Raw genomic sequence first — 55059 nt, forward strand, 5'->3', positions numbered from 1 at the left:
CAGCGGACGATATTGCGCCATTGCGCTTGAATAAGAGCTCCATGTCGCCGGCGGAACCTCATAATTGGGATTACCGGGATTGGACAAAGCCTTATGCAGCCTGGCAATCGTAATGTGCTGGCTCGTCGGCGCGTTGAAGAACCGCTCCAGCAGGGCCATCAGTTCATAGGTCCAGCGCAGATGGGGGTGCGAAACGATCAGCCGCATCGCCCCGAGGATCGCCTGCAGCGCCAGACTGGCACTAACCGTCGGCGGGTCGACCATCGCAACCATGTCGACCATGTGGCCGGCTGCCATCAGCAGGCGGGCTGCTTCGAACGCTACCATGGCGCCGTTGCATTTGCCGCCCAGGAGGAAAGGGCCGCTCGCCTGCCTTTCTAGGATAAGCGGCAGCCGATCGGCTGCCATCTTCTCGATCGATGGCGGAATTGGCTCCCCATGACGACCATGGGGATTGATGGAGATGATCGGGTAGTCGGCCCCGAAAAGCTCGACCATCTGCCGCATGCACGAGTGGCCGCCGACGAGATCCCCATTGAAGAAATATAGCGGAGGCCAATCTTAACCTACGTTAAGTCAGGCCGGTTATGCAGTTTGTGCCACATTATCCCTATGGGGAAAAACACGATTCCAGCGGATTAGGACAACGCCAGATCATCCCCGAGGGAGTCAGATACCACCGCACCCAAACTGAACCAAAGACGAGTTCGAAGTAACTTGAACAACCATTGGCTGTTTTGTTAAGGGTGCCGCAGTAAAATATCTCGCGTGGCGTTGAGTAAGTGAAATGGATTCGAGCAAGGTTACGGGTTGGCTCGACCGCGGCATCCGACTACGGGAGATCGTGCTGATTGCCGCCGTAATGTACGCGGTTTGGACGCCGACTTACTTCCTCATGGAAACACACCACATCGCTGCACCGGACGGCGAACGCGTCGCCCTGATTCTGCCCACTGGCAACAGCGATGAACATGGGCATCCCGTTCGCTTCTACGGTTTCAAGCAGAGCGACATCGGCGAAGAAGCAGCATCTCTTGTGGTGTACGAAGGCGCCACACCACTGCCGGCCGACCGTTACGCTTTCGCGCCATTCAACCCGAAGAACACGTGGCGCGCCGTTGATTTCAAGGCGAGCGATGGCAGCGATCCGAAGCACAACGGACGCACGTACTATGCCGTCTTGCCGCGAAACTCGAATCGAGAAACCGGCTCCGCACAGACTTTGGTCAAAAACATTGACGAGCTGCGCACGACAGCGCGGTAGGACCGACGTACCCCGGATTTGCTTGCTTTTGAGCAGACCACATCGGCCCCAGCCTGGAGGTTTTTCCGGATCGAAAAACGAGCTGGGACCGAGAGGTCTGCCGCCGCAAACACAGCTTCATCCCAAAAAATCATCCCGCTGGGATTCACATTTGTGAATCCAACGAAAAAAGGGCCCCCCAGCTCACTGGGGAGCGAGCTGGAGAGTTTGTCGTGGAACGAGTCTCGCGGAAAGAGGACATGCAAGACTGTTCAGTGAACCGGACGCGGGAACGATCGTTCCTAACAAGCGACGGCCCGTACGCCCTCCTCATCGGCCCAAGCGCCGCTCAACCTTCTTGCGACTGCTGCCCACCTTCTTGACCGCTTTCTTCACCGCGGAAGCGGAGCGACGGGTCTTCTTTGCTTCGTAGCTGACCTCATAGTCCTCTCCGCCCGCGACGCGAGCCCGGTCCTGCTTGCGACCGCGAGCCGTGTGCTTCTTCGCTTTTGCCATAGTGCACCTCCTTGCGAGTCCCAAACGCAAGAAGATTCGGCATTGTTCCGTCTGGCCTACGCGGTGACCGGAACGAATCCCCCTGCAATGATTCACAACGTGTGAGTTGCGTGGAGTTGTTTTGTGGCGTCGCAGCGTGAGCGAAAGTCAGCGGCGATCGGCGTCAAGGCGCCCTTCCCGGGCTTTATCGAACCGGCCTTGGCAACCTCAGTCGAGAGGGTGCCGTCCGGGAAGCGATGGATTCACGAAATCAAGTTCGACGGCTATCGCGTCCAGGTCCACTTGGCCAACGAGGCCGTGACTGTCTACACCCGCCGCGGCAACGACTGGACGAGGCGCTTCAAGAAGGTCGCCGACGATGCGTGGCACATCAAGGCGGGCTCGGCGATCATCGATGGGGAAGTTGTCGTCCCCGCTGCCGATGGCAGCACTGATTTCTCCGTTCTTCAGAACGAACTCAAAGGCACCTCCAGCAAGATCGTGCTCGTGGCTTTTGACCTGCTCTATCTCAACGGACGGGACATCCGCGGCCTGCCTCTGGTTCAGCGCAAGGCCGAGCTGAAAAAGATCATTTCGGGCACCGACATTCAGTTCAGCGAGAGCTTCGAAATTGAAGGCCGCGAGATGTTCGTTCACGCCTGCAAGGTCGGGCTGGAAGGTGTGGTCTCCAAGGTTCGCGACAGCATCTACTCCGGCGGCCGGGGCAGCAATTGGGTCAAGAAGACTTGCGCGCAACGCGAGACATTGACCATCGCCGGCTTTGCGCTGGACGAAGGCAAATGGGATGGAATTTATCTCGGGCGCCGCAAAGGCAACGACCTGATCTATGCCGGCAAGGTCGATCACGGATTCGACAAGACATCGGCGGCCGAACTCCAGAAGCGCTTGGAGCCGCTCATCCGCAAGACGCAGCCCTATGCCAAGCGCATTGCGCACAAGGGCATCTGGGTTGAGCCAAAGCTACTGGCTGAAATCGAGTACCGCGCCAAGTCCGCGGAGGGCAAGGTGCGGCATCCATTTTTCAAGGGCCTGAGAGAGGACCTTTGACCGGTGGGCGATAAGGACTTCGGCGATGACCAAGGACGCATTCGGCATTAGCGGCGGCAGTGTTGTCCACACCCACGAGAGGCAGTACCGCGGCACCTATGGCACCCACTAGGAATCGATAATTTGCCACCGGCGCCAACCCATGACCTTTATCCCGCATGTCCACGAAGTCGCGCGAATATCTGTTTGGCATTCAGATCAAAATGTCAGCCGAACGCGCCAAGGCCGCGCGGAAGGAGGCCGACAAGCTTGCCTGCGTGGCCTGGAACGAGCGAATGCTCGGCTACAAGGGTCCCGCACAGCCCTCGCCGACCATCGGGGACGCCATCAATGGCGGATACCCATATCTTGAAGTTCGATGTCTCGGCTGCGACACCAACCAAACTGTAGCGCTCGAGATCGTTCGGCGCTCCAAGACGACGCCCGTGCATCAACTCGAACGTTATATGCGGTGCAAGGACTGTTCGGGGTTGCGAGGCTATCCGTACAAGCGAAGCGCGCTTGTCGCGCTAAGACCGACAAAGATTTCAGCCAGTCACCCGCCCTCCACCTGGTGGCCGGGCGAGCGTTAGGGGCAATTCATCTCCATGTGCAATCTCTATTCCATCACCACCAATCAGGCGGCCATCGCTGATCTCTTCCGCGTTGTTCGCCGCTACGAAGGCAACCTGCCGCCAATGCCGGGCGTGTTTCCGGATTACCCGGCACCTGCCATTCGCAACGCAACCGACGGAGAGAGAGAACTGGTGATGATGCGTTGGGGCATGCCACCGCCGCCACGTACCGGCGGCCCGCCCGTGACCAACATCCGCAACACTTCGTCGCCGCATTGGCGGGCATGGTTGAAGCCGGAGCATCGCTGCCTCGTGCCCGCCAACAGCTTTGCCGAGTATGCGCCGGAGCCAAACCCGGAAACCAAGAAGAAAGACGTCGTATGGTTCGCGCTTTCCGAGACGCGACCGCTGTTTGCGTTCGCCGGGATCTGGACCACCTTCAACGGTGACCGCGGCACGAAATCAAAGCCCGTTGCCGGGCCGCATCAGGTCTACGGCTTTCTTACCACCAGCCCGAATGCCGTAGTCGAGCCGATACACCCGAAGGCAATGCCGGTGATCTTGACAACGCCTGAGGAATGGGAGGTTTGGACCCGTGCGCCTTGGGACGAGGCAAAGGCACTGCAACGACCTCTAGCAGATGAAGCACTTAGAATCGTCGCGCGAGGAATAGATAAAGAGGATGTGGTCGCTTAACACACGCTGATTGGATCACGTGACTAGGGCGTGTACACATAAGTACAATATCGGCTCAGGAGGACCGAGCGGAAATCGGTCCCACCAAATTAACTTATGACACTCTCGGAACCGTAGGCCCGATGCCGGGTTTTCCCGGTACTGGATGAGGACGAATGACGCGCCACTCGGGAGGGTGGTCGGCCCCAGCTTCCTGGAGCTGGGGCCGCTTCATGTTGGCAGCTAGGAACGTCGGTGACGCTACCAAGTCTTCCCACCGTCGGCCAGCTCCATGCGCATACCCCCACATGCCCGCGAGCTGGGGCCATTTTTATTTTCGAACGTAGACACCGGCCCCGGATCGGGCTCGAGGCCGCTTCGCTGGCACAATGATGCGTTGCGCAGTTGGGGCGGGTTCGATTGGGTTTGAGAACCGCACGCAGCACCAAACTTGGGAACTTTGGAAGCCCCCGCCAACTTTAAGGGACGACAGCAAGCGCGTATGGAGCACGCTCATGTATCGGCCATTGGCGGTTTTGGCATTTGCTATTTGTGTTCTACCGCAGAATGCGACTGCCACCGAGTTCACTTCTCGTGCCAAGTGTGCTTGCAGCACTACGTGGCACCGGCACACTTCCGTCGTGCGACACAGGCTCTACAGGGTGAGAACTGCGTATGTGATTGGCTACGACCCACTGCCATACCGCTTCGGCTCGACATACGTTTTTGAACCTCCCTATCGCTATATGGACGAAGCCTCGGCGGGTGACGTTGTGCAAACTACCGGAGATGGCTTTGTTCAAAAGTGAACTTTGGAAGTGCTTCGCGCACAAAATGAGTAAGTTGCTCGTAATGCACAACATATCGCGAAATAAATGCCTCGCAGCATATCAAATGTTGTGACACCCACTCCGCCAGAAGCGTAGCCTTAACCCATCACCGCAAGGCCCTTGGCAACGATCGGTGATGAGAACGCCAATTGCGCTCCCGCCCCACTCCAGCAAGGGAGCAGAGCATGCTGACGCGGCGGCGTTTCAAGCAGACCAGGACTCTCGATCAGCGGCTGGCCGAGGAAGCGGCACGCCTTCGCGACGAGGCACGCGCGCTGCCGGCCGGGCACAAGCGCGAGATGCTGCTGCGCAAGGCGCGGCAGGACGAGACGGCGGTGCAGATCGAAGCCTGGCTTCGCTCGCCCGGCCTGCGGGCGCCGACATGATGCAGCAATATCGCGCCTATCTCGTCGGGGAGAACGGGGTGTTTCAGTCCGCCGAAGCTTTCGAGGCGCGGTCCGATGCGTCCGCGCTTCTGTTCGCGCGGCGCTTCACGCGCCGGGGCGACGTCGAGGTCTGGCAGCTCGGCCGCAGGATCGGCTTGCTGAAACAGGCGACCTCGCCCGCCGCAGCCTCGCCCGAAGACACAGGCCCCGGCAGGCAGCCGCCTCACTCCTCCGCGAGCTTCCGCTCGATATAGGCATCCACCGTTTCGGCAAAGGAGCGCTGCACGCCGACCGCGGCAACATGCAGGTCGAGCGCATCGCGCTGCAGCACGCGCAGGCCGCGCCCGCGGGCGCTGACCGGCGCCGTGTTCAGATATTGGTCGATGGCGCCCTTGGCTTGCGGGATCGCCTTCGGATCGCCCCTTGCGATCAGAAGACGCAAGAGGCTCTGGCATTCGGCCAAGCCGGGCATGGGTTTTTGCCTCAGCCTTGCCGTGACTTCGGCTTCGGCCGCTTGACCGGCTGGGTGTGGGTGCCGAACAGCATCAGCAGAAACGCGACTTCTTCCTTCGAACCGACCTGGATCATGATGATCTCCCTTTCGCTTGGTTGGTCGAGACGAGCGGAAAGGGCGTTCAGGACAATCGGGTTTCGGGATTGTTTCAGGACTGTTTCGTCGTCCGCGACGGGACGGCAGCAGACCATGGGTGATCCGCGCCCCTGTTGATCCAAGCTGGGCGTTTTCCCGAAATCGACGCAGGGGCTGCATTCGCTTATGTGAATCCAGTTGGGAAAAATAGGTAATGCCTCTGTTCAAAAGTGAACATAAAAAGAGTCCGGGACTATTTTAAGCTTGATCCGCCTGGTGCGCTTAGCCGGGCAACCTCCAACGGCCCCGGCATTTAGGGTTGTGCTGGGGCCGTTTCTAACTGTGCGACCGCGCGGCGTTTGACGATGTTCAACGATGCCATCCTGGACCAGCTGAGGCAGCTGGAACGTGAGGTGATTGAAGGGGAGCGGCGGCTGGCCCAGCAGGAGGCGATGATCGTCGACCTGAAACGGCAACATCAAGATCCGAGTGACGCCGAGGCCGAGCTTGAAATCATGCACGCGAACCAGCGCCAGCGTCAGCAAGACCGGCAACGGCTTCTCTCATTGATGCAGCGTTAGGAAGCGAAATAGTTTTGGGCGGTGCTTTACCCGACGGCGCAAATTTTACTCAAATCCGGCAAATCAGATTCGGCGAAACAAAATCTGTTCGCGCCAAGCTGGGACATGTCGCCCGCGAGGGGCACAGGTCGAAGAGCTTCGGAGAGACTATCGATGTATTACGTCGCCGCCGCATTGCTGGTGCTGTCGGGACTGTTCTACTCCGCGGGCCATCACGAGCTCGGCCAGTTCGGCGCGGACGTGTGCCGCTATGGCGGCACGTTCTGCGACAACCCGGTGGTCGTCTTCACCGGCGCGGCGCTGGCCGCCGCCTGGGGCATGTTCGTCAGCATCAAGTAGAGGACCGCGTCTCAGGCTCGCGCGCGCCGGCCGCCGCCAGCTCCTTGCGGACGGAAGCGGCGGAATTGCCGACCTTGTCGACGGCCTTTTGCAGCTCCTCCTTCGACACGCCGAGCGCATGGGTCCAGTACTTGACCTCGAAGGCCTCGTGCATGTTGATCTTGCTGCGGTCCGGCTGTGCGCGTTTCGTCAGATTGTCCATGCGGCTGATCCTCGTTGTCGTCAGGAAAACGCGGCAAGAGGTCTGCCGTTCCTGAGCGGGCCGACCATGCAGGCTTTCGCGCCGACAGCGTGCGCTTCAGACGCTCAGCCACAGCATGGAGGCGAGCACCGCCGAGAAAGCGAACAAGGTAATGATGGCGACTTTGAAAATCAGATCGGCTGCCAAGCGAGTCCCCTTTTCACGTCCGACGACCGCCAGAAGCACGGATGGTCCCTGCTTCTAGCCCGTCGGAAGGCCGGCAAGTGGCGTGACACGCTTTGGCCACGACCATCAAACGGCAGCGCAACGGCTCCATCGCCGTTTGGTTCCTAACTTCCAGTGCGCACCCTGCCGAATGTTCAGGCCATGTTGCCGGTGGGGCGGGCCGCGACTTAACATTTGTTAGGTGCGCCCGATCTGGAAACGCATTGTCCAGTGTTGCGAAGCCTCGGCGGCCCACAAGGTCCAGGAGCTGGCGCAGTTCGACGGGCGCTACCTGCATTTGTCCTGAGCGTGCGTCATCAAGTGCTCACGGCGCGAACACCTCGCCGGTGTCCATGCGCACGTTGCGGATGGCGCGACTGGCGTCCATGGTCGCGCGGTTGCACATCGGCATGAAGCTGAGCAGGAGCGAACGCCGCCGTGCGCCGGAGCGGTTGCGGCTCGCCCCGTGCGGCAGATCGGCGTCGAACACCAGGATGTCTCCTGCCTCGCCCGCCGTCATCAAGGCCAGCGTCTCGTCCGGCTCGCCTTGATCAAGAGGTCCTGGGTCGAGATGACGCGGGACAATGCGGGTTGAGCCATTGTCCGGCCCGTAGGCGTCGAGGAAAACCAGCGCCGCCACGGCTTTCATGCCGGCGCCGTCGCGATGCAGCGGCTGGTGACCGCCGTCCTTCAGCGGCTCGCGGCCCTCTACCTGGGCGAGGAAGAACGGACCGCCGAGCAGCTGCGCGCTCGCCGCCAGCAGCAGCGGCAAGCGACAGGTTCGCTGTACCGTCGGATCGAGATCGACGAGAGCATGGCGCCAGCCGGCGCCGCGGGGCGCGGCCCATTGATCCGCGGTCCCCACGCCCGCATCGAAGGACGCGCGCAGGGCCTCGCGCCACGCCGTGGGGACGGCGCCGCGCAGCAGCAGATAGCCGTCCCGATCGAGAGCGATCGCCTGCTCAGCCTGCAGGGGCGCAATCTTGATGAATGTCGGCTCACAGCTCATGCCGCCATCTACAACCTCAGGGTGCATTGCGCAAGTGCCTTGCACAGCACGGCCGCCGCGCGAGCGCCCGAGGTGTGGACCGGATTCAAGGAGGAGGGCATGGCAAGCGCGGCGACCGGCGCCGCCTGCATCGACAGCTCTTGCGATGGTGCCTTTATACAGGTGTTTTGCCCGACGGATCAAATCGGAATTCGCTTAATCGGAATCCGCTTTTTCCCGGTCAAGGAACCATCGTTCCCCCGCGGCATTTCTTCCGGACTTCCCCTTTCGCAAACCGAACGCCGGAAAGACCCGAGATCCTACATGAGCGACAGCGCCCTCGCCCCGCCGAAATCCGCCTCGACACTGCTGAAGCGGCTGGGGCCGGGTCTCATCACCGGGGCGGCCGACGACGATCCTTCCGGCATTGCCACCTATTCGCAGGCCGGCGCGCAATTCGGCTACGGACTGTTGTGGACGGTGTTTCTGACCACGCCGTTCATGATCGCCATTCAGCTCGTCAGCGCGCGGATCGGCCGGGTCACCGGCAAGGGGCTGGCCGCCAACGTGATGCAGGTCGCGCCGCGCTGGGCGGTGCTGGCGCTCATCTTCATGCTCGTCGCCGCGAATACCTTCAACATCGCCGCCGACATCGCCGCGATGGCCGAGGCGCTCTCGCTCGTCATCGGCGGCCTCAACCATGAGCACGCCCTGATCTTCGCGGCCGGCTCGACCCTGCTCCAGGTGTTCGTTCCCTATCGCCGCTATTCACCGGTGCTGAAGTTTCTCACGCTCGCGCTGTTCGCGTATGTAGCGACCGCCTTCACCGTGAAGATTCCGTGGAGCACGGCGCTGCTCGCCGCAGTGTGGCCGGAGGCGAATGTCAGTGCCGGCTATTTCATGATGGTGGTGGCCGTGCTCGGCACCACCATCAGCCCCTATCTGTTCTTCTGGCAGGCCTCGCAGGAGGTCGAGGAGATGAACCAGGGCGAGCGCGACAAGCCGCTTCGCGAACTGAAGCACGGCGGCAGTCCGGAGCTCGCGCGCATCAGGGCCGACACCATCGCCGGGATGCTGCTCTCCAATGGCATCGCCTTCTTCATCATCCTCACCACGGCGTCGGTGCTGCACGCAAACGGCGTCACCAACGTCAGTTCGGCGACCGACGCCGCCGAGGCGCTGCGGCCGCTTGCCGGCGATTTCACCTTTGCCCTGTTCGCGCTCGGCATCATCGGCACGGGCCTGCTCGCGATCCCGGTGCTGGCGGGCTCGGCTGCCTATGGCGTTGCGGAGATTTTCGGCTGGCACGCCACGCTCGAGGCGAAACCCGACGAGGCCGTCGGCTTCTACACCATCATCGCGACCGCGACCGCGATCGGCTTCGGGCTGGGATTCACCGGCATCGACTCCATGCACATGCTGGTCTGGAGCGCCGTGCTCAACGGCATCGTCGCCGTGCCGATCATGGCGATGATGATGCTCATCGTCTCGAGCCGCACGATCATGGGCCGTTTCAGGGCCCGGTCGTGGCTGATCGCGCTGGGCTGGCTCGGCACCGCCCTGATGGCGCTGGCCGTCCTCGCGCTGCTCGGCTCCTCAGTGATCGGCTGACTAACCTTGCGGCAATGCCGCTGTCTACGCGCCTCCCTGCCGAGGTGGGCGTAATGCGCCCGGCGCGCTCCAGCGGGCTTCACGCCGGTCCGTTGTTAGCCTAACAGTTGCAACCTGGGCCCTTTCGAGCTCGCCACAACAAACATAAAGCCCCGCCGGGCGACAGGGAGCGACATGACCAAATCATCAAAAGCAACAAACATCGAAATCCTCGCCTGCGATGCCGGCTGGAGAAACTACCATTTCGTCAAGCTGACGACCGAAGACGGCATCGTCGGCTGGAGCGAGTTCGACGAGGGCTTTGGCTCGCCCGGGGTCGGCGCTGCGATCCAGCGCCTGTCCGCCCGCGTGATCGGGCAGAACGTCTTCCAGCACGAGCGCATCTACGCCGAGCTGTTCGCAGCCACCCGCCCCGCCGCCGGCGGCGTCGTGGCGCAGGCGCTCGGAGCGATCGAGAACGCGCTGCTCGACGCCAAGGCAAAGTGTCTCGGCGTGCCCTGCTACGAGCTGCTCGGCGGCAAGATCCGGGATCGTGTCCGGGTGTACTGGTCGCATTGCGCGACGTGGCGGATCAATCATCCCTCCTGGTACAAGCCGCCGATCGAAAGCCTCGACGGCGTCAAGGCGATGGGCCGCGAGGTGCGCGAGAAAAAGTTCACCGCGCTCAAGACCAACATCTTCTCCTACGACGACGGCAAGCCGACCGGCTGGCGTCCCGGCTTCGGCTCACCGTTTGCGCCGGAAATCAACGTCGACCGGAAAATCCTGCGCGACCTGCGCATGCATCTGGAAGCGATCCGCGACGGCGCCGGCCCCGATGTCGACATCCTGCTCGACTGCAACTTCAACGCCAAGACCGAGGGCTATCTGAAGATCCTGCGTACCATCGCGGACCTCGACATGTTCTGGATCGAGATCGACAGTTTCAATCCTGAGGCGCTCGGCTACATCCGCAGGCAAAGCCCGCATCCGATCTCGTCCTGCGAGACGCTGCTGGGCTTGCGTGAATTCCTGCCCTATTTCCACGAGCAGGCGATGGATGTCGCGATCATCGACACGCCCTGGAACGGCGTCTGGCAATCGATGAAGATCGCTGCGGCGGCCGAAGCGTTCGAGGTCAACATCGCCCCGCACAATTTCTACGGCCACCTCTGCTCGATGATGAACGCGCATTTCTGCGCAGCCGTACCGAACCTGCGCATCATGGAGATCGACATCGATCGCCTGTCCTGGGACCGAGAGCTCTTCACGCACGAGCCGGAGATCCAGAACGGCCATCTCGTCATCCCGGACCGGCCCGGCTGGGGCACCGAACCGAATGAGGACGCATTGCGCGCGCACCCGCCGAGAACGAGCGGCGGGCTCCTCAACTATGGCCGCAAGAGCTGACGCGGATCACGGCGTCACGGGATTGACGGTCGGGGATGTCTTCGGCCCCGGCCGCGCCGGCTCGATCGGCGACTTCGGTTCGGTCGGAAGCACTGCAGCGCCCGCGGCGCGAGCGGCTTCGCCCGTCGTCGCATACATCGCGACGTGGGCCGGCTGGGTCTTGGCACGGCTCCACGGTCCGTGGTCGACGATCAGCATGGCAGCAATCGTCAAACCAGCCACGATCAGCGCGATCACGCCGGGATGACGGAGCGCCGTGGAGATGGAGTTCGCGAAACGATCAGTCATTGAGAGGTCCGCTATTTTCCTATCGCAGGTTAATTCAATTGTGCCCCTCGGAGTCCCCATTCGGTCTAAGCAAGTTCCGCGCCAGCCTTCGGAACTTGATCCGTTCATCGTTTCACATCCGGGCGAGCATCACCGACGAATCTGTCGCGGTTCGGCATCTTCACGGCCGCCAGCGATTTCGCATCGAGGATCGCATCCGCTCCCACCAGTCCGTTCAGGTTCAGGATAAAGGCGGACACCGCATAGACATCCTCATCGCTCAGCGACTGCGGCGCGTTCTGCGGCATGGCGCGACGGATGTAGTCGAACAATGTCGGGGCATAGGGCCAATAGCTGCCGACGGTGCGGATCGGCTTCGCCGTTCCGATCGTGCCCTGCCCGCCGGTGAGCCGATCGCCCAAACCGCCCTCGCCCTTCTCGCCGTGGCACGAGGCACATTGTTGAGCAAACACCTCGCGTCCGTGGCTGACCGAGCCGCTTCCCTCAGGAAGATTGCTGCCGTCGCGTCCGATATCGATGTTCCACCCCGCAACCTCGGCGGCTGTTGCTGGTCGGCCAATGCCGTACGGGCTCTGCGCCTGCGCTCCGCACGAGAAGGCACACAGGCCGATTGCGAAGCCGATCCCGCAAATCTCACGCCAGCGCATTGGTCACCTCGCCATTGGCGGCGATGCGCCAGGGCCAGATCGCGTTGTTGTGGTAGAAGTAGTTTTCTCCGCGAACGGCAAGCAACTCGGCCAGGGTCGGCTGCACATAGCCTGTCTCGTCAATGGCGCGGCTCTGGATCACGGCGGGCTTGCCGTCCCATCGCCACGGCAGACGGAAGCGCGTCAGGGCACGCGTCAGCACCGGCTCCTGCAAGCGGGCGTCCTGCCAGCTCCTCCCATCGTCGACGGACACCTCGACGCGGGCGATCTTGCCGTGCCCGCTCCAGGCGATACCCGTGATCTCGTGAAAGCCCGGTGCGCTCAGACGCTGACCGCCGGAGGGGCGGGTGATGATCGACTTGGCTTCCATGTAGAAGGAGAATTCTCGCGCCGTGCCGTCGGGCAGCAGGTCGGTGTATTTCGACGTTTCCTCGCGCGAATAAACCGGCTCCGCGGTCACATGCAGACGGCGCAGCCATTTCACGCTCATATTGCCTTCGAATCCCGGCAGGAGCAGCCGCAGCGGATAACCTTGCTGCGGGCGCAGCCGCTCGCCGTTCTGGCTGTAGACCAGCATCGCATCCTCGAGACATTTCTCGATCGGGATGCTTCGCGTCAGCGCAGCCGCATCCGCCCCTTCCGCGACCACCCATTTGGCTTCTGCCTTCAGCCCGGCCTCCTGAAGCACCAGCTTCAGACTCACGCCGGTCCATTCGGCACAACTCACGAGACCAACGAGGTCCGAAGCTGTCTTGCCATAGGGCTTGGTGTAGCCGGGATTGCCGGAGCATTCGAGGAAGTGGATGCGCGACTCCGACGGAAAGCGCCGGAGATCGTCCATCGTGAAGACCAGGGGACGTTCGACCAGCCCATGCAGCATCAGCCGGTGCTGCGCGGGGTCGATGGCCGGAACCCCGCCATGATGCCGCTCATAGAACAGCCCGTTCGGCGTGATGATGCCGTCGAGCTCCTGCAAGGGCGTCCGGCTGGACGCGGAGATGTATTGCTTGAGGGACTTCGAGATGTTCCTGACGACGCCCTTCTCGAACGGCGACGGCGCGCCATAGGGCTGACCTCCCGTCGGCTCCCCCGGCGCTTTCATCCATTCGGGAACGTTGGGTGGAAGGTTGCCTGTCTCTGCGGCAACGGAAGCGTCCGCGCCAAGAACGGCGCCTCCCGCTGCTGCGGTGGCGGCTGTCAGAAAGCGACGGCGCGTGGTCGTCACGGAATCGTCGTCGGGAGGTGTCGTGCTGCTCATTGCGGCCCCCTCGGCTGGCGCTGAGCCCGCATCAAACAGTCCGACGGCCGCATTTGCAATTCGCAGCCGTTTCAAAAGCAGGCGATTTCGATCAGAGCTGATCTAAATCGGACGGCTGCGAGAGCAGTTCCTTCCTCGCAGCGCACAAACGCTGCCCGGCTCGATTTACTCGCCCGGAGCGATCGCATTGCTCGGCGTGGGCCGATCCGTGATCTGCTGACCGAACAGGCTGCCGATCAGCTCGACCGCAGTGCGCGCGGTCCGGCCACGTTCGTCGAGGAAAGGATTGAGCTCGACGATGTCGACCGATCCCACCACGCCGGAATCGTGCAACAGCTCCATGATCAGATGTGCCTCACGATAGGTCGCCCCGCCCGGCACTGTCGTGCCGACGCCCGGCGCTACGCAGGGATCGAGGAAGTCGACGTCGAAACTGACATGCAGCACGCCGTTGCAGGACTTGACGCGTTCGATGACACGCCGGATCAGCACCGCGACACCGAATTCGTCGATCTGTCGCATGTCGACAACCCTGATCCGGCGCGAGCGCATCAGCTCCTTTTCGAGCTTGTCGATCGAACGCGCGCCGAACAGATCGAGCCTATCAGGATCGATCGACGCACGCGGGTCATCGCCGAGCAGGCCATCGAGACCCGGCTCACCGCACAGAAACGCCGCCGACATGCCGTGCATGTTCGCCGTGATCGTCGTCTCCGGCGTATTGTAGTCGGCATGCGCGTCCAGCCAGAGCACGAAAAGCTCCCGTCCGCGCTCCTGCCAGTGGCGCGCCATGGCATTGACCGAGCCCATCGACAGCGTGTGGTCGCCGCCGAGGAAGATCGGCAGCGCACCGGTGTTCGCGATGTCATAGCCTCTGCGGCTCAGCACGCGCGTCCAGCGCTGGATTTCGCGGTAGTGATTGGCTTTTTCCGGGGGCCTGTCGGCGAGGTCGCCGACCTCCGCCACGGAGAGATCGCCGTAATCGACAACTTCAAGATCAAGACTTTCGAGCAGTGTCGCAAGGCCCGCGGTGCGCAGCGCAGCGGGGCCCATCAGCGTACCACGCTGCGAAGCTCCCATGTCGATGGGAGCACCGAGCAAGGCGATGCGCCGGGCTCGATCCGTCATCGTCCGATCGGTCACGGCCGTCTCCTGAGATCAGCAGGGCTGGCGCCAGCCTAACAGAGATTCGCGTCCGTCGTTTCACGGGGATCGCCCTCCCGGCCGGAACAAAACCCCGCGGGCCGAATTGCCCATCCAAGGCCGGTGCCCGCCGTCAATTACGGCGCCTGTCGCGGATAGCCAAAGGTCGTCAGACCCGCTGTTCAGAACGAGCGCTCGCGAGGATAGCCAAAGGTGCCGGCCTCCATCGCTTCGTCGGGTTTTGGAGGTCGCAAGCTTGAGCACGGAGATACCGCATCCCGATCCCCAGCCCGGCGTGGCCGAGCGCGCCATCGATGCCGCAACCGACGTATCGCGTACGATCGGCGAGGTCGCGGGCGGCCTGCACGCCGCGGTCGATCGCCTCACCGCCGCAATTGACGAAGCTCGAAAGCCCGGCCGGCCCCTCGCGACGGTTGCGGCCATCACGCGCGAGGCACCCTTGGCCAGCCTGTTCGTGGCTTTCCTCTTTGGCGTTGCCGTCGCGCGCCGGCGTTAAAATCGAAAGAGCCCGTTCAGGCAGCGCTGACGGCTTCGTACCCAGGCTGAAATTGCTTCTCGAATGCCTCGACAGGCATCGGACGGCCGAAGAAATAGCCCTGTCCTTCCTCGCACCCCATGCTGACGAGGAAATCGGCCGTGGCCCGGTTCTCGATGCCTTCGGCCACGACCGTGAGCCCGAGCTGCTTGCTGAGGCCGATGGTCGAGCCGACGATCGCGGCGTCGTCGGAATCGGCAAGCAGATCGAGCACGAATGAGCGGTCGATCTTGAGCCCGTCGAGCGGAAACTTCTTCAGATAGCTCAAGCTCGCGTAACCGGTGCCGAAATCGTCGAACAGCACGCGGACGCCGAGCTGCTGGATCCGCTTGAACATGTCGAGCACGCGGCCTTCGTCATGCAGCAGGATATCTTCGGTGACCTCGAGCTCGAGCAGCGAGGGCGTGAGCCCCGTCGCCTTGAGCAGCTCCGCAACCGAATGCGCGAGGTCGCCGGAGTCGAGCTGAGAGGGGGAGAGATTGATCGCAACGCGTACGCTGTTGCCGGACAATTCCCACGCACGCGCCTGCCGACAGGCGGTTTCCATGACCCAGCTCGCGATCCGCTCTGATAGCGCCGAGGTATTGACCACCGGCATGAACTCGCCGGGCGAAACGTAACCGCGCACGGGATGCCGCCAGCGGATGAGCGCTTCGGCTCCGAGCAGGCTGCCGTCGGCCAAGCGAACCTGGGGCTGGTAGAACAGCTCGAACTCGCCGCGATCCGCGGCGAGCGCCAATTCGCTCTCGAGCGTCAGCCGGTTCTCGAGCTCCTGCCTGATCGTGCTCTCGAAGATCACGTGACTGCCGCGCCGCGTCGCCTTCGCGCGGCTCAGCGCCAGATGGCCGTTGCCCAGGAGGTCGTCCGCAGTGTGTCCACCGTCGGGATAGACGGCAACGCCGATGCTGATCCGAACGCGGTGCTGTCGTGTGCCCGTGACGAGCGGCGCTTCGAACGCGCGCGCGATCCGCTCGGCAAATGCAGCAATCGGCTCGCCGACTTCCTCACAGTCGAGCGCGATGGCGAATTCGTCCCCGCTCAGCCGGGCGACGATCGCCTTGCCATCGACTTCATTGCGGAGACGCTCGGCAACGGCCCGCAGCACGAGGTCGCCGGCCGAATGTCCGAGCATGTCGTTGATCTGCTGGAAGCCGTCGAGCCCGAGCACGAGCAGCGCGACGTCGGAAGATCGCCGCTCCGCCGTGGTGATCAAACCGGTGAGGCCCGCGTGCAGCATGTTGCGATTGGCAAGCCCCGTCAGCGCGTCATGCTCTGCCAGATACCTGACACGTTCGGCCTCGCGCTTGCGGACCGAGATGTCGCGCAGGATCGCGCCATATTGGAAGCCGTCCGTTCCCTGCCAGCCGGAGAAGCTCGCCTCGACCGGGAAGGTCTCGCCATTCTTGCGCCGGCCTTCGAACTCGACGACGACGGCCCCGCCCGGGACCAGCAGCGCCTGACGGGCGGCATCGCCCATCGACGGTCTCGCCGCGCCGTTCGCCGGCGCGGCACAAAGTGTTTCGAACGGCCGGCCGATGATCTCGGCCGGCATGTAACCGAAGATCGCGCTCGCGCCGGGATTCCAGACCGTGATCCGGTGCTCCGCGTCGGTGCAGACGAGACCATCGCCGAGCGACATCGCGATGCGATGAAAGCGGCTTTCGGCGATGCGTCCCAACAGGCTGCGGAAATCGATCTCGTCGAGCGCGATCGCGGTCAGATAGGCGATGATCGCAATGTGGAACAGCGACGTGTCGATGACGAGGGGCCATCTTGCCTGCACGAGAACCGCGGTCAGTTCGACGGCCGCCCCGGCCGTGACGAGGATTGCGACGCGAACGCCCGGTGCGAAGCGGCGCCACGAATACATCATCATCAGGCAGATTGCGCCGAGGCCCAGGATCATACCGATGTCGGAGGTCCAGCGCAGTGTCCGGATCTGGAGGATCGATTCTGCCGCCAATGCCTGAAGCACGGGTCCCGAGACGATGCCGCCATTTGGAACGCTGAACCGGTCGCCGAGCTCGAGCGCCGTGGCGCCGACGATGATCTTCTTGTCCCTGAGCTTGTCGAGAGTCGCAGTATCGCCGCGGATCACGTCGACATAGGAGACGCGCGGAATGGACGCCGCCTGAATACTGAAGTCGATCAGGAAAGGCGGTCGCCGGCCGGCGTCCTGTCCTGCCAACACGACGGCCATGGACGGCATCAGGGCATCGCCGAATTTCTCACCGAACGGATAACGACGAACCAGCCCGTCGGATTCGACCGCAACATTGACGAGGGCCGGCCACGACTGGTTGCTGAACGGCTTGAGGGGACGATTGAGGTGAACCGCGCCACCATGCGCCGTCGGTTGCCTGAAGGACGGCAGGATCGTCGAACCGCCGACGTCCCGAAGCGCCTTGACGAAGGCCTCGTCGGAGACCGGATCCGATGGCGTGCTGAAGTCAACGTCGAAGGCGACGTCTTGCACTCCCGCCCCCTCGAGCCTGTGCAACAGCTCAGCGTGCAGCCGGCGCGGCCAGGGCCACACCCCGATCTGGTCGATCGAGGGCGCGTCGATAGCGATAACGACGACATTGCCGCTCGCCGCACGCGACTGCCAGGCGAACCGCAGATCGGTGAGCGCATTGCGAAGCGAAGCATGCCAACCCGTGGACAGCACGACCGCGAGCGCGATCACGACGAGAATATGCGGTCGATAGCGTTTCACTTTGCTCCCCTGCACCGACGGCACTTGCCGCCGAGTGCTCCCCCTATGCCGACTGCACGGTCCTAGTGATGGCCTCTGCCCCAGTACCAACCGTAATGGTGGCCGTTATTGCCATTTCCGTTGTGGCCGTTGTTGCCACCGTTACCGCTGTTGCCATTGTTGCCGGTGCCGCCGCTTCCGTTGCCGGTCGCACCCGTCCCACTGCTTCCGGTCCCGGAAGTTCCGGTGGACACGTTGCTGCTCGACCCGGCGGCGGTCACAACGGTCGTCGTCGCACTCGACGACGTCGACGCGGCGCTGGCCGTTGACGCGCTGCTGCTCGCGACGGCCGCCGTCACGGTGGAGCTGTTGGAGGCTGTGGCGGTGGTGTTCGACGAGCCGTCGCTCCACACCGTAGCTGTGCCGATATTTGTGCTGGCATTTGCGTTGCGCACGCGCCCCGTTGCCACGGCTCCATGGGCGAGGCCATTCGTGACCTTGTGGACATTCAGCTTGACCTCGCCGAGCGAGCTCGAGATCCGCACGACGCCGGCCCTGGGCGCCTGGCCTCCGGCCGCCTGATGCGATTGCATCGACGCGCCCGCAGCCTTGGTCCCCTTGTCGATCGGACCCAGCGCATGGATCGCCTGGCCGTTCGCCGCGTTGCGCGGCGCCGACAATCCCGATTTCGGCACCGGAATGCGCTCGATCGTCGAGGCGCGCGGCTTGCCATGCTCGATCGGATTGAAGGTGCCGCTGCCGCCCAGGCTGAGCCCGGGCTTGCCATGCTCGAAGGCGGTAGCCGCTTGTCCCGGCATGACTTGTGCGATCTGTCCGGTCTTGAAGTCGGAGACCTCGACCTGGCCGCGGAGCACGCCGACCCTGGTACTGCCCGCACCCACCGTGACGCTGAACTGCGTTCCCTTGACGACGGCGGCGAGATAAGGCGTCTCGACCTCGAAATGCTTGACGTTGCGCTTCTCGACTTCGAGCAGGATCGAACCCGCCTGCTGGATGATGGTGGTCGAAAGCCCGTCCTTCTTCTCGGCAGGTAAGCCCACAACGGAATTGGGCGAGATCAGAATCGTCTCTTCACCGCGGACAAGCAGCACCCGGCCGTTGCGTCCGGTGCGGATGGTGTTGCCGGGCTTGAGGGTCGCTTCCTGGTTCAGCGAGACCTGTTGCGCACCATCGGTCGCAACCCAGACCTCACCGGTGGCCTTGCTGACCGACCAGACGCCATCATCCGCGGCGAACGCACCGGAAGCCGTTCCCAGGGTCAGCGCCGCCATGAAGGCGCACCGCATTCCAATTCTGCCGAGCATGACGATCCTCAGTCCCCGTGACAGCCGGACCTGAGGCGTATCCGAAATGACTCAAGAGAGGATTAGCAGGAAGAGGTCAGTGGAACTGCCGCATTAACCATTCATTGACCATAAAAACCTATGAAAAATCATGCAGCTAACGATCCCTTACCGCGCCGCGGCAATCGCTCCGTCAAACTACGGAGACAGGTTTGCTGCGCGCGTTGAGAAGCGGCATTTCGCTACCGCATTGGCGCTGCTGGTACCGATTTTTGCGGGAGTTCCGCAAGCCTTCGCACAACAGGCGAACCAGCCGGGCTTTGATCCGCGCCAGCCCGAGAAATACTTTGAAAACCAAACCGAGCGGGAAACGCTGAACCGTCCCCCGGTCAAGCTCCCGACCGTCGGCCAAACCAACACCGGCGGCGACACCAAGCCCCAATTTGTCCTGCGCGACATCAGCGTCATCGGTGCTCATGCCATCCCTCGCGATCGTATCGCCGCGGTCTATCACCCCTATCTCGGCAAGAAGGTCTCGCAGGCGGACCTCGCCGCGATCGCCGGCGCGATCAGCGACCTCTACCGCGCCGATGGTTTCCATCTGAGCCGGGCCATCGTGCCGCCGCAAGACATTGTCGATGGCCGCGTCCGGATCCAGGTGATCGAAGGCGCCATCGTGCAGGCCGAGCTGAAAGGCGACGGCGCCGAGCCGTTCGGCGTGAGGCCGATGCTTGGGCCGGTTCTCGCCGAGCAGCCGTCGCGGCTGGCAACGCTCGAACGCCAGCTCTTCCTCATCAACGGCAGGCCCGGCGTCCGGATCACCGATACCGCGCTGGAGGAGATCGGCGGTACGACCGGCCGTTTCCGCCTCATCGTTTATTTGAAGACATGGCACGTCTTCTCGTCGTTTGGCCTGGACAATCTCGGCTCGTCCTCGGTCGGTCCATGGCAGACCTATGCGACGGGCGCGTTCAACTCCTACCTCACGCCCGGCGATACGCTGGCGGTCAACCTGTCGACCATTGCCAACGACCCGCGCGAGCTCGGCTTTGCCCGGCTGTCCTATGACGCGCCCGTCGGCGTCGACGGCGTGCGGCTCGGCGCGTCCGTGCTCTACAGCGCGGTCCGGCCGGGCGACGCCCGCCGCCTCGACAGCGACATCACCACGACCGAGGCTTTCGAGGTGCGGGCAAGCACGGTGCCCTTCATGTCGCAATCCTCGGCGCTGACGCTGACGCTGGCCGGGACCTTCAGCAACGTGTCGGAGCATGACCTGTACGGCCCCTGGTACAACGACCACATCAGGACCGCGAGCCTGACCGCCGACTACCGCCTCCAGGATCGCTTCGGCGGCACCAACTTCGCGACGCTGACCTACCGCCAGGGCCTCGACGTCTTCGGCGCCTCACATTTCGACGACGATCTGCTATCGCGCGACGGCGCCGCGTCGAACTTTTCGGTGCTGAACCTCTGGTTCACGCGCTATCAGGTGCTCAACGACGCCTGGTCGCTCAAGCTTTCCGCGGCGAGCCAGACGGCATCGCGGCCGCTGTTCACCTCGCAGCAATTCTACCTCGGCGGCGCGGCCTTTGGCCGGGGCTATGGCGCAGCCGAGATCAGCGGCGACAACGGTCTTGCCGGCTCGCTCGAGCTGCGGTTCGACCAGAAGCTCAATTTCCGCTACTGGAGCGGCTATCAGCTCTACGCCTTCGGCGACGCCGGCGTAGTCTGGAACGACGGTTACAGGCTGAACGACGGCCTGTCGCTGACGTCAGCCGGAGCCGGTGTGCGCTTCTTCCTGTGGGACGACCTCCAGGCCGATCTCGGCGTGGCCGTCCCCTTGAGCTACCGGGCGCCGGACAATGAACGCCGCAGCCCGCGCTTCCTGTTCACGCTGTCGAGCGCGTTTCGGCTCTGCCCCGAGCGCGGCCGGGGCGGCTGCCTGTAGCTCCTTTCCTTCGTGGAGCTGACCCGGCACATGACCGATTTGCGGTCTTGCGCACAGGCTTGCCTGAATTTAATCCCGTAGCCTGCTCACGATCGCTCGATCCGGGGGGCTCCAATGACCATTTTCAGTCGAAAGTGATTGGGACGGAATTATGAAGAGGGTGTTTGCAATCCTGGCGTTTTTTTGCCTGCTCGGGGTCGGCGAATATTTCATCGTCAGCCGGTTCGCGATTCGCCACGAGGCTTTGACCCTGTTCGACGCCTCGCGCCAGCGGCCGATCTCGGTCGAGATCGCGGTGCGACGCGACTACGAGACCAAGGCCAATCTCGGTCTCTGGAAGCTGCCGCTTGCCATCATCAGCAACGGCAATACCGTCAAGGCCACCGAATATTCCTTCCTCGCCAACGCGCTCGCGGCGCGCGGCTATCTCGTTGCCAGCGTCCAGCAGGACCTGCCGAGCGACCCGCCGCTGATGACCCATGTCGGTCAGCAATATGTCGGCCGGCGTGAAGTCTACATCCGCTGCGAGGCCAACATCCTTTTCACCCTGGGCGAATTGAAGCGGCGGCAAGAGAACGTCGACTACGACCACATCACCCTCGTCGGCCATTCCAATGGCGGCGACGTCTCGATGTATGTCGCCCATCAGCACCCGGAGCTGGTGTCGAAAGTCATCACCCTCGACAATCTGCGGGTGCCTTTCGTCCTCAGCGACAACATGAAGATCCTCACGTTCCGCTCGAAGGATCCGCATTTCCTCACCGACTCGGGCGTGCTGCCGACCCCGGAAGAGGCCAAGGCGCGCGGCATCGACATCGTCCACACCGGTGCGCAGCATAACGAAATGAGCGATCGCGGTCCCGATGCGGTCAAGGAGAAGATCCAGGCGACGCTCGACCGCTTCCTGCGTGACAGCGCCAGCAGCGCACTCGCTCCGGCTGATACCAAAAGTCCGATGATCATGAACCCCGGCGACTATTAGCCGGAAGCGCCTTTGCGGCAGATCAAGGCAGCTCCGGGCCTGCAGGCTAGAAAGGCCATGCAGCGTCGGAGAGGCACGTGTCGCACTATACCGAAAGTCTTGATACGAAAGGCCTCGGCCTGCCCGCAACGAGAACGCCGTCATTCGTGCGGCATCTCTATCGTGCGACCCGCAGGCTGCTGCGGTCGATCATCGCCCGCATCGATCTCTCGCAATTTCCGGGATCGTGCTGCGGATGAGCACGGTCGCAGGCGAATGCATGAAGGTTGTCCCATGCACCAGCATTTGAGACGAATTTGCCTGCTGCTCGTCATGACCTCGAGCTTGGGAACCTCCTCTGCTCTGGCCGCCGATGCCGGTCACGGTGCCGACCTCGCCAAGCGCTGGTGCGCAAGCTGCCATGTCGTGGCCAATGGCCAGGCGGCCGCCAGCGCCGACGTCCCCTCCTTTGCATCCGTTGCGCGGCGACCGGAGTTCAGTTCGGAGAAGCTCGCGTTCTTCCTGCTCGACCCGCATCCGAAGATGCCGAACTTTCCCCTGAGCCGAAGCGAAGCTGGCGACATCGCGGCCTACATCGGATCACTGCGTCCTTAGAGGCGGGACGATCGCGATACCTGCCACAAATGCAAATCCCTGCCGGAGGACCGACAGGGATCAGCAGAAAGGATGATGGACGGCGAATGAGACCTCATTCGGTGGCCCATCATGGACCTGCGCCAGCATCGAAATGCGGATCTTCATGCCGCGCAAGATCAATTTGTAGGCAGCCGGCACACAGTCCAGGAATCAGGATTTGCCCTTGCCTGACTGCATGAGACTGCCGGTCATCTGGCGCATGTGATCTCCGGCGCTGGTGAACTGGCTGCGCAGGAAATCGGACTGGATCCGCATCGCTTCCTGAAGGTCGGTGGCATGCACAAGCTTGCGTGCATGCTCGAATGCCGACTTCATGTTCTGCTCGGTGAAAGCAAGCGCCTGCTTCGACACCTCCGTCCCGGCTCCCGGAACGGACGTCATCGATTTCGTGGCGGCTTCGAAAAACATGCCGAACGCTTTTTCTGCCTGGTCAATTGTCTTCTCGGCCAGGTCGCGCAGTTCGGCCGGAACTTCGAGCTTCGGTTCGATCATGGTCGCACTCCTCCCTTTTTCTGACTGAATATCACACTTGCCGGACCGGCTTCCAGCAGCGAACGCCGGGGCAAACACCCCCCGGGAGGCGGCTTGGGCAGGAAACGGAGGGAAAAAGGCGTGAGACGCGCGGTCCGGCTCAGGACAAGGGGTGTTCGGGAAGGGCTTCTTCGGTGGCGAGGTCTTCGACGAGTTTGATCACCTCGAAACGCTGTCGAGGCGCAAGCTTCAGGAAAGCGCGGAGCAGGCGCAGGCTTTCGACCGTGCCGGTCGCAGGCGCGCCGAGCTTGAGGTGCAGTTCAGCCGCGAAGTTGAGGTTCTTCATCTCGCACCTATGACAAGCATCGGCCATCCTGAACTGACATCGGGCTCCACGCGAGGCCCGAACACCACAACCGGACACCGTGGCCAGTTCGAACTCTCGGCCGGAGGGCCCGGCAGGTTAGCACCCTCAACGACGCATCCGGGCTCAACCGAGGAGGTTGCAATTATGCCAAGGAACAACCCATCCGGCAAGCCCAACCACCGGCGTGGCGATGCTTCGCCTGCATCGCTCCACCGCAATTCCGGATAACAGGAATATGGGCCGTCGTCACCCACCTGCGTCAAGAAGCTGCATTAAATCACGCGCGCAGCACCGATTGCTGTCAACCGCACTGCGTTTCGCCTTGTTTCAGGTGTGAATGGGCATTGGTGAAGGCGCTTAGCGCCTCTTCAGCGTATACACGTAATTGTTGAGTCCCACCTCTGCGGTTGTATCGTCGACGAAATGAACGTCGATCTCACAGCCGGTTTCCAAAGTCTTGATTGACGCGCCGGCAAAGCCGAGCGAGGCAGCAAGCGCCTTCGGATCGGCCATCTTGTGGACACGCTGCATCTCGTCGAAGGCGCCCTGGAAGATCATGTCGGGGCCATAATCGGTGACCTTGTACCGCGGCTTGGCACAGGCAAAGGGGCGCGGCCCCGAGATCTCTTTCGCCTTCAGGACGACCGCCTTGCCCAACAGCCGTTCCCGCTCGGTGCCGTCAGGCTTGCGCTGCGAATCGGCCCACGGCGCGACCACGGCAGCCGTGAATGTCCAGGTGCCGACGTAGAAGGGATCTGCGGCCGCAGCAGTGCCCGCGGCGCCGACACAGACGAGAAGGTAAACAGTTCCGGCGAATTTCATCCAAGGTATCCCCTCGAGCCTTCGGCTTGGACTCGCATCTTCGCATCGAGGTTCATCGCTGCCGGGATATTTCCGCCCGTGAACCGTTGTCTAGGATCGAACGACCAAGCGTTTGCGAAACGGCCACGCAGATCACGGGCGCCATGGCTGATGAACTGATCGATTCGGGCGCGCCTCAGCACAAGGACGACGGCATGCTTTCTCGCTGCGATCTCATCAAGGGCGCCGCGGTCGCGCTTCTCACCTTCTCGATACAAGGCGCATGGGCGCAGGAGACCAAGATGAACCTGTTCAAGATCGTCACCATCAAGGACGAAATCGTCGTCGGATTGTCGGCGGAGGAGCTGCAGGCACTCGGCGGCAATGACGCGAGCGCCGTTGCACATGCGCTCGCACAGAAGGGCGACCTCACCGTCTGGCAATACAACGTGCATCGCGGCCCGAATGGCGAATTGCAGCAGGCGCCGACCGCCAAAATCGGGCTTTTGGCCAACGCCTCGCTGCGGGTCGAGCCCTACACCACGCCTTACCAGATCGTACCTCATCCGTAAGGAGCAGAACGGCGCCCCGGCGGTCGGACCGCCGGCGCGCCGCAGTCACCTGCGCCGGCCCCCACGCTCTGTCCCCGTCTCGGTCGCAAAGCCGTAGATCAGCGCCAGCCGGTCCAGGCATTCGCGAAAGCGCCGCCCGAAATAATCATTCCAGCGCTGGGTACGAACGGCACGACGCTGCCCGATCTGGTCCATGGTCAAACCCAGCACCAGCGCATCGTGCACCAGCGCGGCGCCGTCGGTGCCGAGTTCCCGCTCGACCCGATTCAGTCGCAGCACCGCCTGGCGCTGGCTTTCGGTGACGGGCTCGCGTGTGCCGGTCCCATCGACATATTCGCGGGTCGTATCCACCGCCTGAGGTCCCCGCTCCGCCCGCTCCCAATCGTTCTGGAAGGCGCGCCCGCCGCGGTATTGTGCTTCATCGATCTGGTGATGTGCGTGCAGCCGGCCGAGCGGATCGCTGCGGATCGACCGAAGGGCCAGAATCTTCTCGCCGGAATCGAGCGCCAGCGGATTGTCGACCTCCACCTCCGCCACCACGGCATTGAACGGCACCTCCCGGGACCGCCGGTCGTAGATCTGCGTCAATTTGTAGGACTTGTTGCGTCGGGGACGTGCCACTCGGATGCTCCTTGCAAGACTGACGATTGAATGGACGGCTCGGATTCAGGCGGGGGAGACCAGCCTCAGCGCGACCGGAGTTGCGATGCGAGCTGACGCAGCTCCGGAACGGCGCGTCAGGCGCGCATGCGGTGCGCAATAGCTGGAGCCCGGTTGGCGCGGATGGCCGCAGAAGGTGATTTCCTCCCCGTCCTTGTCGCCGCCGTAGGGATAGCGGCAGTCGGCCGCCTCGAGCTCGACCAGCTCGATCAGGCGCGGCTGGACGCCGACGCAGCGTAACTTGACCCGTGCGGCGGGCTTCATTGCGGACTTCGGCGGCAGGTTCAGGTTCGCCAGTGCCGAGCGGCGTGGCGAAACCAGAGCCTCGCCCGGCAAAGGCGGAACGATCGAGGGGCTCGTCATCCATTCCGGAACGACGAGTCCGAGCCGCTTGGCGCGGCCGATCACCGCGTTGCGTGTGTAAGCCGTTCCGAATCTTGCATTAATCTGCCTTCCGATCTCCGCATAAGACATTCCCTTGAGAAAATGCTCGCGAAGCGCGTCGGAGTGTTCCGACGGCCAATGGCCCGGTTCCATGATGCTGTCCTGTGATGCGCCTCCTCCGACCGCACGATCCGGAGGCGGGACACACATTCCGCTATTCCGAAGTCGGCGTCAAGCGGAAATTCTGATATTCATAATTGCATCAATTCCGAATTTCGGATTACAAGAGACGACACGATGGGCAATCGAGGGAATCACCATGTTGGACGTTGCTATGATCGAGCGGGGCCTGGAGAAGACGGGCAAGAGCAAGGGCGGCCTGGCGGCGGCCATGGGCGTGCGGCCCGGCGCGGTGTCGGAGATCCTCGGTGGCGAGCGCCTGGTGAAGGCGTCGGAAATCATTCCGATCATGGAATATCTCGAGCTCAACCTCGCACCGATCATGGGCCGCGTCGGGGCCGGCGCCGTAATCGAGCCGGATTATGAACAGGTTCCTCCGGAGGGGCTCGGCGATATCGCGCTGCCCTTCCCGATCATGGAGGAGACCGTCGCCTTCGAGATCGTCGGCGACTCGATGCTGCCCAAATACGAGAGCGGCGACGTGATCGTGGTCTACAAGGACCAACGCCATCCGCTGTCGAGCTTCTATGGCGAAGAGGCCGTGGTCCGGCTCAAGACCGGCGAACGCTATTTGAAGACCATCGAGCGGGGCAAATCTCCCTCCGTCGTCAATCTCACCAGCTTCAACGCCAAGCCGATCGTCGGCGTCAAGCTCGACTGGGTCGGCGAGATCTGCCTCTCCATGCCCAAGGGCCAGCTCGAACGACTGCGTGCCAAGTCGGCGCGTCCCCGCAAGAAGGGCAAGTAGGCAGAGGATTTCCGATTTTTGGAAATCCAACTTGACTTAGTTCTGTTTTTCGGAAATACTCTGCCGCGCACCGACCACGGCGCGGCAGGATTGCAAGATGCAGTATTTCGTCGTGATGATTGACTACGGGCGGCGTGGCCGCGAGGCGGTCGTCGATCCTGAAATCACCAGGCGCGAGGTCATCTCCCGCCTCGCCTCGGGTGAGTATCGGAACGTCTCGTTCATCCACGAGATCGTGGAGAACTCGGTCGAGGACGTGACCGAGGCCATCCTTGCCGAGGCGGCCCTCCCCCAGATCGAGCCCGAGGACGTCGACCTCCAGGCGATCCGCCTCGACCACGCCCGCGACCTGCGCAAGCACGAACGGACGTGATGCAGGCCGCGGCGGCCTGCATCACGTCTGGACGAATATTACACCAGGAGAACGGTCGATCCCGTCGTCTTGCGCGCGGCAAGATCAGCATGCGCCTTGGCCGCGTCCTTCAGCGGATAGGTCTGGTGCACCTCGATCTTCACCGCACCGGACTTGACGACGTCGAACAGCTCGCCCGCCATCGCCACCAGGTTCTCGCGCTTGGCAGCATAGGTGAACAGCGTCGGCCGGGTGACGTAAAGCGAGCCCTTCTGGGCGAGCAGGCCGAGATTGAGTGGCTCGACCGCGCCTGAGGACTGGCCGAACAGCGCAGCGACGCCGAGCGGCGCGAGACAATCCAGCGATTTCAGGAATGTGTCCTTGCCGACGGAATCGTACACCACCGGCACCTTCTTGCCGCCAGTGATCTCGTCGACCCGCTTCACGAAATCCTCGCGCGTGTAGATGATCACATGCTCGCAGCCATGCGCCTTGGCGAGCTTCGCCTTTTCGTCGTTGCTGACCGTGCCGATCACGGTCGCGCCGAGATGCTTGGCCCACTGGCTGAGAATGAGGCCGACGCCGCCGGCGGCAGCATGGAGCAGAATTGTGTCACCGGCCTTCACCCGATAGGTCTGCCGGATCAGGTACTGCGTCGTCAGTCCCTTCAGCATCATCGCCGCCGCGGTCTTGTCATCGACGCCATCGGGCAGCTTCAAGAGACGGTCGGCGGGGATCAGCCGCGCCTCCGAATAGGCACCGAGCGGCGAGGCGCCATAAGCGACGCGATCACCAGGCTTCAGATCGGTGACACCCGGACCGACCTCCTCAACGACGCCGGCCGCCTCGCTGCCGAGCCCGCTCGGCAATTGCGCAGGATAGAGACCGGAACGGTTGTAGATGTCGACGAAGTTGAGGCCGACGGCCGTGTGGCGAATGCGCGCCTCGCCAGGTCCGGGCTTGCCGACACTGACCTCTTCCCAGACCAGGACCTCAGGGCCGCCGGTCTTGTGAAAGCGAATGGCATGCGTCATGGGGTTGCTCCCTTATCGTTGCAGTGATGGTCCGAGAACCGGATCGGCCTGTGAAATAGGCATTTGGTCCGCCCGTTACAGTACAGAGCCGTAACAAGAATGTCACAGCGAACGACAAACACCGGCCGTTCCGCCTCTGTTCGAAAGAGTTGATGACGGCCTTGGGGCAACCGGCAGTACCTTTTGCGCGGGGATTGGTGGTCGCCTGCGAAGGAGAGCCGAGATGCCAGCTTATGTACAGCTTCATCAGGACATCGAAATCGCGCCTGTAATTTGCCCGACGTGCATGGGGTTCCTGCCAATGTATGTGCGCGAGGTCGAGCCGCATTGGAGCCTTGCCAAGATCGACTTCGTCTACGAATGCGCCGATTGCGGCGCCGAGGTCCGGCAGACGATCCGCAAGCCGGAGCTGCTGCGGCACTGAGCGCGACCGAAGAACTGCTCAACTATTTGCGCTGAACGGAAAAAACGCCGCTCACGCGGATGTCTCCCAAACGAGGCTTGTTCTTTGCCGGGAACGCAGGCAGAACAAGCCTCAAGCAAGACCTTTGGGAGCGCCATTTCGTGGCAGATCAGAAGGCCTCGACGTCGATCGAGGCAGTGGAGAGCGGCCTCGCCGCGCAGGGTTATATCGCGAGCCGGCAGATCGCGACCGCCGTCTATTTGTCGCAACAGATCGAGAAGCCGATCCTGGTGGAAGGCCCCGCGGGCGTCGGCAAGACCGAGCTCGCCAAGGCGATCGCCGCCTGGCGCGGCATGAAGATGATCCGCCTGCAGTGCTACGAAGGCCTCGACGAGGCCAAGGCGCTCTACGAGTGGAAATACGCCAAGCAGCTTCTCTACACGCAGATCCTCAAGGACAAGCTCGGCGAAGTGCTCGGCGGCGCGCAAACGCTGCACGCCGCGCTCGATCAACTCCACGATTTCGGCGACGTGTTCTTCTCCAAGGAGTTCGTCGAGCCGCGCCCGCTGCTCCAGGCGCTGGAACAGCCGGGCGGCTGCGTGCTGCTGATCGACGAGATCGACAAGTCGGACGCTGAATTCGAGTCGCTGCTGCTGGAAATCCTGTCCGACTTCCAGGTCACGATCCCCGAACTCGGCACCGTCTCGGCGATCACCCCGCCAACGGTGATCCTCACCTCCAACAGCGAGCGCGATCTCGGCGACGCCCTGAAGCGACGCTGCCTGCATCTGCATATCGGCTTCCCCGAGCAGCGGCTGGAGGAGCGCATCGTCGAGAGCCGTGTGCCCGGCATCTCGCAGACCTTGCGCCGGCAGATGGTCGGCTTCATCCACGAGATCCGGTCGCTCGATCTGAAGAAGCTGCCCTCGGTCAGCGAGACCATCGACTGGGCGCGCGTGCTGGTGCTGCTGCAGGCGACCGAGCTCGACACCGACATCGTCAAGGACACGCTCAACGTGCTCCTGAAATACGAGGCCGATATCGAGGCGGCGGCGCCGCAAGTGACGACCTTCATTGCCAAGGCAGCCCGATCCAACGTCTTCGGTTGACGCCGATGCGCGAGAACCTCCATCGTTTCTTTCGGGCGGCGCGGGGCGTGGGCGTCCACGTCTCGCCAGCCGAGAGCATCGATGCGATGCGCGCGGTGTCGCAGGTCGGCTTTTCCGACCGGACCATCCTGCGCGACGCTCTGCTGCTGACGCTCGCCAAATCCCAGGACGAGAAGCTCGCGCTCCGCGACTGCTTCGATCTGTTCTTCAGCCAGCCCGAACCGCGACAGGAGCAGCCCGAGGGCGCCGACCAGGACACCGCACAGGACGCAGATCAAGCGCCCTCCTCCGGCGCGGCCAGTGATGCTGGCGGCGGTTCACCGCAGCAGGAACTGGGCCCGCTCGCGCAGATGCTGCTGTCGCAGGATCGCAATGCCATCGCGGCCGCGATCGCCAGTGCCTCCGGCGCCGCGTCCCTGTCCGACATCCGCTACTCGACCCAGCGCGGCATCTTCTCCAGCCGCATCCTCGATGCCATGGGCCTGCAGCGCCTGCGCGACGATCTCGACGAGCTCACCGCGACCAATCCGTCGCTGGCCGAACGCCTGCGCACCGCGCTCGATGGTTTGCGCGAGGCGGTGCGCGACACGGTCTCGCAGGGGCTTGCACTCTATGCCCGCGAGGAAGCCGAAAACCTCCGCAACGAGATCCTGCGCAACGCGCCGCTCGCGCGCATCGAGCGGCGTCAGGTTGCCGAGATGCGTGCCCTCATCCGCCAGATCGCGCGCCGGCTGCGGGAGCGCTATTCCAAGCCGCGCAAGCGCCAGCGCCGTGGCCATCTCGACGTCCGCCGCACGCTGCGCCGGAACGCGGCCTGGGGCGGCGTGCCCTTCCTGACCGCGTGGAAGCGCAAGCACCGCGACCGGCCGAAGATCGTGGCGCTCTGCGACGTCTCGGGCTCGGTTGCGCAGGTGTCCGATTTCTTCCTGCTGCTGATCCACTCCCTGCACGAGGTCGTCGACGACGTCCGCTCCTTCGCCTTCTCCTCGCATCTGATCGAGGTCAGCCAGATCCTGGAATCAAAGTCGCCGGAAGAGGCGATGGCCGAGATCATGTCCAAGGTCGGTTTCGGCTCGTCGGACTACGGCTCCTCGCTGGTCGATTTCGAGAAGGAGTTCATGAGCATGCTGACACCGCAGACCACCGTGATCGTGCTCGGCGATGCCCGCAGCAACAACCTCGACCCGCGCGCCGATATCCTGCGCCGCATCTCCGAGCGCTCGAAGCGGCTGGTCTGGCTCAATCCCGAGGGGCGGCTCGCCTGGGGCTTTGGCGATTCCGAGATGCCGCGCTATGCGACCTTTTGCAGCGTCGTGCGCCAATGCGCCACCGCGCAGCAGCTCGAGCGCGCGGTGTCCGACATCGTGGCGACTTATCAGTAGGCGGCGACGACGACCTCTCGCGTCAGGCGGCGGTCAACTCGGCCTGGATGAGATTGCACTCCCGAAAGTGATACGCGATTTCGTCGAGCGCGCGCTGCTCCCACTCCTGGGCCTGCGCGAGCCAGAACACCCGGCGCTCCGAATCCAGCGCAGCGCGCTCACGGCACAGGGATTCCTGACTGCGAATTTCCACCAGCCTGTTCATGCACTCCACTCCTGCCGTGTGAAGCCATTCCCCGCGAATCAACGTAACAGAGTCCCGAGTCCCTCGCCTCATGATTTCTGTGCATATCGCGACGCAGAATGGGACAGCTGTGCTTCCCGTGCACCGCGACAATTCGCAGCGCAACATCAAATGCGGATCATCAATTAGTGATCGTCGGGACGATATTCGCGCGCAAACGATCTTAACTCCTGTGGCCGCAATGAAGTGCCGCAATTTGTGAAGAGATGTTCTAAACAGCTGACCGAATTCCCGACTCATTGTCGTCGCACGGTCTTCATGTGGCGCCGCTAACAGGGGCACGCGAACCGGACGATCGCCTGAGGCAACATGAGCAACGATTTCGACTTCGATCTTTCATCCGACCAGTGGGAAGCGCTGAAGGCGCTTCGCAACCCGGTGTCGAACGGTCGCCTCGCGAAGGCCTATGTCGTCGGAAGCCTGGTTGAGCTTGGCCTTGTCGTGGTCAATGACGGCGTTCCGGCAATCACACCGGCCGGCCGCAGGGCGCTGGTGCGCGGATCGTGCAGATTGCTGGACCTCGCCGCTTAACGCAGGCGTCAAAAGATCTGCGCGATCACGATCGCGTAGGCAACGAACACCGTCCCAAGTCCCCACACCATCGCCGGAATCTGCGACCGCCGGCCGACGGCCACTTCCAGGGCGATGTAGCTCAGCGTGCCCAGGGCCATTCCGTTGATAAGGTTGTTGGTCAGCACGGTGACGAGCAGCGTCAGCACGATCGGAACCGCATTGACGAGATCGGTCATGTCGATGCGGGCGAGCCCCTGCATCATCAGCACGCCCACGAGCACCAGCGCGGGCGCGGTCGCTTGCGCCGGGATGATGACGAAGATCGGCCAGAAGAACAATGCGAGAAAGAAGAATCCCGCGACAGTCAGCGAGGTCAGGCCGGTGCGGCCGCCGGCCTGCACGCCCGTGATCGATTCGATGTAGGCCGTGACGACGGACGTCCCGAGCAGCGGTCCCACCACCGAAGCCGTCGCATCGGTCGCAAATGCTGCAGTGGCGTTCGGGATCGAGCCATCGGGCTTGCGTAAGTTGGCAGCCCCCGTCACGCCGATCAGCGTGCCCAGCGTCGAAAAGAATTCGGCGCACAGGAAATAGAACAGCAGCGGCAGCGCCACGACGAAGTGGCTGAAGAGATAGCCGATGTCGAGCGCCATGAAGGTGCTGGTCGGCCAGCGCGGCCACGCCATGATGGCTGATGGCACCGAGGTCACCATCTTGCCGTTGGCACCCGGAACGAAGAAGCCGATCAGGGTCAGCACTGCGATCGACAGGATCAGCGCCGCCGGCACCCGGCGCGCCACCAGGACCGGCGTGAGCAGGAGGCCGAACAACGTCAGCAGCACCGGCGGGCTGCGCAGGGATCCCATGGCAATGTAGGTCGACGGATTCGGGACGACGAACCCGGCGCCCCGCAGCGCAATGAAGACGATGAGGGTACCGACCGCCGCCTGGATGCCGATCTTCAGCGCTTCCGGCACGTCCTTCGCGACTTTCTCGCGCAGCTTCGACAGGCTGAGGATCAGGAACAGAACGCCGGTGAAAGCGACCATCGCGAGCGCGCCCTGCCAGGGCATGCCCATCTGCTTGACGATGACATAGGTGAAGATGACGTTCGATCCCATTGCGGGCGCAACCGCGAGCGGCAGGTTGGCCCACAGCCCCATCATGACGGAGCCGAAGATCGCGGCGAGCGCCGTGGCGCTGACGAGATCGGCGCGATCCATCCCGGCGTTGGACATGATCGCGGGGTTGACGGCGATGATATAGGCCATGGCTGCGAACGTCGTTGCTCCGGCCATCACCTCGCGGCCAATGCTCGTGCCACGTTCGGTGAGGCCAAAGGTGCGATCGAGCAGCCCGGAGGCTGCACGCGGAGCCGGCTCGGCGGGAGCGGCTTGCGGCTTCGTCATCTCATTCATCGCAGTCTTCCCCTACCAGACCACCGGATGCGCTTCGCCGGTCTGCACGTTGATGAAGCCGAGCGGCGCCTGCTCGCACGGCGCCACCAGCACCCAGCTCCAGGGCGCGCAGGTCAGCGTTGCAAACATGAGCCGCTCTGGGAATCCCGGATACCAGCGCGGACGGAACGTCGGCTCGTACATCCAGTCGACCTTGCGGCCTTCCGCATAGAGCGCCTGCATCTCGGCATCGAGCGCTTGCGCGGAACGACAGCTCATCAGCCCACCGACCTCGAAGCGTACGGTGGCAACGAGCTCACCCTCGCGCACCAGCGCCCATCCGCCCTGAAGCTCGATCAGCGCGTTGACTGCCTTTGCCATCGCCGCGTCGGACGAGCCGACCACCCAGATATTGTGCTTGTCGTGCGCCACCGAACAGGCAACTGCCGTCTCCGGCGTGCGCGGTCCGCAGCCGCGCCAAAACATCTTGGCCACACGCCCGTCGCCGGAAAAGCGATCGACGATGGCAAATTTGGTGATGGCCTCGCTCTCGTCGCGCTGCACGGCACCGTCACGCACCGGCAGCTCGAGCGTGTAGAACTCGGGATGCCAATGGAAGGGGCGGATCACGGCCGCCTTCATCGTGCTTCGGCCGGGTTCGGCTCGCAGCTCGAAATCCTGAGACTTGACCGTGCGCTTGATGTTGACAGTCTTCGTTGCCCAATCCGGCCACTGGATGTCAGGCACCTTGCCGAGATAGCGCTTGCCGTCGGAAACCTGCGCGCCATCGGCCCACACTTCGGCAATCGTGAGCTTGGCAACATCCGAGAGCAGCACCACGTCGCCGAAACGCCCAGGAGCCAGGCTGCCGACGAACGGCGTAAGGCGCATGTGCCGCGCCGGATTGATGGTGAGACACTGGATTGCGATTTCAGGTGCAAGGCCGGCCTCGATCGCGACCCGCGCATTGTGATCGCTGGCGCCGAGCTCGAGCGTGTGGCTGGCGCTGCGGTCATCCGTGGTGAACGCGATCTGCGACCAGTCCTGAAGGCCCCTCGCGAGGAGCCATCTGACGATCTCGTCCATGGCATAAACGCGCAACTCGACGAACAGGCCGCGCGTGAGCTTGTCCCAGGTCTCCTCCGGCGTCTGCACTTCGTGGTCGGACGCGAGCCCGGCCGCGGCAAACGCGTTGATGGAGGGCAGATCCCGCAGGCCGGAGGCATGGCCTTCGACAACTCCGCGCGCCGCGAACGTCGCCTCGATCATGCCCCAGAGCCGCTTGTAGGAGGGATTGTCTGGATTCCAAACCGCCGGCCAGTCCATGACTTCGTCGAGCCCGGTGACCATCAGGCTCTCGCCCATGAAGCGCGCCTGCTCGTCGTGGCCGTACCAACCGCCACCCCATTCGTAAGCCGTCGGCGGCACCGCCGAGCCCGGCTGCGGAAAGATTTTTAGCGGCGAGCCGCGGCGGCGTGCCTCGAACCAGAATTCGAGATTGCGCGCGCCGTTGACATTCGAGAATTCGTGGCTCGCCTCGCAGGTCCAGGTATTGCCGTGCGGCAGCACCAGCGCCGCCTCCCATTCAGGCGTCAGATGCGAGCTTTCAATATGCTTGTGCACTTCGCCAAAGCCTGGGACGGCCGCAAGATCCTGCCGGTGCACGCGCTCGCGCACCTCGCCGGGATAGCTGCCGGCCGGTCCAACCCAGGCGATGCGGCGGCCCTTGAAGACGATCTCCTGATCCTCATTCCAGGTGCGGCTGTGCACGTCGAGCAATTTGCCGACCCGCAAGGAGCGATCGGCCGGGCGGCGGCCGAGCGCCGTCAGCACCAGGTCCTGGCGGATGCGAACCTCGTCGGGCGCGTTGATCAGGAGATCATCGGGGATCGCGTTCATGGCTTGCCTCACTCTACGCCAGCGCTTTCGCGCGCCGTGCTTCGCTTGCGCGGCGATTTTCCGGTCTTGCCGGCGCGCGCCCCAGCGGCATCGCGCCGACGGACATCCTTCAAAAGCGTCGTGAGCGCCCATTCGATCGCGTCGGCGATCTCGGCGCTGGACATGTCAAAGTCCTCGCGCATCGCATTCCAGGCCAGCACGTTGTTGAGATAGGACGCGAGCGCCTCCGCCTGGCGGACTTCCTTGGCGGGAAGATGCCGTACCAGCGGCGCCATCGCCTTGCGATGCTGGTCGATCAGGTGCCGCCGGAAGCCGGCGCGCACCGTCCGGCCCGCCCGCGTCATCGCAATGGCACGCGCCAGATGCGGATGACGGTCGAACCGCTTGCACAGCTTGCGGAAAATATCCGGCAGTTCGTCGGGCGAGGTGAAGGGAATATAGCTGAAGACGTTGTCCTCGATCCACTCGCCGGCCGCAACGAACAGCTCCGCGCGGGTCTTGAAGTGGCGATAGATGGTTCGCTCGGCCACCTTGGCGCGCTTGGCCACCGCGGCCATGGAAACGTCGTCGGCCGCCTCGTCCTCCAGCGTCTGGACAAAAGCGGCGACGATGCGCTGCCGCGTCATCTCGGCATATTCGTCGCGAAGACTGGCGATATGTCGCTTTGCTGTACTCATGTCATAAGTCTGACATCAGACAAATTGGAGGGTCAAGCCGAGAGTTGAGGCAGGCCGCGCCGCAACAATGGGCGTCGGCCCCGCGCGTGGGGGCCGGCGCCCCACGCGAGCTCATCGATCGCCCGCCGCCTGAAATATGGACTTTTGCGCGTCGCCAAAATCGGATTTGCTCTGCCGAGAACTGCGCGCAACGGCGCCGCGCGGACGGCAAGGGAGCTGATCATGAACGGGCTCGGTGGGCTGAACAAATCTCCCAACGGCGTGGTTGTCGGACTTGTGCAGCTGCAACTGCCTAACGTCGTGACCCCCGCCGATCTGGCCAAGCAGGCCGAGCGCATCGTCTGGATGGTCGGCAAGGCGCGCCGCAATCTCTCCACCATGGATCTGGTGGTGTTCCCCGAATACTCGCTGCACGGCCTCTCGATGGACACCAATCCCGAGATCATGTGCCGGCTTGACGGACCGGAGGTCGCCGCCTTCAAGAAGGCCTGCGTCGACAACAAGATCTGGGGCTGCTTCTCCATCATGGAGTTCAACCCGCACGGCAATCCCTACAATTCCGGCCTGATCATCGACGATCACGGCGAGATCAAGCTCTACTACCGAAAACTTCATCCCTGGATTCCGGTCGAACCGTGGGAGCCCGGCGATATCGGCATTCCCGTGATCGAGGGACCGAAGGGCGCGAAGATCGCACTGATCATCTGCCATGACGGCATGTTCCCGGAGATGGCGCGGGAATGCGCCTATAAGGGCGCCGAGATCATGATCCGCACCGCCGGCTACACGGCGCCGATCCGCGACGCCTGGCGCTTCACCAATCAGGCCAATTCGTTCCAGAATCTGATGGTCACGGCGAACGTCTGCATGTGCGGCTCGGACGGCTCGTTCGATTCCATGGGCGAAGGCATGATCGTCAATTTCGACGGCACCGTGCTGGCGCACGGCACCACCGGCCGCGCCGACGAGATCATCACCGCCGAGGTTCGTCCGGATCTCGTGCGCGAGGCCCGCATCAATTGGGGCGTCGAGAACAACATCTACCAGCTCTGGCACCGCGGCTATGTCGCGGTGAAGGGCGGCGCGATGGACTGCCCCTACACGTTCATGCAGGACATGGTCGCGGGCACCTTCCGATTGCCGTGGGAAGATCAGGTGAAGGTCACCGACGGCACCTCGTGCGGCTTCCCGGCCCCGACGCGGATGTTTGGTAGGACTGCCAAGGCGGCGGAATAGCCCCGGTTCCTCGGGCGTAACCGCGACATTCTGGCACGGTTGTTGCTCCTTTTTGACGTCCAAGACGCGTCAAAGGGGAGTTCTCATGTCGACAATCGCCGCGGCGCCCGCCGTCGAGCCGAAGCCGCTTTACACCTCACTGTTCGTCCAGGTCCTGGCCGCGCTGGTGCTTGGCGTCATCCTGGGGATGGCCGTCCCGGATTTCGCGATCGGACTCAAGATTCTCAGCGACGCCTTCCTGAAGCTGATCTCGATGATCGTGGCGCCGATCGTGTTCTGCGTCGTCGTCCACGGCATTGCCGGTGCCGGCGACCTCAAGAAGGTCGGCCGGGTCGGCGTCAAGGCGCTGGTCTATTTCGAGGTCATGACGACGGTGGCCCTCGTGGTCGGCCTCCTTCTCGCTTATCTCTTCGGCCCCGGCCACGGCATGAACATCGATCCCTCGACGCTGGATGCCAAGGCGCTCAACACCTACGCCGACAACGCCCACAAGCTGTCCGGCGGCGGCATTGGCGCCTTCCTGATGAACGTGATCCCGACCACCTCCTTCGATGCGCTGTCGCGCAACGACGTGCTCCAGGTGCTGTTCTTCGCCGTGCTGTTCGGCGTCGGCCTCGCTCTGGTCGGCGGCGAGAAGGGCGCGCTCGTCACCTCCATCATCGACGCGGCCTCCACAGTGCTGTTCCGCGTCATGGGGCTGATCGTCCGTGTCGCACCGCTCGGCGTACTCGGCGCGGTCGCCTACACCGTCGGCAAATACGGCGTGGGCTCCTTGAAGCAGCTCGTGTCGCTGGTGATGCTGTTCTACGTCTCGGTCGGCATCTTCGTGCTGGGCGTGCTCGGCGGCGTCATGGCGCTCGCGGGCATCAACATCCTCAAATTCCTCGCCTACCTGCGCGAGGAGCTCACCATCGTGCTCGCGACGGCGTCCTCGGACGCAGTGCTGCCGCAGATCATGAAGAAGCTGGAGCGGATGGGCGTAAAGGATTCCGTGGTCGGCCTCGTCATCCCGACTGGCTATTCCTTCAATCTCGATGCCTTCTCGATCTACCTGACGCTGGCCGTCGTCTTCATCGCCCAGGCGACCAATACGCCGCTATCGTTCGGCGATCTCCTGCTGGTGCTCGGCGTCTCGCTGATCACCTCAAAGGGAGCGCACGGCGTGCCGGGCTCGGCGATCGTGATCCTGGCCGCGACGCTGAACGCGGTGCCGAGCATCCCCGCGATCGGCCTGGTGCTGGTGCTGTCGGTCGACTGGTTCATCGGCATGGCCCGCGCACTCGGCAACCTCGTCGGCAACTGCGTGGCGACGGTCGTCGTCGCCGCGTGGGAAGGCGATCTCGACCGTGCCAAGGCTGCCAAGGTGCTCGAAGGCGGCGAGCTGGTGGACGTGACGGCGGGATAGTCCCGTCGATCAATCATTCCAGCGGAGGAGCGGCGTTCCATACGCCCTCCTCCAGACTGACAGGAAGCGCGGAAACCAGGAGTGGGCCACCGCGCCCTTGTAGGCCCAGGTGCGATATTTCAGGCCCTGCTCCGAGATCAGCTCCTGATAGCCACCGTGGACTTCGGTCGCGGTGCGAATGTCCTTCAATATCCCTTGCGCGCAGGCCCGATAGGTATCGCTCCCCGAGGCCTCATCGAAGTCCAGCATGCGATCGGCGAATTCGACATTGAACGTCGGCCACGACGAACGCCCCTGATAGGCCGGCGCCGCAATCTTGTGGATCATCTTGTTGCGCGGATTATCCGCCGACACCAGGAAGTGGAACGTGCTGGGGATGCGGAAGCGCGGCTCGGCGATGATCAGGTCGGCCGTCGCAGCAAACAGCGCGCGCTCGCTGGCATCGCTCATATTCCAGAAACCGCGGTGCACGCTGACGAAATCGAGCGCGACCAACGACACCGGCGCGCCCGCCGGACTATCCAGGGAATGCCTGATATAGCCGTCCTTGCCAAACAGGCGGAGCAGGTCCCTCTTGTACTGCGCGAGGTCGCGTCCGAGCAGCCGCTTCAGCTCGTTCTCGCCGACGATCCCGAGCTGCACGCCCCACAAGAACGTCGTGTAGACGCAGGCATTGGTGACGAAACGCCTGCGTTCGGCACGGGTATCCGTTGCCGCGGAGCGCGGTCCGCTGGCGTCGCACAGCAAATATCTGGTGCCGTCAGCCTCGAACGACTCCAGCTCGCTTGCAAGCTTCAGGATCGCCCGCTTCAGGTCCCCGCCGTACTCGGCCAGCAACAGACGGCCGGCATGCGCGCATTGAGACATCGCCAGATACGACGATGCTCTCTCCTCGGCAGAGAGCATCTGCTGGAGGCCGGCGATAATGCCGAGCAGCGTGTCCGAGGGCCGCGAGAAATAATTCACGCCGAGATACCGGCCGCATCCCGCCGGCACGATGGTCGTCGTGACGACGTCGGCGCGAACCGCCTCCAGCAGCAGACGGACGCTCTTTTCGAGCAGGCGCGCCCGGCGCACCGCATCCTGCGCATCCATGATGGTCTCTGGATCAAGGACGTCCGGATAGAACCAGGCGAAGTCGCGCGGATAATAGGCGGAGGCGTGCGGTGCGCCGGTGACGAGGAAGGCTTCGGTCACCGAAAAGGCGCTGTCCATCGAGTGCCGGTAAAGGTCCTCGATGGCCGACAACGAATGGGGCGATTGCCTCAGGAACCGATCACCAAGAAAATTCACGGCCTGGAGAGCGTTCGCGACAAAGGTCGCAGCCATCCCCTGATAAAACCGGTTCTCACGATGTGATGGAAAAGAGATGTCGCTGTTCATGTCCGTCAATCGGCTGAATGTCTCGTGACCCTCGCGATGATGGCCACCATTTTAAACATGACTGATTCGTATCTCTACCCGGTGACTTGCGGGTTCGTGACGCTTGCCTAGGCCGCCCGCGGCCTGAAATTCTCGATCACCCTGAGCAGCACCCGTGCGCCGGCGTCGGCATCGGCAAGCTCGACGTGCTCGTCCGGGTGATGGCTGATGCCGCCGCGGCAGCGGACGAAGATCATGCCGACATCGGCGATATCGATCATGGCCATGCCGTCATGGCCTGCCCCGCTCGGCAGCTCGAACACGGAGAGACCTTCCGCAGCGATCGCCTGCGCGATCTGCTGCTTCAGCCAGGGTGCGCAGGGCGCGGTGCGATTCTCGTGGGTGACATCGAGCTGGAGTGCCAGTTGCCTGCGCTTTGCAATCGCCTCGATCTGGCGGACGACGTCGGCAACCGCGCGCTTGCGGTGCATGTCGGTCGGCGCGCGCATGTCGATGGTGAACGACACCTCGCCCGGAATGACATTGGTCGCGCCGGGCCTCGCCTGGATGTAGCCGACAGTGCCAACGAGGCCGTCCACGTCGGTGCGGCAGAACTGCTCGATGGCGCCGATGCATTCGGCAGCGCCGGCGAGCGCGTCCCGGCGTAGCGCCATCGGCACCGTTCCGGCGTGACCGGCCATGCCGGTCAGCCGCGCGGCAAGCCGCGTTGCGCCAGCGATCGCGGTGACAACGCCGACCGGGAGGTTCTGCGCTTCCAGCACCGGTCCCTGCTCAATATGCAATTCGAGATAGGCGAGCAGCTCGCGCCGGGCCCGTGCGGCGGCGCCGACGTGGTCGGGATCGAGCCCAAACTGAACGAGTGCATCGCGCATCGACACGCCGTCACGATCGCGCGTGTTCAGGACGCTCTCGTCAAAGGTGCCGGCCACCGCACGGCTGCCGAGCAGGGTCGAGGCAAAGCGCACCCCCTCCTCGTCGGCGAAGCCGATGACCTCGATCGCAAACGGCAGGCGCTTGCCGCGGCGATTGAGATCGGCGACGCAGGCGATCGCGGTGATCACGCCAAGCGGCCCGTCCCATTTGCCGGCATCGCGCACGGTGTCGTAATGCGAGCCGAGCATCAGGCAGGGCGCGCCCTGCCGCTCACCTTCATACCGGCCACAGACATTGCCGATCGCATCGAGATGCGCGCTCATGCCGGCGTCACGCATCCAGCCCAGGATCAGGTCCGCGGCCGTGCGTAATTCCTTGCTCAGGTAGACGCGGGTGAGCTTGTCGGGCTCTTCCGAGATCGCAGCAAGCTCGTTGATGCGGCGGACGATCTCCTTGCCGAGCGATGCATCATGAACAGTACCAGCACCCATCTCGGCGAGCTTTCCATCTTCTGAGGACCACGGCAGCGGTCCTGACGACAATCGATACAAGTTCGGTGCCAGCGAAAATCCTCCGGCGCCACCCCAGTCAGCGCGTGGTTAGCATGAATGCGCCTTGTCGGCCGAACCGTCCGAAGCCGGTCATGCACATGTGGGGAGCCGGTCAAGACTGCTTAACTCCACTGCATACAATTACAGGATAGTGCCTATAAATTAATCTGCCGCTTTCCTCGCCAAGTTCTTGATGCAGATTATACCCTATGTATTTCAAATATTTATGAAGAATTGCACTCTTCCTAGTCTCTGGCACGAAGCTTGCGACATCTGATCCCGGCTCCGCCAGGCCGGCGCAGCCGCGAGATCAAGGCGGGTCATCCGCCAAGGGGAGCGAGCAATGGATATTGGCAGGATTTCACGACGTCATTTGTTGCAGGGCGGCGCGGCCCTCACCCTCGGCGCGGCGGCGGGCCTCCGCCCGGCCTTCGCGGCCGAGACCACCATCGGCTTCATCTATGTCGGCTCGCGCGACGACTATGGCTACAACCAGGCGCATGCGCAGGGCGCGGCGGCACTGAAGAAGATTCCCGGCCTCAAGGTGGTCGAGGAAGAGAAAGTGCCGGAGACCGACGCGGTCGAGAAGACGATCGAGTCCATGATCAATCTCGATGGCGCCACCCTGCTCTTCCCGACCTCGTTCGGCTACTACAATCCGCACATGATCAAGATGGCCAGCAAGTACCCGAAGCTCCGCTTCGAGCACTGCGGCGGGCTCTGGAGCGACAAGGATCCCAAGAACGCCGGCAGCTATTTCGGCTACATCGACGAGGCCCAGTACATCTCGGGCATCGTCGCCGGCCTGACGTCGAAGAGCGGCAAGCTCGGCTTTGTCGCCGCCAAGCCGATCCCGCAGGTGCTGCGCAACATCAACGCCTTCACGCTTGGCGCCAAGTCCGTCAATCCAAAGGCCACCACGCAGGTGATCTTCACCGGCGACTGGTCGATGCCGGTCAAGGAGGCCGAAGCCACCAACAGCCTGATCGACCAGGGCGTGGACGTGCTCACCTGTCACGTCGATGGCCCCAAGACCATGGTCGAGAACGCCGCGCGGCGCGGCGCCTTCGTCTGCGGCTATCACACCAATCAGTCGGCGCTGGCACCCAAGGCCTATCTCACCGGCGCCGAGTGGAACTGGGAAGCGCTCTATCCGAAGTTCGTCAAGATGATCGCGGCCGGCGAAGGCATCCCGAATTTCTACCGCGGCGGCCTGAAGGAAGAGATCGTGAAGGTCTCGCCCTACGGCGAAGCTGTCTCGGCCGAGGCGCGCAAGGCGGCCGACGAGGCCAAGGCAAAATTCCTGTCTGCGGAGGGCTTTGCCATCTTCAAGGGCGGCCTCGTTGACAACAAGGGCAAGACGGTGATCGCCACCGGCACCGACCGAGGCCAGAAGGATCCTGAACTCGAGAAGATGGACTACCTCGTCGAAGGCGTGATCGGAGCGACTTCGTGACCGCGGAAACGGCGGATTCCACGGAAGCGGTCGGGACAGTTGCCCCGGCCGCCGATTCCGGCTTCCTCCAGCGTTACGGCGGCACGATCGAGTATGTCCTGATCCCGGGCGCGGCGCTCGTCGGCGCGCTCGCGGTGTTCGGCATCTTCGTCGCGATGTTCGGCAAGAATCCGCTCGATCTCTATTTCTACATGTATTACGGCGCGTTCGGCACCTGGTTCTCCTGGCAGAACACGCTGACGCGCGCGGCGCCCCTGATCCTCACCGCGCTCTGCACGGCGCTGCCGGCGCAACTCGGCATGGTCATCATCGGCGGCGAAGGCGCGCTGCTGATCGGCGCACTGTCGGCGACCAGCGCCGCGCTCGCGCTTCAGGGCATGCCGCCGCTCGTCGTGCAGATCACCATGGTCTGCGCCGGCGTGATCGGTGGCGGCTCGTGGATCATGCTCTCCGGCGCCTTGCGGCAATATCGCGGCGTCAACGAAACCATCTCGAGCCTGCTGCTCGTCTACATCGCCCTCGCGATCCTCAACCATCTCGTCGAGGGGCTGATGCGCGATCCCGCCAGCCTCAACAAGCCGTCGACGCGTGAGATCGGCGCCGCCAACATGATCGGCTCCATTCCCGGCACCGACGTGCATTGGGGTCTCGTCTTCGGCCTGATCGCCGCGATCGCCTCTTACATTCTGATCTATCACACCGTGTTCGGCTTTGCCGCGCGGGTTGCGGGCGGCAACATTCGCGCTGCGAAGATCGTCGGCCTCGGGGTCAGCAAGCTGATCCTGACCGTCTGCTTCCTCGCCGGCGGCGCGGCGGGTCTTGCCGGCATGGTCGAGGTCGCCGCCGTGCAGGGGCGCACCAACGCCAACCTTGCAGCGGGCTACGGCTTCACCGGCATCCTCGTCGCCTTCCTCGCACGGCAAAATCCGCTCGCCATCATTCCGGTCGCGATCCTGCTCGGCGGCATCAGCGCCAGCGGCGGCCTGCTGCAGCGCCGTCTCGGATTGCCCGATGCGTCCGTGCTGGTGCTGCAGGGCATCATCTTCGTCTTCGTGCTCGCCAGCGATGCGCTGTACGGGCGCATCGGATTTTTGAAGGGAAAATCCTGATGGCAGACGGCTCGATCGGACTCTGGACCGTCCCGCTCGCCGTGCTCGGCGGCGCCATTCGCGTCTCCACCCCGTTCCTGTTCGTGAGCCTGGGGGAATGCATCACCGAGCGCTCCGGCCGCATCAATCTCGGCCTCGAAGGCACGCTGGTGATGGGCGCGATGAGCGCCTATGGCATCTCCTATCTCACCGGCTCCCCGTGGCTCGGGGTGCTCGCCGCGGGCATCACCGGCGCGCTGCTGGGCGCACTGCATGCCGGCATCTGCTCGCTGCCGCGCGTCAATGACGTTGCGGTCGGCATCGCCTTGATGCTGTTCGGCACCGGCCTCGCCTTCTATCTCGGCAAGCCGCTGATCGAGCCGACCGCGCCGCGACTGCCCGCGATCGATTTCGGCTGGTGGAGCGACATCCCGCAGGTGCGCGCCGCGCTGCGCATCAACGTGCTGTTCCTGATCGGAGTCGCGCTGGCGCCGATCCTTTATTGGGCCTTCCGCACCACGCGCTGGGGTCTTCTGATCCGCACCGCCGGCGAGAGCTCTGATGCCGCGCGCGCGATGGGCCATTCCGTGCGGCTGATCCGCCTGCGCGCCACCATGGTCGGCGGCTTCCTCGCCGGCATCGGCGGCTCGTTCCTGTCGCTGTTCTATCCCGGAAGCTGGAACGAGGGCCTTTCCTCGGGCCAGGGCATCACCGCAGTGGCGCTCGTGATCTTCGCGCGCTGGGATCCCCTGCTCTGCCTCTGGGCCTCACTCGCCTTCGGCGGTGCCGCGGCGCTGGGACCGGCACTGCAATCGGTCGGCGTCACCTCCGGCTATCACCTCTTCAACGCCGCGCCCTACATCCTGACGCTGGCGATCATGATCATCACCTGCTCGCCGAAGCGCACGCTGACCGGCGCGCCCGCCGAACTCTCGATCACACGGTAACACGCACGAGGTCGTCCATGCCCGAGCGCTACATCAAGTCCGAGCCCTACGCCTGGCCCTACAACGGTGATCTCCGCCCCGAGAACACCGCGCTGATCATCATCGACATGCAGACCGATTTCTGCGGCGTCGGCGGCTATGTCGACAAGATGGGCTATGACCTCTCGCTGACGCGGGCGCCGATCGAGCCGATCAAGAGGCTGCTCGCCGCGATGCGGAGCCAAGGCTTTCACATCATCCATACCCGCGAGGGCCATCGCCCCGATCTCTCCGACCTTCCCGCCAACAAGCGCTGGCGCTCGCGCCAGATCGGCGCCGGCATCGGCGACCCCGGCCCGTGCGGCCGCATCCTGGTGCGCGGCGAGCCTGGCTGGGACATCATCGAGGAGCTGGCGCCACTGCCTGGCGAGCCCATCATCGACAAACCGGGCAAAGGCTCGTTCTGCGCCACCGATCTCGAGCTGATCCTGCGCGTCCGCGGCATCGAGAACATCGTGCTATCAGGCATCACCACCGACGTCTGCGTCCACACCACCATGCGCGAGGCCAACGACCGCGGCTTCGAATGCGTGCTGCTGCACGATTGCTGCGGCGCCACCGACAAGAGCAACCACGATCACGCGCTGAAGATGATCAAGATGCAAGGCGGTGTGTTCGGAGCGGTCTCGACGTCGGACGCCTTCATCGGAGCGATTTCGTGATCATCGGCGAAACGCCACCGCCGTCAGGTGCCTTCGGCGTCGATGCCATCGCCATGACCATGCGCTTCGGCGACTTCCTGGCACTGGACAATGTCGAGCTGAAGGTGCGGCCAGGCTCGTTCCACGCCCTGCTCGGCGAGAACGGCGCCGGCAAGTCGACCCTCGTCAAATGCATCATGGGCTACTACCACGCAACCGAAGGCGACATCATCGTCGGCGGCCGCGAGCAGGCCATCGCCAATCCGAAGGACGCGCACGCGCTCGGCCTCGGCATGGTCTACCAGCATTTCACGCTTGTGCCGGCCATGACGGTTGCCGAAAATCTCGTGCTGGCGCGCGACAATGTGCCGGCCATGGTGAACTGGCCCAAGGAGATGAAGGAGCTCGAGGGGTTCCTGGCGCGGATGCCCTTCAAGGTGCCACTCTCCGCCAAGGTCTCCGACATCTCCGCCGGCGAACGCCAAAAGTGCGAGATCCTGAAGCAGCTCTATCTGAAGCGCCGCTTCCTGATCCTGGACGAGCCGACCTCGGTGCTGACGCCGGCGGAAGCGGACGAAGTGCTCGGCATGCTCCGCGATATGGTGGTCAGGGGCGAGCTGACCATCCTGATGATTACGCACAAGTTCCGCGAGGTCATGGCCTTCGCCGACGAGGTCACCATCCTGCGCCGCGGCAAGCTCGCCGGCGCCGGCAAGGTCGCCGAACTGACGCCGGATGCGATGGCGCGCACCATGATCGGCGCCGAAGAGCTGACCGTGCAGCCGCCGCGCACCGGCGAAGCCGGACAGGCGAGGCTGGAACTCGAGAAGGTTCGCGCGCTCGACGATGCCGGCGCGATCGCCGTGCATGATGTTTCCCTTACGGTGCGCGCCGGCGAGATCGTCGGCATCGCCGGCGTCTCCGGTAACGGCCAGCGCCAGCTCGTCGAGGTGCTCGCCGGCCAGCGCGAGGCCGAGAGCGGCGAGGTGCGCGTGGCGGGCGATCCCTATCACGCCAGCCGCGAGGAGATGCGGCGCCACAGGATGTCGCTGCTGCCCGAAGAGCCGCTGAAGAACGCCTGCGTCGGCGGCATGAGCGTCGCCGACAACATCGCCTTCCGCGAGTTCGACCGTGCGCCCTTTGCAAGCGGTGGCTGGTGGCTCAATCGCAGCGCCTTCCGCAGCGACGCCAGGAAGAAGATCGGCCAGTACAAGATCAAGACCCGCACGCCGGATACGCCGATCTCGGCGCTGTCGGGCGGCAACGTGCAGCGCGCCGTGCTCGCCCGCGAGCTCGGCGGCGACGTCGAGGTGCTGATCGCGGCCAATCCCTGCTTCGGGCTCGATTTCGCGGCGGTCGCGCAGATCCACGCCGAGATCATGGCGGCCCGCAACCGCGGCGCCGCGGTTCTGCTCGTCAGCGAGGATCTCGACGAACTGCTCGAACTGTCTGATAGGCTGGTGGTGATGTTCCACGGCGAATTCGTGTATGAAGCACGGACCAGCGAAGCCGATCTCACCGTAGTCGGCAGGCACATGGCGGGACATTGAACGGAGGACCGATGGACGACGCATCAGGGCGCGACGAGCACTTTCTGCGCCTGTCCTTCGCGGTCGCCCGCCGTTCCCTCACCCGCGGCAACCATCCCTTCGGCTGCATCGTCGTCGATGCCGACGGCAAGGTGCTGATCGAGACCGAGAACGGCTACATGCCGGATCACGACGGCACCGCGCATGCCGAGCGCCTCGCAGCCACCCAGGCCTGCCGTACGCTCGACCGCGATGTGCTGGCCAAAGCCACGCTCTATTCCTCGGCCGAGCCCTGCGCCATGTGTGCCGGCGCAATCTACTGGGCCGGCATCGGCCGCGTCGTCTATGGCCTCAGCGAGCACCGCCTGCGCGGCGTCACCGGCAACCATCCGGAGAACCCGACGCTGGACCTGCCCTGCCGCGAGGTGTTTGCAAGCGGCCAGCGCCCGACGGAGGTCGTCGGACCGCTGCTCGAAGACGAGGCCGAAGCCCTGCACGATGGCGTTTGGACGAAGTAGGTACCCAGCAAACAGTGCCGTAGGGTGGGCAAAGGCGCCCTTGCGCCGTGCCCACGATCTGACTTCAACATCGGTAGACGTCGTGGGCACGCTTCGCTTTGCCCACCCTACGGCAGCTTTCTCCTTGGCAAACACGAATGACGCCGCGCATCCCTGCGCGGCGCCATCCGAACCTTGGAGAGCGTCAGTCGATCAGAACTTCACAGTGACGCCACCATAGACGGTCGACTCGGTGCAGCTCTTGGTGCTCTGGCCGGTCGCGGCGATGGTGCAGACGCCGGGCATGGCGTTGTGGTCGAGGCCGAACTTGTTCTGCCAGTAGCGGTAGGAGACCCAGAGGTCGACGAAGTGCGAGTACTTGTCACCCCAGACCGCCTTCGAGGCGTCGAAGGTCAGGCGGATCGGTTCGCTGTTCAGCTCGGTCTTCGAAGCGGTCGAGAACCGGCCGACACCCGAGAGCGCAGGCAGGCCGTTGGAGTCGCCCTTCGGACCGTACCAGCCGGCGCGGCCGCTGATCGACCAGAACTGCATGTTCGGCGGCAGGAAGCCGAGGTCCATGTAGTAGTTGATTTCGACGGCCCAGGTCGGACGATAGCTGACATTGCCGTCCGAGTTACAGGTCACGCCCGCCACGCCCGGTCCGAACAGGCCGCACTGGGTAAAGGCGTTGTGGTTCAGGAACTCGTAGTACATCAAGGGCGCGACGTTGAAGTAGCCCTTGTAGGGAAGGTCGAAAGCGAACTGCAGACCGGCGACGACGTCGCGCTTGGCCGGCGCGAGGAAGTTGTTCTCGGTGTTGCCGTCCATACCGACTTCGAACGAGATGTTGTGCAGCGGCCCCATGGTGAAGGCCTTGGTGTTGAACAGCTCGTTCCAGCCGAAGGTCGAGCGGAACAGGCCGTAGATCTCGGTCGCGCCGGCGCAGTCGGCGGCACCGCCGGTAATGGTCACGCCGGGCGCGACGCAAGGGCTGGCAGGATCGTTCTTGCCCGACTTGAACATCGAGATGGTGAAGAAGTTGGTGCCGTAGGCCCAGAGGTCGAAGTGCGTGAAGGAGTAAACCTGCTTGGCGGTGGTGCCGTTGATGCTGCCATCGGGACGGACGCTCCACATGCCGGGATCGGTGCCCTTGGGCATCCAAGAGAACGTGACGCGATTGTCGATCACCAGGAAGAACGGAAGGTCCGGCGCCTTCTTGGCGGCCTTGACCGGCAGGTCCGCCGCGTGAGCCCAGCCGCCGATGGCCAGCGTAGCAAGTGACAGCGCCGTTGCTGCAATTGCCTTGAAACGAAACGACATCCTGAATACCCCCAAGTTTGGACACGTAAAAATGAACGCCCTTGGGTGCGACACTTGCGCCGATATCCCGGAGTGAGAAGCCTCAACTTTTTTCAAGGCATGCCGCTTGTTTCGGCAGTGGCCGACGTCTTCCTTCAGGATTTTGAGTGCATTTGCGGGTCGTGCGCATTGTCCGCGCGGCTGGCCATTGCCAGACATTCCCATTTGATTTTGTTCGCATTTCGTGTCGAACGAACAAGGCGGGCCGAATTACCGACGGCGCCTGATGCGGCGATCCGACATTGCATACGCGTTCTGGCGCGATTTTGCTCAGCGTCAGGTCAAGGCTGCACAGTGGGTTCCGATTTGGTTTGTACCGTCACAAATTTGCAACAGGCATCACGCGCGAGCACCGCCTTCATCGGACGGTTCGAAGGGCGCGCGAGCACGATCCGCGCGCGGCGAGCGCCACGACTCGCCGACACCACGCGCCTGCCGAAGCGTTGAGCAAGGGATGACGCTTTTTCACACCTTACGCGGCGGTTCAAACTAGCCCACTATTGAGGCACTTCATCCCATGCAAGCGCATCAGCGAATGTTAGATCCGACGCCTAACGGCCTGCATTCCGGCGAGTCCCCGTTGCTTCAGACGCTCGGGCTCACCAAGCGCTATGGCGATTTCCTCGCCAACGATTCCATCGACATCGACATCTGGCCCAAGGAGATTCACGCCCTGCTCGGCGAGAACGGCGCCGGCAAGTCGACGCTGGTCAAGGCGATCTACGGGCTGATCCAGCCGAGTGCCGGCGAGATCCGCTGGCAGGGCGAGCGAATCGCGCTGTCAGGCCCGTCCGAAGCGCGCACCCGCGGTATCGGCATGGTGTTCCAGCACTTCTCGCTGTTCGACAATCTCACCGTCGCCGAGAACGTCGCGCTCGGCCTCGACGGGAAGGAATCCTTCAAGGACATGTCGGCGCGGCTGGAGCAGGTGTCGAAGACCTACGGACTGCCGCTCGATCCCAGGCGCGAGGTCTGGCAGCTCTCCGTCGGCGAGCGCCAGCGCATCGAGATCGTCCGCGCCCTGATGCAGGACCCGAAATTCTTGATCCTGGACGAGCCCACCGCGGTGCTGACGCCGCAGGAGGCCGACCAGCTCTTCATCGTGCTGGAGCGCCTCAAGGCCGAAGGCCGCGCCATCCTCTATATCAGCCACAAGCTGGAGGAGGTGAAGCGCCTCTGCGACACCGCAACGATCCTGCGCGGCGGCAAGAAGGTCGACACCTGCAATCCCCGGCTTGAGACCGCACCTTCGCTCGCCCGCATGATGGTCGGCGGCGAGATCAAGGAGGTGAAGGCTCCCGCCGGCCGGCAGACGACGGTGCCGCGCCTCGTCGTCAACGATCTCTCGCTCGCGCCGAGCGAAGCCCACGGCGTGCGGCTCGAGCACATATCGTTCGAGCTGAAGGGCGGCGAGATCCTCGGCATCGCCGGCGTCGCCGGCAACGGCCAGGACGAGCTCTTTGCCGCGCTCTCCGGCGAGCGGCTGTCCAGGGATCCCGGCACGGTGGTGATCGAGGGTATCGCCGCCGGCCACCTCTCGATCACCCAGCGGCGCAAGCTCGGCGCGGCCTTCGTACCCGAAGAGCGGCTCGGCCACGGCACCGCGCCACGCATGAAGCTGTCGGAGAACGCACTGCTCACGGGGCACGCAGCGAGTGGCATGGTCCATCACGGCTTCATCGACACCGCGGCCACGCTGAAGACCGTCGACCGCGCAACCGAGACGTTCGACGTCCGCAAGGCCAAGCGCGATCCCGAGGCCGCGAGCCTGTCCGGCGGCAATCTGCAGAAGTTCATCGTGGGACGCGAGATCCTGCGCAACCCGGCGGTGCTGGTGGTGAGCCAGCCGACCTGGGGCGTCGACGCCGGCGCCGCCGCCGTCATCCGCCAGGCGCTGCTCGATCTCGCCACCGCAGGCGCGGCCGTGCTGGTGACCAGCCAGGACCTCGACGAGCTCGCGGAGATCGCCGACCGCATCGCTGTGATGTTCCACGGCCGGCTCTCGGCCCCGCTCGCAAGGAGTGAAGCGACGCGCGAAAAGCTCGGCCTTCTCATGGGCGGCAGCAGCCTGGAGCCGAAGGAGGCCGCGCATGCAGTTGGTGCTTGAGAAGCGCGCCGAGCGCTCTGGCACGATCGCGCTGGTCTCGCCGCTGATCGCGATCGGCCTGACGATCGTCACCATGGTCATCCTGTTCGCGATCCTCGGCAAGAATCCGCTGCTCGCGCTGCATGCCTATTTCATCGCGCCTCTCACCGACAGCTATTCGCTGCAGGAGATCGCGGTGAAGGCGACACCGCTGGTGATGATCGCCATCGGCCTGTCGCTCTGTTATCTCGCCAACGCCTGGAACATCGGCGCCGAGGGGCAATTCCTGATCGGCGCAGTCGCCGGAAGCTGGATCGCGGTGAAGACGCAGGGCACCGATGCCGGCGCCTGGGTTCTCCCGGCGATGCTCGTGCTGGCAGCCGCTGCAGGCGCGCTCTATGCGCTGATCCCGGCGATCTGCAAGGTGAAGTTCGGCGCCAGCGAGATCCTGACCAGCCTGATGCTGGTCTATGTCGCCGATCTCTTTCTCGACTATCTCGTGCGCGGTCCATGGCGCGATCCCCACGGCTTCAATTTCCCGACCACGGCCGAGTTCGATCCGGTCGCGACGGTGCCGCTGCTGATCGAAGGCGGGCGGCTGCATCTCGGCTCGATCATCGCGCTGCTTGTCGTTGCGGCAGCGGCGATCCTGCTCGGGCGCACCATCAAGGGTTTTGAGATCCGCGTGGTCGGTGCCGCGCCGCGCGCAGCACGGTTCGGCGGTTTCAACGCCAACCAGCTGATCATCCTGACCTTCGCCGTCTCCGGTGCACTCGCGGGTCTCGCCGGCATCATCGAGGTCGCGGGTCCCGTCGGGCACCTCCAGCCCGGCATCTCGCCCGGCTACGGCTTTACCGCGATCATCGTCGCCTTCCTCGGCCGGCTGAATCCGCTTGGAATATTAATTGCAGGCCTTTTTCTCGCACTGACCTTTATCGGCGGCGAGCAGGCGCAGATCGCGATGAAGATCCCGTTGGATGTCACCAAGGTGTTTCAGGGCATTCTGCTGTTCTACGTGCTCGCCTGCGACTCGCTCATTCTCTACCGCTTCAAGCTGGTGTTCCCGAACCGACAGGTGGCCAGTGGAACTCATTGAAGCCATCATCCTCGCGGTACTCGCCGCTTCGACGCCGCTGCTGATCGCGGCGACCGGCGAGCTCGTGACCGAACGCTCCGGCGTGCTCAATCTCGGCGTCGAAGGCATGATGATCGTCGGCGCGGCCTGCGGCTTTGCCGGCGCGTGGCTCACCGGTTCGATCTTCATCGGCGCGCTGTTCGGCATCGTTGCGGGTATGCTGATGTCGCTGGTGTTCGCGCTGATGGCGCTCGGGCTTGCGGTCAATCAGGTCGCAACGGGTCTGGCACTGACCATTCTCGGCATCGGTCTCTCCGGCCTGATCGGCGCCGGCTTTGTCGGCGAGCGCATCACGCCGGCCGCGCATCTTTACGTTCCCGGCCTAACCGACATTCCGCTGATCGGCCGCGTGCTGTTCGGCGAGGACGGCTTCGTCTATTTCTCGGTCGCATTGATCGTCGGCGTCTGGTGGTTCCTGTACCGCACGCGGGCGGGATTGATCCTGCGCGCCTGCGGTGACAATCACGTCTCCGCGCATGCGCTCGGCTATCCCGTGCTGCGCATCCGCACCTTCGCAGTGATGTTCGGCGGCGCCTGTGCGGGACTTGCCGGCGCCTATCTGCCGCTCGCCTATACGCCCTTCTTCATTCCCGGAATGACCGCCGGCCGCGGCTGGATCGCACTGGCACTGGTGGTGTTCGCGTCCTGGCGGCCGGGCCGGCTCGTGGTCGGCGCTTATCTGTTCGGCGCGGTGACGATCCTGCAACTGCATGCGCAAGGCTGGGGCGTCGGCATTCCCTCGCAATTCATGTCGGCGCTGCCTTACCTCGCGACCGTCATCGTGCTGGTCCTGCTTTCCCGCGCGCGCACCGGCGGCTCGACCGCACCGGCCGCGCTCGGCACCGTGTTCGTGCCTGACCGCTGAGTTTCATTTCCGCGGCATGCGCGATGGGGCGCGCACGTTGCGGACCGTGGCTTTCCCCTGATGTTTGGAGATTGATGATGAGGAAATCACTTCTTGCGCTGGCTTCCGGCCTTTTGCTTGCCGGGAGCGTCAGCGCAGCCTCCGCCGCCGACAAGCTGAAGGTCGGCTTCATCTACTTGGGTCCGATCGGAGACCTCGGCTGGACCTACCAGCATGACGTCGGCCGGCAGGCGCTGGTGAAGGAGTTGGGCGACAAGATCGAGACAACCTATCTCGAGAACGTGCCCGAAGGCCCCGACGCCGAGCGCGCCATCGAGCAGCTCGTCCGCGCCGGCAACAAGCTGATCTTCACCACGTCGTTCGGCTACATGGACCCGACGCTCAAGGTCGCCAAGAAGTATCCGAACGTGCATTTCGAGCACGCCACCGGCTACAAGCGCGACAAGAACATGTCGACCTATTCGGCCAAATGGTACCAGGGCCGCTACATCCAGGGCCTGATCGCGGCCAAAATGTCGAAGTCCGGCGTGCTCGGCTATATCGGCTCGTTCCCGATTCCCGAGGTCGTCTCCGGCATCAACGCGACGATCCTGGCGGCGCAGACCATCAACCCGAACATCAAGGTCAAGATCATCTGGGCCAACACTTGGTTCGACCCGGGTAAGGAGGCCGACGCCGCCAAGGCGCTGATCGACCAGGGCGCCGACGTCATCATGCAGCACACGGATTCGCCGGCCGCGATGCAGATCGCCAGCGAGCGCGGCAAGCTCGCCTTCGGCCAGGATTCCGAGATGATCAAGTTCGGGCCCAAGACCCAGCTGACCTCGATCCTCGATACCTGGGGCCCCTACTACATCGAGCGCGTCAAGGCCGAGCTCGCCGGAACCTGGAAGTCCGAAGACACCTGGGGCGGCCTCGACAGCCACATGTTCGCGATGGCGCCCTACACCAACATGCCCGACGACGTGAAGAAGATGGCCGAGGATGCCCAGGCCGCGATCACCGCGGGCAAGCTGCACCCGTTCAAGTGCCCGGTCATTGGGCAGGACGGCAAGGAGGTCGAGTGCAAGGGCGGCGCCAACCTCGCTGACGGCCAGATCCTCGGCATGAATTTCTATGTGAAGGGCATCGACGACAAGCTGCCGGGCAAGTAGCACGCTTCTTGCATTGCCTAAATCACCTGCTCCTCCCGGAGGAGGTTCGGAGGGGGTGGCCAGAAGCACCCGGCACTTGTGGTCGCCCCCTCTTTCAATTTTCGGCCTGATTATCCCGCCTGCATGGCCCGCGCCGCCGAACTGTGGCGGCGGATGAGATCGGCGACATCCAGGCCCGGGATCGCCCCGTCGATCACCGCCCATTGTCCCGCCACCATGACCCGGTCGGCCCGATGCGCCCCGCACAGCACCAGCGCGGCCAGCGGATCGCCATGGCCGGAGAAGCGCAGCTCGTCGAGCTTGAACAGCGCCAGGTCCGCCGCCTTGCCGACGGCGATCTCGCCGAGCTCCGGACGGCCGACGCAGGCCGCCGAGCCCTTGGTGGCCCAGCGCAGCGCATCCTTGTGGCTGACCTTGGTCACGCCGTAGCGCGCCCGTTGCAGCAGGAACGCCGCACGCACCTCCTGCATCAGGTTCGATCCGTCATTCGAGGCCGAGCCGTCGACCCCGATGCCGATGCCGACGCCGGCCTCCTCCATCTCGCAGACTGGGCAGCACCCGGACGCCAGCAGCTGGTTGCTGCAGGCGCAATGGCTGACGGTCGTGCCGGCCTTGCCGAGCCGCTTCATCTCGTCCGGATTGAAGAAGATTCCGTGAGCGAGCCAGGTTCGCGCGTTGAGCCAGCCGCATTGCTCGAGATAGTCGAGCGGACGGCAGCCATACATCTGCTGGCAGAATCTGTTCTCGTCCTCGGTCTCGGCGAGATGGGTGTGCAGGCGCACATTGAGCTTGTCGGCAAGGTCGGCGGTGGCGCGCATCAGCGACGTCGTCACCGAGAACGGCGAGCATGGCGCCAGTGCGATCTGCACCATCGCATCCGCACCGCCCTGGTGATGCTTTGCGACCACGCGCGCGCTGTCGGCCAGGATCGTGTCCTCGTCCTGCACGACGCTGTCGGGCGGCAGGCCGCCGTCGCGCTGCGACAGGTTCATCGAGCCGCGCGTGAGCAGC

Annotated in this window: 60 protein-coding genes (1 of these 60 only partly in view); 34 read left to right on the forward strand and 26 right to left on the reverse strand. The window is 63.7% G+C overall.

All coding sequences use genetic code 11. From position 1 onward, the window contains the following. The coding region (locus IQ16_RS35965) for a thioesterase domain-containing protein (RefSeq protein ID WP_244635999.1) at positions 1-498 on the reverse strand (498 nt) is incomplete at its 3' end. A gap of 289 nt (positions 499-787) precedes the next feature. Here IQ16_RS35965 and IQ16_RS35970 point away from each other — a divergent pair. Further along, positions 788-1264, forward strand: a complete 477-nt coding sequence (locus IQ16_RS35970) for a hypothetical protein (protein ID WP_020607962.1) — start codon at positions 788-790, stop codon at positions 1262-1264. Between the two features lie 309 nt (positions 1265-1573). Here the strand turns inward: IQ16_RS35970 and IQ16_RS35975 are convergent, their stop codons facing one another. Continuing rightward, entirely contained in the window at positions 1574-1759 is a 186-nt protein-coding gene (locus tag IQ16_RS35975; protein WP_018644758.1) for a DUF3606 domain-containing protein, read from the reverse strand. A gap of 123 nt (positions 1760-1882) precedes the next feature. On the opposite strand from IQ16_RS35975, the gene ligD reads away from it, so the two are divergent. From ligD to IQ16_RS36000, 5 genes are all read left to right on the forward strand, one after another. Next, on the forward strand, positions 1883-2806 hold the full coding sequence (gene ligD, locus IQ16_RS35980) for a non-homologous end-joining DNA ligase (protein WP_018644759.1): 924 nt from the start codon (positions 1883-1885) through the stop codon (positions 2804-2806). 158 nt (positions 2807-2964) lie between these two features. After that, the gene (locus IQ16_RS35985; protein WP_018644760.1) at positions 2965-3378 is read left to right on the forward strand and encodes a hypothetical protein; all 414 of its coding nucleotides are present in this window, start codon (positions 2965-2967) and stop codon (positions 3376-3378) included. A gap of 15 nt (positions 3379-3393) precedes the next feature. Further along, positions 3394-4056 (forward strand): SOS response-associated peptidase, encoded by a 663-nt coding sequence (locus tag IQ16_RS35990; protein WP_018644761.1) that lies wholly within the window; start codon positions 3394-3396, stop codon positions 4054-4056. Between the two features lie 994 nt (positions 4057-5050). Further along, on the forward strand, positions 5051-5251 hold the full coding sequence (locus tag IQ16_RS35995; protein ID WP_018644762.1) for a hypothetical protein: 201 nt from the start codon (positions 5051-5053) through the stop codon (positions 5249-5251). Beyond that, the gene (locus IQ16_RS36000; protein WP_018644763.1) at positions 5248-5505 is read left to right on the forward strand and encodes a hypothetical protein; all 258 of its coding nucleotides are present in this window, start codon (positions 5248-5250) and stop codon (positions 5503-5505) included. The genes IQ16_RS35995 and IQ16_RS36000 overlap by 4 nt, the downstream gene beginning before the upstream one ends. Here the strand turns inward: IQ16_RS36000 and IQ16_RS36005 are convergent. Then, entirely contained in the window at positions 5475-5723 is a 249-nt protein-coding gene (locus tag IQ16_RS36005) for a hypothetical protein (RefSeq protein ID WP_018644764.1), read from the reverse strand. The two genes, IQ16_RS36000 and IQ16_RS36005, sit on opposite strands and share 31 nt — an antisense overlap. Positions 5724-6205: 482 nt before the next feature. Between IQ16_RS36005 and IQ16_RS36015 the strand changes: the two genes are divergently transcribed. Together IQ16_RS36015 and IQ16_RS36020 are read left to right on the forward strand one after the other, a co-directional pair. Continuing rightward, positions 6206-6421: a hypothetical protein gene (locus tag IQ16_RS36015; protein WP_018644766.1), complete on the forward strand. Its 216-nt coding sequence runs from the start codon at positions 6206-6208 to the stop codon at positions 6419-6421. Positions 6422-6574: 153 nt separating this feature from the next. Continuing rightward, on the forward strand, positions 6575-6760 hold the full coding sequence (locus IQ16_RS36020; RefSeq protein ID WP_018644767.1) for a hypothetical protein: 186 nt from the start codon (positions 6575-6577) through the stop codon (positions 6758-6760). Here the strand turns inward: IQ16_RS36020 and IQ16_RS36025 are convergent. The 3 genes from IQ16_RS36025 to IQ16_RS36030 all read right to left on the reverse strand — a co-directional run bounded on the left by IQ16_RS36025 (position 6753) and on the right by IQ16_RS36030 (position 8175). Next, positions 6753-6962 (reverse strand): DUF3606 domain-containing protein, encoded by a 210-nt coding sequence (locus tag IQ16_RS36025; RefSeq protein WP_018644768.1) that lies wholly within the window; start codon positions 6960-6962, stop codon positions 6753-6755. The two genes, IQ16_RS36020 and IQ16_RS36025, sit on opposite strands and share 8 nt — an antisense overlap. A 96-nt stretch (positions 6963-7058) precedes the next feature. Beyond that, positions 7059-7187, reverse strand: a complete 129-nt coding sequence (locus IQ16_RS47375; protein ID WP_260389350.1) for a hypothetical protein — start codon at positions 7185-7187, stop codon at positions 7059-7061. 304 nt (positions 7188-7491) lie between these two features. Beyond that, on the reverse strand, positions 7492-8175 hold the full coding sequence (locus IQ16_RS36030) for a phytanoyl-CoA dioxygenase family protein (protein ID WP_018644770.1): 684 nt from the start codon (positions 8173-8175) through the stop codon (positions 7492-7494). 303 nt (positions 8176-8478) lie between these two features. Here IQ16_RS36030 and IQ16_RS36035 point away from each other — a divergent pair, with 303 nt between their 5' ends. Beyond that, the gene (locus IQ16_RS36035; RefSeq protein ID WP_018644772.1) at positions 8479-9765 is read left to right on the forward strand and encodes an NRAMP family divalent metal transporter; all 1287 of its coding nucleotides are present in this window, start codon (positions 8479-8481) and stop codon (positions 9763-9765) included. Between the two features lie 174 nt (positions 9766-9939). Next, entirely contained in the window at positions 9940-11154 is a 1215-nt protein-coding gene (locus IQ16_RS36040; protein WP_145832036.1) for a mandelate racemase/muconate lactonizing enzyme family protein, read from the forward strand. A 6-nt stretch (positions 11155-11160) separates the two neighbouring features. Here the strand turns inward: IQ16_RS36040 and IQ16_RS36045 are convergent, their stop codons facing one another. From IQ16_RS36045 to rocF, 4 genes are all read right to left on the reverse strand, one after another. Continuing rightward, positions 11161-11442, reverse strand: a complete 282-nt coding sequence (locus IQ16_RS36045) for a hypothetical protein (RefSeq protein WP_018644773.1) — start codon at positions 11440-11442, stop codon at positions 11161-11163. A 104-nt stretch (positions 11443-11546) separates the two neighbouring features. Further along, entirely contained in the window at positions 11547-12089 is a 543-nt protein-coding gene (locus IQ16_RS36050; protein ID WP_018644774.1) for a c-type cytochrome, read from the reverse strand. Beyond that, positions 12076-13347 (reverse strand): sulfite dehydrogenase, encoded by a 1272-nt coding sequence (gene soxC, locus IQ16_RS36055; RefSeq protein WP_018644775.1) that lies wholly within the window; start codon positions 13345-13347, stop codon positions 12076-12078. Before soxC ends, IQ16_RS36050 begins: the two co-directional genes overlap by 14 nt. Before the next feature lie 165 nt (positions 13348-13512). Further along, positions 13513-14490 (reverse strand): arginase, encoded by a 978-nt coding sequence (gene rocF / locus IQ16_RS36060; RefSeq protein WP_018644776.1) that lies wholly within the window; start codon positions 14488-14490, stop codon positions 13513-13515. A 256-nt stretch (positions 14491-14746) separates the two neighbouring features. On the opposite strand from rocF, the gene IQ16_RS36065 reads away from it, so the two are divergent. Continuing rightward, the gene (locus IQ16_RS36065; RefSeq protein ID WP_026312265.1) at positions 14747-15007 is read left to right on the forward strand and encodes a hypothetical protein; all 261 of its coding nucleotides are present in this window, start codon (positions 14747-14749) and stop codon (positions 15005-15007) included. A 16-nt stretch (positions 15008-15023) separates the two neighbouring features. Here IQ16_RS36065 and IQ16_RS36070 read toward each other — a convergent pair whose 3' ends face one another. Both IQ16_RS36070 and IQ16_RS36075 read right to left on the reverse strand, forming a co-directional pair. Continuing rightward, positions 15024-17762 carry an EAL domain-containing protein gene (locus IQ16_RS36070; protein WP_026312266.1) on the reverse strand — a complete coding sequence of 913 codons (2739 nt, stop codon included), beginning with the start codon at positions 17760-17762 and terminating at the stop codon, positions 15024-15026. Between the two features lie 62 nt (positions 17763-17824). Further along, positions 17825-19066, reverse strand: a complete 1242-nt coding sequence (locus tag IQ16_RS36075) for a FecR family protein (RefSeq protein WP_018644779.1) — start codon at positions 19064-19066, stop codon at positions 17825-17827. Between the two features lie 130 nt (positions 19067-19196). Here IQ16_RS36075 and IQ16_RS36080 point away from each other — a divergent pair, with 130 nt between their 5' ends. From IQ16_RS36080 to IQ16_RS36090, 4 genes are all read left to right on the forward strand, one after another. Beyond that, the gene (locus IQ16_RS36080) at positions 19197-20993 is read left to right on the forward strand and encodes a ShlB/FhaC/HecB family hemolysin secretion/activation protein (RefSeq protein ID WP_018644780.1); all 1797 of its coding nucleotides are present in this window, start codon (positions 19197-19199) and stop codon (positions 20991-20993) included. Between the two features lie 151 nt (positions 20994-21144). Further along, complete coding sequence (locus tag IQ16_RS36085; protein ID WP_018644781.1) at positions 21145-21975, forward strand: alpha/beta fold hydrolase; 831 nt, start codon at positions 21145-21147, stop codon at positions 21973-21975. 77 nt (positions 21976-22052) lie between these two features. Continuing rightward, positions 22053-22214, forward strand: coding sequence for a hypothetical protein (locus IQ16_RS45325; RefSeq protein WP_158646960.1), 162 nt, complete (start codon positions 22053-22055; stop codon positions 22212-22214). 34 nt (positions 22215-22248) lie between these two features. Next, entirely contained in the window at positions 22249-22569 is a 321-nt protein-coding gene (locus IQ16_RS36090; RefSeq protein WP_018644782.1) for a c-type cytochrome, read from the forward strand. A 192-nt stretch (positions 22570-22761) separates the two neighbouring features. Here IQ16_RS36090 and IQ16_RS36095 read toward each other — a convergent pair whose 3' ends face one another. From IQ16_RS36095 to IQ16_RS36105, 3 genes are all read right to left on the reverse strand, one after another. Then, positions 22762-23103, reverse strand: a complete 342-nt coding sequence (locus IQ16_RS36095) for a phasin (RefSeq protein WP_018644784.1) — start codon at positions 23101-23103, stop codon at positions 22762-22764. A 139-nt stretch (positions 23104-23242) separates the two neighbouring features. After that, positions 23243-23428 (reverse strand): hypothetical protein, encoded by a 186-nt coding sequence (locus tag IQ16_RS36100; RefSeq protein ID WP_018644785.1) that lies wholly within the window; start codon positions 23426-23428, stop codon positions 23243-23245. A gap of 378 nt (positions 23429-23806) precedes the next feature. Then, positions 23807-24271 (reverse strand): hypothetical protein, encoded by a 465-nt coding sequence (locus IQ16_RS36105; protein ID WP_018644786.1) that lies wholly within the window; start codon positions 24269-24271, stop codon positions 23807-23809. 194 nt (positions 24272-24465) lie between these two features. Here IQ16_RS36105 and IQ16_RS36110 point away from each other — a divergent pair, with 194 nt between their 5' ends. Beyond that, complete coding sequence (locus IQ16_RS36110) at positions 24466-24822, forward strand: hypothetical protein (RefSeq protein ID WP_026312267.1); 357 nt, start codon at positions 24466-24468, stop codon at positions 24820-24822. A gap of 45 nt (positions 24823-24867) precedes the next feature. Here the strand turns inward: IQ16_RS36110 and IQ16_RS36115 are convergent, their stop codons facing one another. Both IQ16_RS36115 and IQ16_RS36120 read right to left on the reverse strand, forming a co-directional pair. Further along, positions 24868-25443 carry a hypothetical protein gene (locus tag IQ16_RS36115; protein WP_018644788.1) on the reverse strand — a complete coding sequence of 192 codons (576 nt, stop codon included), beginning with the start codon at positions 25441-25443 and terminating at the stop codon, positions 24868-24870. A 45-nt stretch (positions 25444-25488) separates the two neighbouring features. Continuing rightward, on the reverse strand, positions 25489-26019 hold the full coding sequence (locus tag IQ16_RS36120) for a GcrA family cell cycle regulator (protein ID WP_026312268.1): 531 nt from the start codon (positions 26017-26019) through the stop codon (positions 25489-25491). 166 nt (positions 26020-26185) lie between these two features. Here IQ16_RS36120 and IQ16_RS36125 point away from each other — a divergent pair, with 166 nt between their 5' ends. Further along, positions 26186-26794 (forward strand): S24 family peptidase, encoded by a 609-nt coding sequence (locus IQ16_RS36125; RefSeq protein WP_018644790.1) that lies wholly within the window; start codon positions 26186-26188, stop codon positions 26792-26794. Positions 26795-26891: 97 nt separating this feature from the next. After that, positions 26892-27167: a hypothetical protein gene (locus tag IQ16_RS36130; protein ID WP_018644791.1), complete on the forward strand. Its 276-nt coding sequence runs from the start codon at positions 26892-26894 to the stop codon at positions 27165-27167. A gap of 38 nt (positions 27168-27205) precedes the next feature. Here IQ16_RS36130 and IQ16_RS36135 read toward each other — a convergent pair whose 3' ends face one another. After that, positions 27206-28180, reverse strand: a complete 975-nt coding sequence (locus IQ16_RS36135) for a quinone oxidoreductase family protein (RefSeq protein ID WP_018644792.1) — start codon at positions 28178-28180, stop codon at positions 27206-27208. 223 nt (positions 28181-28403) lie between these two features. Here IQ16_RS36135 and IQ16_RS36140 point away from each other — a divergent pair, with 223 nt between their 5' ends. From IQ16_RS36140 to IQ16_RS36150, 3 genes are all read left to right on the forward strand, one after another. Further along, on the forward strand, positions 28404-28604 hold the full coding sequence (locus IQ16_RS36140; protein ID WP_018644793.1) for a hypothetical protein: 201 nt from the start codon (positions 28404-28406) through the stop codon (positions 28602-28604). A gap of 140 nt (positions 28605-28744) precedes the next feature. Then, a complete protein-coding gene (locus tag IQ16_RS36145) occupies positions 28745-29692 on the forward strand; it encodes an AAA family ATPase (RefSeq protein WP_026312269.1) in 948 nt (315 codons plus the stop codon). Positions 29693-29697: 5 nt separating this feature from the next. Beyond that, positions 29698-31074, forward strand: coding sequence for a vWA domain-containing protein (locus IQ16_RS36150; RefSeq protein ID WP_026312270.1), 1377 nt, complete (start codon positions 29698-29700; stop codon positions 31072-31074). Between the two features lie 22 nt (positions 31075-31096). Here IQ16_RS36150 and IQ16_RS36155 read toward each other — a convergent pair whose 3' ends face one another. Beyond that, a complete protein-coding gene (locus IQ16_RS36155) occupies positions 31097-31279 on the reverse strand; it encodes a hypothetical protein (RefSeq protein WP_018644796.1) in 183 nt (60 codons plus the stop codon). 348 nt (positions 31280-31627) lie between these two features. Between IQ16_RS36155 and IQ16_RS36160 the strand changes: the two genes are divergently transcribed. Next, the gene (locus tag IQ16_RS36160) at positions 31628-31849 is read left to right on the forward strand and encodes a hypothetical protein (protein WP_018644797.1); all 222 of its coding nucleotides are present in this window, start codon (positions 31628-31630) and stop codon (positions 31847-31849) included. An 8-nt stretch (positions 31850-31857) separates the two neighbouring features. Here the strand turns inward: IQ16_RS36160 and IQ16_RS36165 are convergent, their stop codons facing one another. Genes IQ16_RS36165 through IQ16_RS36175 form a run of 3 tightly spaced genes read right to left on the reverse strand, consistent with a single transcriptional unit; the run spans position 31858 to position 35804 of the window. Further along, complete coding sequence (locus IQ16_RS36165) at positions 31858-33249, reverse strand: NCS2 family permease (protein WP_018644798.1); 1392 nt, start codon at positions 33247-33249, stop codon at positions 31858-31860. A 12-nt stretch (positions 33250-33261) separates the two neighbouring features. Further along, positions 33262-35127 carry an adenine deaminase gene (locus IQ16_RS36170; RefSeq protein WP_035666973.1) on the reverse strand — a complete coding sequence of 622 codons (1866 nt, stop codon included), beginning with the start codon at positions 35125-35127 and terminating at the stop codon, positions 33262-33264. Between the two features lie 8 nt (positions 35128-35135). Further along, positions 35136-35804, reverse strand: a complete 669-nt coding sequence (locus IQ16_RS36175) for a TetR/AcrR family transcriptional regulator (protein WP_018644800.1) — start codon at positions 35802-35804, stop codon at positions 35136-35138. A 222-nt stretch (positions 35805-36026) separates the two neighbouring features. On the opposite strand from IQ16_RS36175, the gene IQ16_RS36180 reads away from it, so the two are divergent. Then, positions 36027-37040 (forward strand): formamidase, encoded by a 1014-nt coding sequence (locus IQ16_RS36180; RefSeq protein WP_026312271.1) that lies wholly within the window; start codon positions 36027-36029, stop codon positions 37038-37040. Between the two features lie 85 nt (positions 37041-37125). After that, positions 37126-38445: a dicarboxylate/amino acid:cation symporter gene (locus IQ16_RS36185; RefSeq protein ID WP_018644802.1), complete on the forward strand. Its 1320-nt coding sequence runs from the start codon at positions 37126-37128 to the stop codon at positions 38443-38445. 9 nt (positions 38446-38454) lie between these two features. Here the strand turns inward: IQ16_RS36185 and IQ16_RS36190 are convergent, their stop codons facing one another. Together IQ16_RS36190 and IQ16_RS36195 are read right to left on the reverse strand one after the other, a co-directional pair. Then, positions 38455-39828: a hypothetical protein gene (locus tag IQ16_RS36190; protein ID WP_018644803.1), complete on the reverse strand. Its 1374-nt coding sequence runs from the start codon at positions 39826-39828 to the stop codon at positions 38455-38457. Positions 39829-39935: 107 nt separating this feature from the next. After that, positions 39936-41192 carry an allantoate amidohydrolase gene (locus IQ16_RS36195; protein ID WP_018644804.1) on the reverse strand — a complete coding sequence of 419 codons (1257 nt, stop codon included), beginning with the start codon at positions 41190-41192 and terminating at the stop codon, positions 39936-39938. 403 nt (positions 41193-41595) lie between these two features. Here IQ16_RS36195 and IQ16_RS36200 point away from each other — a divergent pair, with 403 nt between their 5' ends. Genes IQ16_RS36200 through IQ16_RS36225 form a run of 6 tightly spaced genes read left to right on the forward strand, consistent with a single transcriptional unit; the run spans position 41596 to position 47470 of the window. Beyond that, the gene (locus IQ16_RS36200; RefSeq protein WP_018644805.1) at positions 41596-42708 is read left to right on the forward strand and encodes a BMP family ABC transporter substrate-binding protein; all 1113 of its coding nucleotides are present in this window, start codon (positions 41596-41598) and stop codon (positions 42706-42708) included. Then, entirely contained in the window at positions 42705-43817 is a 1113-nt protein-coding gene (locus tag IQ16_RS36205) for an ABC transporter permease (RefSeq protein WP_018644806.1), read from the forward strand. Before IQ16_RS36200 ends, IQ16_RS36205 begins: the two co-directional genes overlap by 4 nt. After that, positions 43817-44743 (forward strand): ABC transporter permease, encoded by a 927-nt coding sequence (locus IQ16_RS36210; protein ID WP_018644807.1) that lies wholly within the window; start codon positions 43817-43819, stop codon positions 44741-44743. The genes IQ16_RS36205 and IQ16_RS36210 overlap by 1 nt, the downstream gene beginning before the upstream one ends. 17 nt (positions 44744-44760) lie before the next feature. After that, the gene (gene biuH / locus IQ16_RS36215; RefSeq protein ID WP_018644808.1) at positions 44761-45444 is read left to right on the forward strand and encodes a biuret amidohydrolase; all 684 of its coding nucleotides are present in this window, start codon (positions 44761-44763) and stop codon (positions 45442-45444) included. Next, the gene (locus IQ16_RS36220) at positions 45441-46973 is read left to right on the forward strand and encodes an ABC transporter ATP-binding protein (RefSeq protein ID WP_018644809.1); all 1533 of its coding nucleotides are present in this window, start codon (positions 45441-45443) and stop codon (positions 46971-46973) included. Before biuH ends, IQ16_RS36220 begins: the two co-directional genes overlap by 4 nt. Before the next feature lie 11 nt (positions 46974-46984). Further along, positions 46985-47470, forward strand: a complete 486-nt coding sequence (locus IQ16_RS36225) for a nucleoside deaminase (RefSeq protein WP_018644810.1) — start codon at positions 46985-46987, stop codon at positions 47468-47470. A gap of 192 nt (positions 47471-47662) precedes the next feature. Here the strand turns inward: IQ16_RS36225 and IQ16_RS36230 are convergent, their stop codons facing one another. Next, on the reverse strand, positions 47663-48769 hold the full coding sequence (locus IQ16_RS36230) for a hypothetical protein (protein ID WP_018644811.1): 1107 nt from the start codon (positions 48767-48769) through the stop codon (positions 47663-47665). Between the two features lie 574 nt (positions 48770-49343). Here IQ16_RS36230 and IQ16_RS36235 point away from each other — a divergent pair. The 4 genes from IQ16_RS36235 (at position 49344) to IQ16_RS36250 (ending at position 54048) form a co-directional block, all read left to right on the forward strand. Beyond that, entirely contained in the window at positions 49344-50915 is a 1572-nt protein-coding gene (locus tag IQ16_RS36235) for an ABC transporter ATP-binding protein (RefSeq protein WP_018644812.1), read from the forward strand. Then, a complete protein-coding gene (locus tag IQ16_RS36240) occupies positions 50899-51990 on the forward strand; it encodes an ABC transporter permease (protein ID WP_018644813.1) in 1092 nt (363 codons plus the stop codon). The genes IQ16_RS36235 and IQ16_RS36240 overlap by 17 nt, the downstream gene beginning before the upstream one ends. Further along, the gene (locus IQ16_RS36245; protein WP_018644814.1) at positions 51977-52894 is read left to right on the forward strand and encodes an ABC transporter permease; all 918 of its coding nucleotides are present in this window, start codon (positions 51977-51979) and stop codon (positions 52892-52894) included. The genes IQ16_RS36240 and IQ16_RS36245 overlap by 14 nt, the downstream gene beginning before the upstream one ends. Positions 52895-52971: 77 nt before the next feature. Further along, complete coding sequence (locus IQ16_RS36250; RefSeq protein ID WP_026312272.1) at positions 52972-54048, forward strand: BMP family ABC transporter substrate-binding protein; 1077 nt, start codon at positions 52972-52974, stop codon at positions 54046-54048. 110 nt (positions 54049-54158) lie between these two features. Here the strand turns inward: IQ16_RS36250 and IQ16_RS36255 are convergent, their stop codons facing one another. Next, positions 54159-55059, reverse strand: the 3' portion of a protein-coding gene (locus IQ16_RS36255; RefSeq protein ID WP_018644816.1) for an 8-oxoguanine deaminase. 449 nt of this gene lie beyond the right edge of the window; only the last 901 of its 1350 coding nucleotides appear in the window; the start codon falls outside the window, past its right edge — the gene reads right to left on this strand; it ends in the stop codon at positions 54159-54161.

The organism is Bradyrhizobium huanghuaihaiense, from assembly GCF_007830635.1.
GTDB classification, from domain to species: Bacteria; Pseudomonadota; Alphaproteobacteria; order Rhizobiales; family Xanthobacteraceae; genus Bradyrhizobium; species Bradyrhizobium huanghuaihaiense.

Bases quoted from the DNA above. Each gene is read 5' to 3' on its own strand.
- IQ16_RS35970 (WP_020607962.1), top strand. From the start codon at position 788: ATGGATTCGAGCAAGGTTACGGGTTGGCTCGACCGCGGCATCCGACTA.
- IQ16_RS35975 (WP_018644758.1), bottom strand. From the start codon at position 1,759: ATGGCAAAAGCGAAGAAGCACACGGCTCGCGGTCGCAAGCAGGACCGG.
- IQ16_RS35985 (WP_018644760.1), top strand. From the start codon at position 2,965: ATGTCCACGAAGTCGCGCGAATATCTGTTTGGCATTCAGATCAAAATG.
- IQ16_RS35990 (WP_018644761.1), top strand. From the start codon at position 3,394: ATGTGCAATCTCTATTCCATCACCACCAATCAGGCGGCCATCGCTGAT.
- IQ16_RS35995 (WP_018644762.1), top strand. From the start codon at position 5,051: ATGCTGACGCGGCGGCGTTTCAAGCAGACCAGGACTCTCGATCAGCGG.
- IQ16_RS36000 (WP_018644763.1), top strand. From the start codon at position 5,248: ATGATGCAGCAATATCGCGCCTATCTCGTCGGGGAGAACGGGGTGTTT.
- IQ16_RS36005 (WP_018644764.1), bottom strand. From the start codon at position 5,723: ATGCCCGGCTTGGCCGAATGCCAGAGCCTCTTGCGTCTTCTGATCGCA.
- IQ16_RS36015 (WP_018644766.1), top strand. From the start codon at position 6,206: ATGTTCAACGATGCCATCCTGGACCAGCTGAGGCAGCTGGAACGTGAG.
- IQ16_RS36020 (WP_018644767.1), top strand. From the start codon at position 6,575: ATGTATTACGTCGCCGCCGCATTGCTGGTGCTGTCGGGACTGTTCTAC.
- IQ16_RS36025 (WP_018644768.1), bottom strand. From the start codon at position 6,962: ATGGACAATCTGACGAAACGCGCACAGCCGGACCGCAGCAAGATCAAC.
- IQ16_RS36030 (WP_018644770.1), bottom strand. From the start codon at position 8,175: ATGAGCTGTGAGCCGACATTCATCAAGATTGCGCCCCTGCAGGCTGAG.
- IQ16_RS36035 (WP_018644772.1), top strand. From the start codon at position 8,479: ATGAGCGACAGCGCCCTCGCCCCGCCGAAATCCGCCTCGACACTGCTG.
- IQ16_RS36040 (WP_145832036.1), top strand. From the start codon at position 9,940: ATGACCAAATCATCAAAAGCAACAAACATCGAAATCCTCGCCTGCGAT.
- IQ16_RS36045 (WP_018644773.1), bottom strand. From the start codon at position 11,442: ATGACTGATCGTTTCGCGAACTCCATCTCCACGGCGCTCCGTCATCCC.
- IQ16_RS36050 (WP_018644774.1), bottom strand. From the start codon at position 12,089: ATGCGCTGGCGTGAGATTTGCGGGATCGGCTTCGCAATCGGCCTGTGT.
- soxC (WP_018644775.1), bottom strand. From the start codon at position 13,347: ATGAGCAGCACGACACCTCCCGACGACGATTCCGTGACGACCACGCGC.
- IQ16_RS36075 (WP_018644779.1), bottom strand. From the start codon at position 19,066: ATGCTCGGCAGAATTGGAATGCGGTGCGCCTTCATGGCGGCGCTGACC.
- IQ16_RS36080 (WP_018644780.1), top strand. From the start codon at position 19,197: ATGCAGCTAACGATCCCTTACCGCGCCGCGGCAATCGCTCCGTCAAAC.
- IQ16_RS36085 (WP_018644781.1), top strand. From the start codon at position 21,145: ATGAAGAGGGTGTTTGCAATCCTGGCGTTTTTTTGCCTGCTCGGGGTC.
- IQ16_RS36090 (WP_018644782.1), top strand. From the start codon at position 22,249: ATGCACCAGCATTTGAGACGAATTTGCCTGCTGCTCGTCATGACCTCG.
- IQ16_RS36095 (WP_018644784.1), bottom strand. From the start codon at position 23,103: ATGATCGAACCGAAGCTCGAAGTTCCGGCCGAACTGCGCGACCTGGCC.
- IQ16_RS36100 (WP_018644785.1), bottom strand. From the start codon at position 23,428: ATGAAGAACCTCAACTTCGCGGCTGAACTGCACCTCAAGCTCGGCGCG.
- IQ16_RS36105 (WP_018644786.1), bottom strand. From the start codon at position 24,271: ATGAAATTCGCCGGAACTGTTTACCTTCTCGTCTGTGTCGGCGCCGCG.
- IQ16_RS36110 (WP_026312267.1), top strand. From the start codon at position 24,466: ATGCTTTCTCGCTGCGATCTCATCAAGGGCGCCGCGGTCGCGCTTCTC.
- IQ16_RS36120 (WP_026312268.1), bottom strand. From the start codon at position 26,019: ATGGAACCGGGCCATTGGCCGTCGGAACACTCCGACGCGCTTCGCGAG.
- IQ16_RS36125 (WP_018644790.1), top strand. From the start codon at position 26,186: ATGTTGGACGTTGCTATGATCGAGCGGGGCCTGGAGAAGACGGGCAAG.
- IQ16_RS36130 (WP_018644791.1), top strand. From the start codon at position 26,892: ATGCAGTATTTCGTCGTGATGATTGACTACGGGCGGCGTGGCCGCGAG.
- IQ16_RS36135 (WP_018644792.1), bottom strand. From the start codon at position 28,180: ATGACGCATGCCATTCGCTTTCACAAGACCGGCGGCCCTGAGGTCCTG.
- IQ16_RS36140 (WP_018644793.1), top strand. From the start codon at position 28,404: ATGCCAGCTTATGTACAGCTTCATCAGGACATCGAAATCGCGCCTGTA.
- IQ16_RS36150 (WP_026312270.1), top strand. From the start codon at position 29,698: ATGCGCGAGAACCTCCATCGTTTCTTTCGGGCGGCGCGGGGCGTGGGC.
- IQ16_RS36155 (WP_018644796.1), bottom strand. From the start codon at position 31,279: ATGAACAGGCTGGTGGAAATTCGCAGTCAGGAATCCCTGTGCCGTGAG.
- IQ16_RS36160 (WP_018644797.1), top strand. From the start codon at position 31,628: ATGAGCAACGATTTCGACTTCGATCTTTCATCCGACCAGTGGGAAGCG.
- IQ16_RS36165 (WP_018644798.1), bottom strand. From the start codon at position 33,249: ATGAATGAGATGACGAAGCCGCAAGCCGCTCCCGCCGAGCCGGCTCCG.
- IQ16_RS36170 (WP_035666973.1), bottom strand. From the start codon at position 35,127: ATGAACGCGATCCCCGATGATCTCCTGATCAACGCGCCCGACGAGGTT.
- IQ16_RS36175 (WP_018644800.1), bottom strand. From the start codon at position 35,804: ATGAGTACAGCAAAGCGACATATCGCCAGTCTTCGCGACGAATATGCC.
- IQ16_RS36180 (WP_026312271.1), top strand. From the start codon at position 36,027: ATGAACGGGCTCGGTGGGCTGAACAAATCTCCCAACGGCGTGGTTGTC.
- IQ16_RS36185 (WP_018644802.1), top strand. From the start codon at position 37,126: ATGTCGACAATCGCCGCGGCGCCCGCCGTCGAGCCGAAGCCGCTTTAC.
- IQ16_RS36190 (WP_018644803.1), bottom strand. From the start codon at position 39,828: ATGAACAGCGACATCTCTTTTCCATCACATCGTGAGAACCGGTTTTAT.
- IQ16_RS36195 (WP_018644804.1), bottom strand. From the start codon at position 41,192: ATGGGTGCTGGTACTGTTCATGATGCATCGCTCGGCAAGGAGATCGTC.
- IQ16_RS36200 (WP_018644805.1), top strand. From the start codon at position 41,596: ATGGATATTGGCAGGATTTCACGACGTCATTTGTTGCAGGGCGGCGCG.
- IQ16_RS36210 (WP_018644807.1), top strand. From the start codon at position 43,817: ATGGCAGACGGCTCGATCGGACTCTGGACCGTCCCGCTCGCCGTGCTC.
- biuH (WP_018644808.1), top strand. From the start codon at position 44,761: ATGCCCGAGCGCTACATCAAGTCCGAGCCCTACGCCTGGCCCTACAAC.
- IQ16_RS36225 (WP_018644810.1), top strand. From the start codon at position 46,985: ATGGACGACGCATCAGGGCGCGACGAGCACTTTCTGCGCCTGTCCTTC.
- IQ16_RS36230 (WP_018644811.1), bottom strand. From the start codon at position 48,769: ATGTCGTTTCGTTTCAAGGCAATTGCAGCAACGGCGCTGTCACTTGCT.
- IQ16_RS36235 (WP_018644812.1), top strand. From the start codon at position 49,344: ATGTTAGATCCGACGCCTAACGGCCTGCATTCCGGCGAGTCCCCGTTG.
- IQ16_RS36240 (WP_018644813.1), top strand. From the start codon at position 50,899: ATGCAGTTGGTGCTTGAGAAGCGCGCCGAGCGCTCTGGCACGATCGCG.
- IQ16_RS36250 (WP_026312272.1), top strand. From the start codon at position 52,972: ATGAGGAAATCACTTCTTGCGCTGGCTTCCGGCCTTTTGCTTGCCGGG.